The organism is Gordonia sp. YY1 (genome assembly GCF_009872315.1).
GTDB classification, from domain to species: Bacteria; Actinomycetota; Actinomycetes; order Mycobacteriales; family Mycobacteriaceae; genus Gordonia; species Gordonia amicalis.
In genome coordinates, this window is sequence record NZ_WXYI01000008.1 from 1 (window position 1) to 57,029 (window position 57,029).

Consider the following 57,029-nt stretch of genomic DNA (forward strand, 5'->3'; position numbering starts at 1 on the left):
GACCTACGCAACGCCTCCGACGCCGAAGCCACCCTCGCCTCGATAATGCTCGCCGCCGCATACCCGCGCGCCTGAGATGGCATCGGTATGACGTTGTGCCCGGAATCCGGGCACAACGTCATACCGGTCTGAAGCAGAAAGCCCGATGCTCGCGAAGGGCGGCGCGACGAGCAGGCCTCGCACCAAAGCCGAGGACGCCGGACCACATACGACCTCGTCCCGGGTCAGCCGACGGGCGGCGCCTCGGCCGGCGGGACGCCCACAGCCGGCACACCCTCCACCGGCGCAGGCGGGTACACCAGGTCGTTGACGCGGTAGACGACGGCCTCGCCCTGCCGGAACACCTCGGTCAGACCGGGGGCCCCGTTCTCGCGCAGTTCCAGGAACGGGTCGCCCTGGTGGCCGTTCTCGGGATCGGGCCGGCCGCGCTGGAACTCCCAGTAGCTCGTCGGGGAGTCGATCACGTAGTGCACGTTCATGTCCCGGACGATCTGGTCGATCGCGGGGTCGGCGCCGATCTTCGCGACACCCCAGAAGACGTCGCGCTGCCGATCGGAGAACTCGTTGGCGCGGTAGAACGGGAACATCGGGGTGACGCCGGTGACCGGGTACATCCAACCGGTGCCCTGGTCGAGGTTGTTGAGGACGAGCACGTCCTGGGCGTCGGGTTGCGAGGCGAGCCATGCGTAGGCGGCGAGGTCGTCAGGGCCGATGTACTTGCCGCCCCGTTCCTTCGACGCGATCTGCGCGTTCGGCGAGTAGCGGACCACCGCGGCGCCGGCGATCAGGGCCAGCAACACCACGTACGTGGTCGCGACCACCCAACCGGCGCGGTTCGTGCCCGTGGTGGAGGTCTCGTCCGACGGCCCGAACCGCCGCCCGATGACGCCGATGAGGGCGACCACGGACACGCCGATCGCGACACCTGCGGCCGCCGCCGAGAAGATGGCGACCACGAAGGTGAGTCGGTGCGGCGAGTTGTAGAAGTAGCCCCCGATGGCGCCGAGCGGGTAGGACAGCGGGCCGAGTGACACCACCGAGTTCGCCGTCACGAGCGCGAAGACCAGCCACGCCGCGAGTCCGGCCCAGCACCGCAACCAGGCCAGGACCCCGAGGCCGAGGACGGTCACGATGATCAGCGGCCAGACCGGGAAGTGATCGAGATTCAGCGGGATCGTGCCGTTGAACGCACCCTGCGCCAGGCCGTCGAGTATTCCGATCCCTTCTTCACGGAAGTCGAAGAACGGGAGTTCGTTGGTGTCCGCGACGCGGATCGTGCCGAGGACCACCGGGAAGATCAGGATCAGCGTGAGGACGGCCGTGACCGCGAGGGTCGCGAGATCACCCACACGGCTCACCGCCGGTCGCCAGAGGCCCTCACACAGCCACCACAGTCCCACGATGACACCGACGAGGATCAGACCGGAGGGATGCGTGGCCGTCACACCGGCCACCGCCAGGGCGGCCGGTAGCACACGAGACCGGTCGCGGACCACGCTGAGAACCAGTACCGCCGCGACCGGAGCAAGACTCACGCCAACCGCATTCGGCACCGACGTCAGCTGCACTTCGACGTACGGCAGTGACGGGAACAGCGCGGCGACGGCGGCGGCGGTACCCGCGATGAGAGCGGAGGTGTCGACGTCGTAGCGGTGTCGGGCGAACCAGTAGGCCAGTGACGCCACACCCAGCGGCACCGTGACCGCCAGTACCGCAGGCGAATACGTGTTGTACAACTCGACCGGATTCGCGCCGGTCAACGGGAACAGCAAGGCGCCCAGGGCATGCCACGTGTTCGGGTAATAGTTGAACCCGTGGGTGTCGTAGTTCATCAGCTCGCCCATGCGCAGGGCCGAACCGATCCCGGTCTCGTGGATCCACCGCAGAGAACTGGCGTGCCACAACGAGTCCCACACCTGCGAGATGTTGTCGAGTCCCGCGAACGCGGTCTTGGCCACCGGCCGGATGCAGGTGATCGCGATGATGAGTCCGCCGAGACCGAGACCGGCGACCACGCGCAGCATCGCGGTACGCCCGACTCCTGGTTCGCTCGTATCCGCAGGCACCGGCACAAACCGTCGTGCGACGCCGGTGCGCAGCAGGCGGGAATACGCCCACGCCACCGCGAGAGCGAGAACCAGCCCCACGAGCGCCGAGATCGGGTTCCACACGAAGCCGACCGCGGAGTACAGCACGGTGAGGATCGAGACCAGCGCGAACGTGATGGCCGGTCCCGCCGCGAGCGCCACCGGCCACGACAGGTTCATCCGGCGTCCTACGAATGCACCAGGCAGGATCAGCACGAGCGCGGACACGATCACGACCCACGCAGCCAGCACCATCACCCCGCGCCTTTCCACACTCGCCTGTCACCCCGCGGTTGAGACCCGTTTCCACTCCCTGCCGGGCCCCGACCAAACACTCAGCAGGGTACCCGGCGCCGTATCAGTGCGACTGTCCGGTGACGACGCTCTCGTCGGGCATCGGTTGCCCGTCGGACACCGGGAGGACCTCCGGGCGATGCTTCGAGTGCCCGGACGCCGCGACGGCGAGGCAGACCAGGGCTGCGACCGCACCGAACACGAACATCTCCGTGTAGGTGATCGACGTCCAGGTCCCGGTGATCCAGGCCAGGACCGCGGGGACGGCGAAGCCGAGGTAGGTCACGCTGTAGAACACCGCGGTCAGACCGGCGAGGTCGTCCGGACCGGCGATGCGCTGCACCTCGAGCAGGCCGGCGATCAGGGCCATCCCGTAGCCGCAGCCGAGCAGGGTTGCGGCGACCAGTGACAGCCACACGGTCAGCACGTGTGCCGCCACGGCGGCGACGAGCATGCCCGCGACGAGGGTCGTGAGCGCGACGACCACGCCGCGCGAACTGCCCGGCACATCGATGCGCCGACCCACCGACTGGATGCCGAACCCGGCGCCGAGTCCGAGGACGCAGCACAGGGCGGCGAAGGCGATCGGCGCCCCGGAGGTCCGTGCCGACATGAGCGCCGGGATGATCGCGTACGCCGTCGCGGCGGCACCGAAGACCCACGGCGCGACCGGCAGGACCACGAACATGAACCGTCGGTGACCGGCGGCCGGGATACGCAGGTCGTCGCGCAGGCGGCCGGGCGACAGGCTGGGGAAACGCGTCTCGGGGACGACAGTCAGAAGAGCTCCCGCGCACACCGCGACGGCGATGTTCACCAGGTACGGCAGCACGTGCGGCCACGGGCCCCACTGGGCGAGCACGCCGGCGACACCCGCGCCGATTCCGAAGCCGGCGGTCAGGCTCATCGCCGCACGTCCGGCGCCGATCCCGGCTCGCGCACCGTCGCGGTCGGACAGTTCCTTGATCCAGCTGCCGCCGACCGCCATCGACAGACCGAGCGCGACGCCGCTGCAGATGCGTCCCACGGTCAGCAACTCCACCGACTGCGACCCCGCGGCCAGCAACACCGAGCCCAGCGCCGCGAACACCGGCGCCGGCAGCATCAGGGGACGACGTCCGAACCGATCCGACAGCGGTCCGCCGATCAGCAGTGCGGGGACGATGCCGAAGACATATGCGAACAGCAGGGCGTCGACGACGACCGGCGAAAGACCGCTGATCTGGCGGTACATGACGAGCAGCGGGGTGAACTCGTTACCGCCCCACGCGGTCGCGAAGACGGCCAGCGAGACCGCGGGCCATCCGAAGCGGCGGCGGTTGTCGGTCATGCGGGTTCTCCCGGGAGGTCATGGACACCGGCGAGGTGCCCCGCCAAGAGGTGTTCGAAACGGTCGGCGTCGGCGGACTCGATGGCGCCGAGGAGGCCGAGGTGGTCGGTGATGATGCGGGCGGCCACCCCGGCGTCGCGGTGCACCGAGGCGATCGTCATGCGGCGATGCCGCTCGCCCAGCGTCGTGTAGAAGTCGGCGAGGAGCGGGTTGTCGCCGGCAGCGGCGATCAGCTGGTGGAACTCGGCGTCGAGCCGCGAGAACTCGGCGACGTCGGTCGTGTCGGCTCGCCGGTGCGCCTCGAGGTTGGCTCGCAGTCGCGCGGCCAGCTCGGCCGCGGCGGCGGGCCGGGAGGTGACCGCGCGGACCGCGTGACCTTCGAGGAGACGTCGGGCGTCGACGACGTCGCGCTTCTCGCGGTCTCCGATCGGTACCACGAGCGCTCCTCGCTTCGGGTAGAGCCGCATCCACCCCTCGGTCTCGAGCCGCAGGAATGCCTCACGCACGGGAGTGCGGCTCACGGAGCACCTCGAAGCGATCTCACCCTCGCTGATCAGCTCACCGCCAGCGATCTCGTTTGTGAGAATTTGCTCTTTGACCTCGGCATATACCCGCTCAGCAGCGGATTCCGCGGAGGCATGCGACATAGACACAAGTTGTACCTTACCAATGCCTGATGGCGCCGTCACCAGGGCAGACCCGACTTCCATGACGGTCCTCATCGGTGAGACACTTGATGCGGCCGTAACGAGCGTCACCCTCGCTCACGAGCCCTGATCGCGTCCGCTGAGCCACCCGCTCGCGTCGATGCGGATCTCGACAGCTCGCGGGCAACGTGGCCGGCGAGACGATGCAACCCGCGTTTCGCGGCATTCAGGAGGACCCGACCGTGACGAGCACGGAGGAGACACGTATGGGGGACACACGTATGGGCGACACCCCGATCACCGAACCGGCCATTGCCGATCTGCCGATCACCGATGACGAGATCTTCTTGGCGCACGCCGGCGGCAAGCTGTCCGTCGAGTTGCGCTCGCCGATCGACACTCAGCGCGACCTGTCGATCGCCTACACCCCGGGCGTCGCCCAGGTGTCACGCGCGATCGACACCGACGCCACCCTGGTGAACAAGTACACCTGGACCGACCGTCTGGTGGCCGTGGTGAGCGACGGATCGGCTGTGCTCGGTCTCGGTGACATCGGCCCGCGTGCGTCGCTGCCGGTCATGGAGGGCAAGTCCGCACTGTTCCGTAGCTTCGCCGGGCTGAACTCGATCCCGATCGTCCTCGACACCAAGGATCCCGACGAGATCGTCGAGACCCTGATCCGTCTGCGTCCGAGCTTCGGCGCGGTCAACCTCGAGGACATCTCGGCGCCACGCTGCTTCGAGATCGAGCGCCGCGTGATCGAGGCCCTCGACTGCCCGGTCATGCACGACGACCAGCACGGCACCGCCATCGTCGTACTCGCCGCCCTGAAGGGCGCGACGACGCACCTCGGCCGCGACATCACCAGCCTGCGCGTGGTGATCTCCGGCGCCGGCGCCGCGGGCGTCGCATGTGCCAACATCCTCCTGGCCGTGGGCGTCTCGGACGTCATCGTGCTCGACTCGAAGGGCATCGTCTCGGAGGGACGCGACGGCCTGAACGAGTCGAAGGCCGATCTGGCGAGCCGCACCAACCCGCGTGGTCTGACCGGCGGCGCCGTGGAGGCCCTCGAGGGCGCGGACGTCTTCATCGGCGTCTCGGCCGGCCTCATCCCCGAGGAGATCATCGCGTCGATGAACGACGACGCGATCGTGTTCGCACTGTCGAACCCCGATCCCGAGATCCACCCCGAGGCCGCCGCCAAGTACGCGGCCGTCGTCGCGACCGGACGCAGTGACTTCCCGAATCAGATCAACAACGTGCTCGCCTTCCCGGGCGTCTTCAAGGGCGCACTCGACGCCGGCGCCCGCCGGATCAGTGAGGGCATGAAGATCGCTGCGGCAGAAGCGATCTTCTCGGTCGCCGCCGAAGACCTGCGCGCCGATCGCATCGTGCCCAGCCCGCTCGACGACCGGGTCGCACCGGCGGTCGCGGCCGCGGTCGCCAAGGCCGCGCAGGACGAGGGTCTCTGCTCCTGATCGAAGGTTGCGCCTGGCGCCGCTCACCGCGGCGCCAGGCCGCTACCAGCCCATCAGTCCCGCAGATTCTTCCGCGATGGCGGGCCCCAGCGTCATCCCCCGCCCGCCGGGGCCGGTGACGGCCCAGACTCCGTCGGCGATCGACTCCCGGCACACGATGCGGTCGGGTTCGGTGCACTGGCTGTAGACACCGGCCCAGCGTCGTTGAATTTGCGGTAGGGCCCTGCCCAGCAGGCCCTCCGTCACCGCCACCAGATGCGCGTAGGGGTCCTCGTCGATGTCGAACGCGAACGGCTCCTCGTACTCATGGGTGTCCCCGATGGTCAGCCCGCCGTGGAGCCGCTGAACACACAGCAACTGCATGCCCTGCTCGGCTGCGATCGGTCGTTGCGGCTCGGTTCGCCGCAGTTCGTCCAGCGCCGTCCCGGCGAACCCCGGATAGTAACGCAGACTGTCGCCGTCGGCGATGGAGGTCGTCAGCCGCTGCCCGAGCGGGGACGTCTGCATCATCTGCAGCCGCACCCGGCGGATCGGGAGTTCGCCGAACACCTCGTGCAGAAGACCGCGGTGATTTGCCCCGGGGCACAACAGGACACAGTCACCGCCGTGAACCGTGCCGGCGTCGTCACGCACAGAGGTCCCGTAGATGTCGCGAGCCTCCACACCCGGCACGAATGTATACCGCCCCGAACGCGCGAGATGCGCTCGGAGAGCCGGCATCGCCTGTCGTGACTCGACCGCGGCATCGCTCGTACAGTGCAGTCCGGCAAGGTATTCGCCTTGAAGGGCGGGATTGACCTCGGCGACCTGGGCTCTCGTGAGGAGGTGGAAGCCGCGGCGGTCCGCATCCTCGCGGGCGACGACCTCCTCTGCGACTGCCACTTCGGCAGCGTTGCGCAGCAATGTGATCGACCCATTGGCGCGAAATCCGACAGCCGGAACCAGTGCCCCGATCTCCTCCCAGAGCACGCGCGACCGCAGCGTGTCTCCAGTTCGGGCGCCGACCGGCCCGACACCCACACCAGACCGAAGTTGCGGACCGTCGCGCCCCGCGCCTCCAGCTCACGGTCGAGGTGAACGACGTCGTGACCTCGTTCGACGGCCATCCAGGCGTGCGCGGTTCCGGTGATTCCGGCTCCGACGATGATCACGCGCATCGATTCAGATCCTCTCGTTTCCCATCGGTTTCGGGGTCTACGGCGCGACGGCGACGCGTAGCTTGCGGCCGGGGGCCGACCGCACCGCGGTCTCGATCTGTTCGAGTGGTAGCGGATCGGTCACCAGTTCCGACCAAGGATGACGGTCCACCGTGCGGCCGAGAAAGGCGACAGCCTCCCGCAGATGGCGTGGCTCATAGTTGTGGATGCCGGTGATCGTCCACCAGCGTCGGACGATCTGCTCCGGATCGACTTCCAGCAACGGCCCCGGGGCGACGGACCCGGCGAGAACAAGCGCCCCGGAGATCGCCAGCCGCGGAAGGCTTTCCCGGATGAACGACGCGGCACCGGTGAAATCGAGTACTGCATCGACCATCTCGCCGTCGTCGAGCAGAGCTCCGAAGCTGACCGCTTGTCCGAGTCGGACCCGGTCGGGGTCGACGATCATCGCGTGGGCCCCGCGGTCGGTGCACACCGCCGCGGCGGTCGTACCCAGCATGCCGGCACCCCCGATCAACACCCTGCGGCCCGACATGTCGCCGGCGCGCTCGACCGCGGCCATGACCGTGGCCGTCGCACAGGCGGCCGGAGCGGCCACCGCGTCGCCGAGATGCTCCGGAACCCTGACCACCGCGGTACCCGAAGGCAGCACGATGTGTGTGGCATAGCCTCCCGACAACGTCCAGTCACTGTCGAAGGACTCGTGACCGACTTTCCGTACTCGCCGGCACTTGGCGGTGATCCCGCGCCCGCAGCGGTCGCATTCACCGCACGCGACCGTGACCGACCACACGACCCGGTCGCCCACCCGCGCGGGTGCGCCCGCGCCGACTGCGACGACCTCGCCGACCGCTTCGTGCCCGAGGACCGACGGGCACGGCGACTGTCTACGCCCACTGACGGTGTGCAGATCACTGCCGCAGACCGTCGCCAGTCGGATTCTGACGACGATCTCTCCTCGCCCCGGTGCGGGCAGCGGCATCTCGACGATGTCGATCCGATCGCCCCGCCACACGGCCGCACGGGTCAGACCTGTTTCGAACGTATCCATCCCGGCAACCTTTCGATGGCGAACACAATGACGAAGATGACGATCACGATCGCCCAGACGACCTCGAGACCGAGCGTGCGGATCGACTCGGACAGCAGGAGACCGATACCGCCGGCACCGACGACGCCGAGGACCGTGGACGTGCGGATGTCGACGTCGAGGAGCCGGCGAATCATCATGGGGTGACGCGATTCTGGGGAAGGGAGTGCTCAGGAGTCGGGGATCAGCGCGGGGAGGTCTGCGACCGAGGCGAGCACGGCGTCGGCACCGGCCGCACGGAGGGTGGCCTCGTCGTGTGCGCCCGTGAGGACCCCGACCGAAAGGCCGACGCGCGCACGACGGGCGGTCTCGATATCACTGGAGGTGTCGCCGACGACGATCACGTTGGCCAGGTCGTCGACCTGTGCGGTCAGGGCCGCGGCGAGTACGAGATCCGGGTATGGCCGGCCGCGCAGGCCCGCGGTAGGTGCCAGGACGTGGTCCACGGCCTCGGTCCATCCCAGAGTTCTGAGGATTCGCTGTTGCGTCGCGGGACTGAACCCGGTGGTGAAGGCGGTCGCGATGCCCCGAGCGCGAAGACCGGCGAGTACTTCGGAAGCCCCCGCCACGGGTTCGACTCCGCGGGTGATCAGTTCTCCGTAGGCGCGTTCGAACTCTTCGTTGGCGGTTTCGGCTGCACCCTCGGCGCCGAAGAGGGCACGAAAGACCGCGATCTTCGATTGCCCCATGGTGTCGAGCACGTACTTGCGGGCGCGTTCACGTGTCTCTCCCGCCTCGGGGACGCCGACCGCGGTGGCGGCTGCCTCGAAGGCCTGGGTGACGAGACCGTCGTCGACGACGGTGGTACCGGCCATGTCGAAGACGACCAGCTGAACGGGACCGGTGATGTACTGGGGGACAGTCGAGTCGATGACCTCCGAGTTCGGTATGCGGATGCTGCCTGAAGTCTGCATGCGCACAACTCTCACCTTTGGTATAGCCCAATTCGGGTGGTTCCTCCGAACTCCAGATGAACACTCGGCTTCCATTTGGTCTAGACCAAGTCTTGATCTTCGGCAGCATGGATCTGTTCGAGCGGCCGCGTGTTCTGAAGCACCAGGTGGTTCGATCACGGCTCGAAGGACTGCTGGAAGATCTCGTCGAGGGCGATCCGTTCCCTGCGGAACGTGAACTCGCCGAAGCATTCTCGGTGTCCCGCGAGACCATTCGTCAAGCACTCCGAGAACTCTTGCTCGACGGCAGGATCATCACCACCGCCGGCGTGCGGATAGGACTCGACACGACCCGTCTACCGGCCCACCGGTATCCCGATCTCGAGCCGAACTTCGAGGTGTCGTCATCTCTGTACGCCGAATTTGCGAGACGCGGAATCAATTTCGGCAGAACGGAGGACACGATGGAGACCACTCTTCCCGACGCGCGCGAAGCGGCATTGCTACACGTCGATGCGCGTACGCCGATGTTCGTGCTCAAGCGCCAGTCGTACGACGACAGGGCGTTCCCATCGAATTCCGCCGCTCACTCTATCGAGGCGACCGGATGGCGTTCACCCAGACGATGTACCCCGACTGACCGTCAGTCGGTCCGTTCCTGCCAGGTACACAGGCAGATCTCGTTGCCTTCGGTGTCGGCGAGAACCCACCACGCGGGCGCGTACTCATCGGTCAGTAGCTGGCCACCCGCGGTGATCGCTGCCTGCAGGCGTTCGTGTACCTCGTCGTGGGGCACCCACAGATCGAAGTGCACCCGGTTGCGTTCCGGTCGTGGGGAATCCATCTGCTGGAACCAGACGGCAGGCAGACGTCCGGCAGGATCGATCAGATCGACGGACTCGTCACCCACCGCGTCGGAATAGCCGAGCACCGCCCTCCAGAACGGTCGGATGGCCTCGATGTCCTGCGCGTCGATCCCCACGTCGAACTGGCCGGCGGGCTCGGGGAACGTCTCGAGGCCCATCTCGATCGCGATGCCCGCGATGCGGTTCGCCAGTGCGACGTCGGCCTCGGTCAGCTGGTGGGCACTGTGCGTTGTGAGAACGAGATGCACTGAGCCGTAGCGCAGATCGATGTCGGGGTGGTGGTTCGCCGCCTCGGCCGCGTCGACGATCTTGGTGATGAACTCGAGACCTCGCACCATCGAACCGGTGCGATAGGCCGCCTGGAGCTTGTACCCGATCACCCGCCAGGGATCGGGTACGGCTTCGGTTGCCTGGGCACGGGACAGCGGACTGCGTGTTGAGCCGGTCATACTCCCCCATGCTGCCTGCTGGACCGCGGATGCGAAAGGGGTGCTGACACAGAGTGCGGGCTCAGTGCCGGATTCCGGCACTCAGCCCGCACTGTGGAAACGTTGTCAGCGCTGGTTCGACGTCGCTGCGGCCAGTTTCGCGATCGCCTCGGCCGTCGCAGGCAGAAACCCGCGTCGAGCGTCCTGGTCCAGTGCGGTCCCGGCGCCGATGACCGGGTCGTAGTCGAGGCCGATCACCGTGCCGACCGCCCCGGAGACGACCCCGACCAGCATGTCCGCGAGGCCTTTCTGCTGTGGCACCGGAAGCTGGGACCCGATCACGACGACGGTGCGCTCGAGCACCCCCGCGCGGTCCCATTCGGTGAAGATGACCCGTGCCCGGTTGAGCAGGTCGGGTCGTGGGCTGATCACGAGCACCGGCGTGAGGTTCGGGAGGTCGTCTTCGGCGAGTTCGGGCAGCAGCGTGAGCGGGTGCGCCCCGGCGTCGACGACCGGCACCGCGCCCTGCCGCCATACCTCCACCACAGCGTCGGTGACTGCCGCCTCCTCGGGAGGCAGCCAGAGACCAGTGCCCGACGCGGTGCGCAGCAGCTCTTCGTTGCCAGTTCCGCGGAGTCGGAGCTCGATGTCGCAGTCGTTGCCGGACGCGTCGACCCACCACGACAGCAGGCCGAGGGTCGACGCGGCGCGATGTTCGGCGAGGAGGGCCGACACGACAGACGTGCCGACCCCGCCCGCGGTTCCACAAACGACGACGGCCCGCTCATCCCAAGATTGCGGGTCGCCGTCGCGCGGCTGTATCAGGCCAGTCATCGTCGATCAGGGTACGGAGTTCGCGGCTGGTTGCCGTGGTCAAGCGAGTTCATGCAGGCTCGTCATCTGACACACGAGTACTTCTACGGGACAAGCATGTGGAAACCCACGAGACCACCTGTGGGTGTCCTGACCGGATTGTTCACCGCGTACGTCGTGATACCGATGGTCGCCGGACCCGATCCGGTCGGGACATCCCATTCTGTCTTCTCACCGGGACGGGGACCGAACGTTGCTGGCACCCATTTGTGCAGTGCATAGCCCCGAAGACTGGTGTAAGTCGTCTGGAATAGTACTCGGCACTTTGGATTTCGTTTCCAGCTGGCGCCGTCACCACCGAATCCGAGTGACCGTGCAGTCACACGAACCACGCCGCGCTTGTTCTGTGGAGTGTGAATCGCGAGGTTGACAGTGCCACGGCACAGGGAATGGTCTCCCATTGTCGCGAGATTATGGCCGTAGAGCGCGATGTTCGGGATGGGCGCAGCGGCCGCACCACCCGCCCCTATGCCGGTGGACACGATCACGCTAACTCCAGCAATCAATCCGATGAACAGTCTTCTCATCTCAATCCTCCACTTGTCCGTCGCATGCTCTTCTCTCCGGCGCGACCCATCCGCGGGGTGAACTCGATCGTGTGCTGAACACTTGCATGTGTTCGACGGACTGGGTGTGGGGCTGTCGCTCTAGCGCTCGTCATAGGACTATTCATTCTCCGTCGGCCAGAGGACTTCACTGCCGGGGATGGCGTTCTTCAAGCCGTCCGATTGCGCCCTGGTCCAGTCCCGGACGGACTTCTCTGCGCCCTCGCCAAAGACCGAATAGGGCGACCTGGCCTGCGCAGCAGACCATTTCACCGCCGATGCCCCAACCTTGAGATTCACATCCCCGCGGCTGTTGACGACATAGTCAACAGCCGGAAGGCCAGAGCGACGCGCTTCGGCCGGCGAGAGGTGAAACTCAAACTGATTCTCTTCTTTTACCTCAGGCGCCGCATGCCGAGGGCGGTTCTGCCTCCACGGCTCATCCGGGTTGGCACCCGGATCACCAGCCCCGAGGGAGTAAGCGAGGAGACCACCAGCGGTGCCACCGATCGCGAAGCCGAGCGCTGCACCGGCTGCGCCAGCCCCGATCCCGCCAACTGCAGCACCGATTCCAGCGCCGACAGGCACATCAAAGAAAGCCGTTGCACCAGCGGTAGTGATCCAGCTGACTCCCAGACCAGCGATCGCACCGACCCCAGCCCCACCAACAGCACCAACCACCGCCGACGGAATACCCAGCGCGACAGCACCTGCCGTACCGCCGGCCATGACACCGATGATCGTCGCAGCTGCCCGACGACTCGCCTCGTCCTCCGGCACACCCACCGAGATCAAACCCTGAGCAATCTTCGCCTCGCCATACGCCGACCACGCATTGATCGAGTTCACATCCTTGTCCGACAGACCCTCAGGAATATCGGTCACGAAGTTGCCCGCACGAATCTTGTCCGGCGGCGGCGCAATCGGACGCACCGGCGGAGCAACCTGCGGCACAACAGGATTGGTGATCACCGGCGAATACGGCCGCTCATAACTCCACGAACTCGCATCGTCGTACGAACGATACGGAGCCTCCACCGGCGGACCCGGAACCGAACCCGGACCCGGCACCACCACAGGCTGCACCACCGTGTCACCCGGAGCCGGAGCACCCGGCGCAACATCAGACGGACTCGTACCACCCTGACCCGGCACCGAATCCGACGGATCGGTACCACCCTGCTCCGGAACAGCAAACGCCGCACCCGCACCAGCCGTGATCGACACCGCCACAACAGCAGACGTCACCGACAGAACCGGACCACTCGGCCTCCGACGCCTACGATGCCGACCACGACTCTGAGACATCTCGGTACAACCTTTCTGCGCGACTCCCGATGACGCTGCGCGTGAACTCATTCGACGGACCTGATGGACTGGATGAACGTCTTGCCGCCCGTCGTCGACGTGCGGATGACCTGGCGATAGGTGATGGGCGCCGCGTCGGGCTGCAACTCGGTGAGCACGACGGAGTACTCACCGGGAGCCCGTTCGGTGATCTTCAGACAGTGCCGCGTGCCGATCGGGCGTTGATCGATGTACTGCTGCATGACGTACTCGGAGGCGACGGCACCCGGGGCGGCAACCGCGCGTGCGGCTTTCGCCGAGCGCAGTACGTAGTAGGCGTGGTTGAACGCGCGGATCGCGCCCGGACCGGACTCCTGGTCGCCCTTCTCGTCGTCGTTCGACACCGTCGTCCCCGACCCGACGGGACGCTGCGCACACGCCGGGTTGCGGGCGACCGCCGACGTCGTCGGCCCCTCGGTCGGCGAGGCGGATTCGGAGGTTTCCACAGCCACAGCGGAGCGCCCGGAGTCGGCACCAGTCATCGAGATTGCGACAACGCCTGTGGTCAGAATCACAAGAACTGCAGCTGCCGCACCCGCGATCCGCGGTCCCGAACCCAGTAATCGGCGCCACCCGGGAGCGATGCCGGACACGGCCTTTCGCTTCGCGCGGACCGATCTCTCGGCCTCGGCGAGGAAGGAGTCGAGATCGGAAGAGGGCTTCTCGGGAACCGCGGCCACGGGGGTTTCACCCCTCGTCACCGATCGCCCGACAGAAGTGGCCGGAGCGCCGAGCACCGCCACGGCCGTGCCGCCGGCATCGCTCTGAACTGCGTCGACGGATCGGAATCGAGCCAGGTGAGCGGCCAGATCGACCGCCGGCGTGGCACCGGAGGACGGCCAGGCGGCAACGTCGGGGAACCACAAAGACTGCGGACGCTGCAGCACCATGAGACCCCCTCCCCCCGGCTGGTGATCGTCGTTGTCAGTTGTGCACGCGACGACACGACACCAAAGGAAGATCCCCCCGTGGCGCCGGCACTGCCGTCGCTGATCTCGGGTCACCCTACAACAGCTCTCAGCAACATCTCAGGTGTCATCCACAGGCACGACAGGCACTCATCCCGACTCTCAGCGCGACCCCAACGCGCTCGCTACGGTCGGAGGCGTGCTTCTCACAGCTGCAGTGGCGCGCGGGGTCGCCGACGGTTCCGTCGACCTCGCCTTCCGTCGCTGGGGGCGTCCCCGCATCCGTCCCGGATCGAGCTTCATCGCCCTGACACACGTCATCGAGGTGACGTCCCTCGAGCGAGTCGATCCCGCGCAGCTCAGCACGGAGGACGCCCGCCGGGCAGGCTACGAGGACGCCGATGCGATACGGGCGACGCTGTGCGTCAACACCGATAATCCGACCTACCGGATCGGACTGCGTTGCATCGGGGAGGATCCCCGGATCGCACTGCGCGCCGACGACGATCTCTCCGACGACGCTGTCGCGGAGATCCGTTCGCGGCTCGATCGAATGGACACTCGCTCCGAACACGGACCCTGGACACGGGACACCCTCGCGATCATCGCCCGCCGGCCCGGCGTCGTGTCCACCGAACTCGCGGTCGAACTCGGCAGGGACCGAGCGGGTTTCAAGAACGACGTCACCAAGCTGAAGAAACTCGGGCTGACCGAGAGCCTCGAGGTGGGCTACGAACTGTCCCCGCGCGGCGTCGAATTCCTCCGTCGCGATGTCACCTAGCCGACGGTCGAACAGGGCGCGGGGTCATCGCGGGATCGGCATAATCAATCCATGTCCAGCGCACATCCGGCGCGCCACCTGCTGCGCGCCAAGGATCTCGCCGACGTCCGGTTCGCCGAACCGCTGACCGTCGACGACATGGCCGCCGCGGCAAAGCTGTCCCGCGCACACTTCTCGCGCGCGTTCACCGCCGCATTCGGCCAATCCCCGCATTCCTACCTGCAGACCCGGCGACTCGAGCGGGCCGCAGCGATGTTGCGGTCGACGGATCGCACAGTGGCCGACATCTGCATGTCGGTGGGACTGTCGAGCGTCGGATCGTTCACCACGAGCTTCACGCGCGCATTCGGCAAGACGCCGACCGCGTACCGTGATTCGTTCCCACCCGCGGCCACCTATGCTCACGTACCCGCGTGTGTGTTGCGGGTCTACTCGCGGCCCGGACCGTCGAGTCGCGTCGAACGTCCGGAACCGTCCGCAGCGCCGGCCGAGCAGCTTCCGAAGACAGCACACGGGAAGAAGACCGCCGCACCCGCGCGGCCGTAACTTTGGTTCCACCACCGGGAGAACACGCCCGACCACGAACCAATTCGAAAGGTGCACACCATGATTCGTATCGCCAGCGCTCAGCTGTGGGTCCATGACCAGGACGAGGCCCTGGAATTCTGGACGACGAAGGTCGGGATGGAGGTCCGCTCGGACGTCTCGCTCCCGGAAATGGGCGGGTTCCGCTGGCTCACCGTCGGCCCGCCCGGACAGGACGACGTCTCCATCGTGCTGATGGACATCCCCGGTCCGCCTGCCTTCGAGGCCGAGATTTCCGGTGAGATCCACAGCCTGATGTCCAAGGGTTTCGCGGGGACCGTCTTCCTCACCACCGACGACTGCCGGGCCGATTACGAGGCATTGTCCGCCCGCGGCGTCGAATTCACCGAGAAGCCCGAAGAGCGGCCATACGGGATCGACGCGGGCTTCCGGGACCCGTCGGGCAACAGCATCCGCCTGACGCAGATGGCCGAAATTCTCGCGTAGGTCCGAGAGTGCCTGTCGCGCCGACGGTCGTGGGCGACAATGCTCCCATGAGCCGTCTCCGATCAGGCCTCGCCGCCGCCGCGACCGCGCTTGCCGCGGCCTGCGTGCTGCTCGTCCCGGGCGCCGCGCAGGCCGCGCCCTTCCCGGTCACCACGAATCCCGACGAGGCGATCGCCGCGCACTACCTGGGTCCGGCAACCGAGTCGCCGGCCGGCAGCAACCGGTTCGGCTGCCGGGATCGAGAAGGGCGCGACCCTATCGTCCTGCTGCATGCCACCGCGATGAACCAGAGCGCGAACTGGGCCTACCTCGCCCCGACCCTCGCCAACGCCGGGTATTGCGTCTTCAGCACGACCTACGGTCAGGCGTCGTGGAGTGGCACCACCGGCGGCCTCGGCAACAAGGAGCGATCCGCGCGTCAGGTCGCGCCGTTCATCGACAAGGTCCTCGCCGCCACCGGCGCCTCCAAGGTCGACCTCATCGGCCACAGCCAGGGCGGAGCGATCGCCCAGCTCGTGACCCAACTCCCCGGCCGCGCCGCGCAGGTGGACACCATCATCGCGCTGTCGGCATCACACCAGGGGTTCTCCCGCGTCGGCTCGATCACCGACCGACTCCCGGCGCGGGCGCCCGGCCAGAGCTACTGGGGCCCGCGGCACCCGTCGATCGACTACGTCAACTTCGCAACCAGGTACGACGAGATCTCGACGCCGTACCAGGTCACGCTGATGACACCTGGTCCGAACGTCGTCAACATCTTGGTCCAGGACGTGTGCCCGGCGTCGAAGATCGGTCACGTCGGCATGGCCTACTCCCCGACCGTCGCCGCACTCGTCCGCAATGCGCTCGACCCCGACCACCGTGTGCCGGTGGTGTGCGGCTCCGACTACCCGTTCTGAGTCCCGACCCGCCACAGAATCTCCAGGTCAACGCCCGTTCGTCAGCTGTAACTGGCGCTTCTTCGCGCAGGTGCCGATTCTGCGCGGCGACGCGCGGGGCAGCACAGCTGGGCCGGTTTTTGTTGCGGGCGATCGACTCGCTAGACTCGTCTGCGCTGCCTCGCGTAGCACGCCGCCCTAGCTCAGTCGGTAGAGCAATTCACTCGTAATGAATAGGTCAGGGGTTCGATTCCCCTGGGCGGCTCCACCAGGATCGTACGATTCGACCCTCGTACGACGCTTCCCCGCATCGACGGATTCACTCCCTCACGCCACTACCGAAGGCACACCCGAAGCCTCTTCCGCCCTTCAAGTGAATCTTCCGCCCGCTAAACCCTTAGCGATGCAAAGATAATTCGGTGCCAGGTATGCCCCGTTAATCCGTTCGGATGACAGACTCCGAGCCCACTGCTCCTTACACTCCATGCGACTGTAGGAGGTCAATTGGGGGCACGTCGCGGACGAAAGCACCGGTCTCAACCGGCGCGGACTGCCATAACACCTCGTAAACCGTCGCGAGCGACAGCCACCTCGCTGACGATCAGCGCATTGTCTCTCGCCACCGTCGTGCCGATCGCCGTCGCCTCGACGAACGTCACCGCCGTGGTCGAATCCCTCATCGACCGCGGCGTCGTCCGCGAAGCCACCCAACACGACAACACGAGCGACATCTTCGCCGACCTGCCCGACGACACCATCATGGTCGTCACACCCGGGACCGACGACACCATGCTGATGCCGCGCAATCTCCCGTACGCCGGCAACCGCCAGGCCCTCATCGTCAACTACACCGAGTCCTTCGGACCCGTCATCGCCGGCCGCTCGAACACCATCGCTCCGTTCTCGCCCGGCTACGACGAGTCCAAAGAGCATGCGATGAACCAGAACCTGGCCGTGATGGCCGCGTTCGCCGAGATGGGCGAGGACCGCCCGTTCGTCGTCTACACCGGCTATTCGCAGGGCGCCGACGTACTCGGCGATGCCGCCGAGAACCCACGGGCCTACGACGACGACTTCTTCGTCCCGGGCAAGGACATGGTCGTCCTGGTCTCCGACCCGCGGAGCCCCTGGGGCATCAAGGCCTGGCTCGACGCCATGCCGTGGCTCAAGCCGATCGTCGAGGCGGCCGGGATCGAGGCGAACGGCGCACGCGACCCGGAGGCCACCGGCAAGGTCGAGGTCGTGTCGGTGATCATCGTCGGCGACCCGGTCAGCAACTTCCAGTGGGTGTCGTACCGGCCCGTCGCGTCGCTCATCGTCAATGCGGCCGGCTTCCTCACCATCCACTCGGGCACCGGACCGCACACGTACGGCGACGTCGAACGACTGGGTGACCCGAAGGAGTACAAGAGCGGCAACACGACATACCTGGTCTACGACGCCGCGCATCCCCTGGCGCTGTTGGTGGCTGCCGTCCACGACCGGCTCGGGATCACCTACGACAAGGACGACCTCGCTCGTTGGGACGAACTCGCCGAGGCCTACTACCCGACCCAGGCACCGAACCCCGACACCGCAGCGGTGCCGGTGACAGCAGTGGATTCGGTCAAGCAGGACCGACCGGGCGATGGTTACACCGTCACCGTTCCGTCCGAGGTGGCGACGGGCGCGGAGAAGCCGGGTGACCCGCCGAGATCCGGCGGGTTCGTGCCGGGGGGGATCGTTCCGCCGGCCGAGGACGTCCCCACCGACGATCGGACGCCCGCAGATGGCCGCGGCGAGGGCGAGCCCGGCAGCGGAGATGCCGACGACCGCCCCGGCGGCACCGAAGCGCCTGACTCTGAGGATTCGGGTTCGGGCTCGGGTTCGGAGAAACCGGACTCCGGAGACAGCGGAGCCGGGGACTCCGGTTCACCGACCGGCGGTGACGACTCATCGGACGCCGGGACGGACCGGGAGAAGTCGGACTCCGCCGAAACAAGCTCGGCCGGTGGGGATTCGACGGGCCGCGAGGCCGCCTGATCCCCAACCGGCCAGTGGATCAGCTCGACCCGAACAGATTTCCCAGGCTTCCGTTGCCCGAGTCGCCACCACCGGTGTCACCACCACCAGTGCCGCCACCACCCGGGTTATCGGGAGCCTTACCGGTTCCGGTCACCTTGTAGACCTGCACGAAGGCAGGAGCAGCGCCGCCGAAGCCTCTCCGCTCCCGGTGAATGCCACCGCGGCTCCAGCCGCCACTCCGATTCCGGCCAGCGCCATCCGCGAAAACCGCATCTGTTCCCTTTCGGACACGTGATTCATTGCCCTACAACACGTGTCGTAGGCACACCCCGACAAGATCGACAACGTCGGGGAATTGAGTGTCTGATTTCGTGCGGGCACAGCAATGCACCCAGAGCAGCGATGTGACATTGACGCCGGGGGTCAAGAGGTCTCGGCCCGCCGATCCCCCACCGTCCGAGGAACTATCCGAGGAGTCCGCCGAACAGACCTGCGAGGCTGCCGTTGCCCGAATCGTCAGGCGAGTCAGGAGACTTGCCGGTTCCGGTCACGGTGTAGACCTGCGCGAGGCCGTTGATCGTCAACCCGAGGATCGGATCGGGGGTCGTGCACTCCTGGTAGATCGCATACGACGTGTCGGTCCGACCCGAGGCCCACTGTCCGGTCGACGAGCCGTCCTCGGCGATGCTCTTGCCGTTCCACACGACCTTGAGCGCACCTTCGGCTGCATCCTCACGAGCGCTGTCGAGCAGCCCGGACTCGATGCCGGTGGCGATGATCGCGTTGACGGCGGTGGCGCGCATCTTGAGTTCGGTCTCGTCGCTCGCCTTGTGGACGGACAGCCAGCACGTCGCCGTCTTCGACGTCTTGTTGGTCACCTTCACGGCCACCGTGCCATTACTGAGGGATTGTGTGTGAGGGTACGACGACGACAGAAGCAGCGCTGCCGATGCCTCTCCCGATCCGGAGAACCCCATCGCAGCCGCAGCCGCCACCCCGATTCCTACTGTCGCCACCTTCGTGAATCGCATCCACATACCCTTCCCAGCCCCTGATCCGTTGCGCGTCAACATGTGCCGAAGGCACTCTCCAACGGGTTGATTACTCGGGAACATTAGCAGACCGAATTAGAGATTCGGCGGGATACCGTTTCAACAATCACCGATCATGGCCCAAATTCGTTCCGGATAGATCAATCGACCAGAATGCCTCAACAATTGGTTCAAATGACCCACTAATTGCTTGGCGGACCATTCCTCCGAACAAGTGACAACTTATTCGAGAGCCTGATCGATCAGGATTTCGGCGGCACTCCGCGCGTCGTCGGCAGCCTGTGCGGTGCCGGCGATCGCGGCGGTCGTCTGGGCCCCCTCCGCCAGGATCGACAGTTGCGCGGCAAGTCTCGGCGGCCCGTAGCCTTTCCGGCGCGTCGCGCACCTTGTCCATCCCGACCGCGTGCACCCCATGTGCACGGCACCGCGGACAACATCCTGCCGATCGACGCCACCGGCCGCCGCTTCCACGAAGCCGTGCCGGCGGCTGAGTACGTCGAGATCGAGGATGCTCCCCACGGACTGCTGTGGACGCACGCCGTCGAGGTCAACGAGGCCCTGCTGCGGTTCGTCCAGAAGTGAAGCCGGGCCCATGACGCACGACGGCCGCCGGGCGGGAGACCCCACCCGGCGGCCGGTGCGTCATGTCTACCTGCTCGGCTCGCCCTCGGCCTCGTCGGCGGCGGTGGGCTCGTCGGCGGCGGCTTCCACGTCCTTCTCATCCGCCAGCGGGTCGTACCCCGGAACCCCTTCGAGGACCGTCAGTTCCTGGTCGATGGCGGCCGAGACGGCTTTGGCCTCTTCCTTGATCTTGCGGATGAAGTCGGACATCGCCTGCTCCCTTGCTCATCGACTGCACGGCCCGCGACCGTCCACCCATGATAGGGCCGGCCACTTCTTCAGAACGGGGTTCTCCTCATCGATCTCCTTGATGGGTCACCACGCTGCTGGTCACGTACGGCATCGCCGAGACGAGCAGACAAGACATCGAGGTGGCGCTCGCCGAACCGCGTCAGGCGTCAACCCTGCGTTTGAGCGCCAACCCGATCCTGGCGACCATGTCGTCGACCGCGAACTTGGGCTTCACGTTCATGTCCAGCGCCTCCCGGCAGTCGAGAACGGCCTCGACGCACGACAGCAACTGCTCGGGCCGGGCATAGCCGGCCAGGGGTATCGAGATGTCGTCGGACTTGTCGGGGTGCATCGCGGTCACCTTTGCCCAGACCCCGACGACGAGCGCGTCACGAAACAGCGCGGCGAGGTCGACGAGGGCACGGTCGAGGACATCGCGTCCGACGCGCGTGGCCCGCGACTTCTGACGCTTCTCCAGTTCCTTCAGCGCGCCGGCGCTGCCGCGGGGCATCCGGGCGGTTCCCTTGCCGGTTCCGCCGGCGCCGAGCGCAGTCTTCATCTGCTCGGTCTCGGCCCCGTCGAGTTCGGCACTGATCGCCTTGGCAGCGGCCTCCGCCGACCGCACCAACTCCTCTGCCGCGGCGTAGGCGGTGGAATCCCGGGACGCCGCCCGTGCCAGCGCCAGCGCCTTCTCGCGCTGGGAACGAGCGTCGGGGTCGGTGGCGAGGCGTCGGGCGCGACCGATGTGACCGCCGCAGACCGACGCCGCCCAGTGGGCCTGCTCCGGGTCGAGTCCGTCGCGTTCGACGAGGACGCGTTCGATGTCGGCGGTCGTCGGCGTCACCAGCGCGACATGCCGGCATCGCGACCGCAGGGTCACCGAGATGTCCTCGGGGTCCACCGACGGCGCACACAACAGGAACACCGTGCGCGGTGGCGGCTCCTCGACGACCTTCAGGAGCGCATTCGCTGCCTGCTCGGTGAGACGGTCGGCGTCCTCGACGATGACGATCTGCCAGCGACCGGTTCCGGGGCGTCGTGCGGCGGCCTGCACGATGTCGCGCATCGCGCCGACCGCGAGACTCAGGCCTTCGGGCACGACGTGTCGGACGTCGGCGTGGGTCTTGGCCATGACCGTCACGCAGGCGCGGCATTCGCCGCAGCCGACGTTCGCGGAGTCGGGGGTCTGGCACTGCAGTGCGGCCGCGAAACAGGTCGCGGCCACCGAACGGCCGCTCCCCGGCGGTCCGGTGAAGAGCCAGGAATGCGTCATCGACGCGCGTGACCATCCCGCATCGACACCCGGGATCTCGTCGTCGGGGAGGAACAGACCTTCGGTGCTGCCCGCGTCGAGCCCCTGTGCGAGGACCCGCGCGGCCCGGGCGGCGGCACGTAGATCGGCCGCGATCGCCTCTTGGCCGGTCAGCCGATCAAAGACATTGGTCACAACGACACCCTAAACCGCAGTTCGGACACGCCAACGGGGCGGAACCGTGTTTAACGATTGCAAGCAGCCAGCTACCGTAGTCTCCGTGGTGGAACAGCGGTCGCGATGGTCCAAGGTCCTGCACCTTGGCCGATGGCTGGTTCATACGCCGTGGCCGATTCTCGCGCTCGACATGCTCCGTGCCAACCTCGTCGGCGCGCTGTTCACCTTCGCATTCCTCCGCTTCGGGATGCCACTCCAGGACTCGATCAGTCTCGACGAGATCACCGCGCTGAATCAGGCGATCTTCGCGGGCTACCTGTTGATCGCGATGGTCATCGGAGGTTACGCGAGTATCCAGCTGTCGCTGCCGGTCCTCGTGTGGCATCGCAGACGCACGCGACTCGACAACGAGGCCGCCCGACGCCGCGCTCTCGCCCTGCCCACCCTGCTGACGGTCGTCAACGCCGCGCTGTGGGTCGTGGGTGGCACGCTGTTCACCCTGGTCAATCTGACGGTGTCGTCCAAGAACGCCTTCATCGTCGCGATCGCGAGCGCCATCGGTGCCATGGTCACGTGCGCGCTGAGCTACATGCAGGCCGAAAAGGTGCTGCGGCCGATCACCGTCGCGGCGATGGCCAACAACCCCGACCACGCGATCGCGCCGAGCGTGACCACCCGGATCACGGCGTTCTGGGTGATCAGCGTGGTGGCGCCGATGGTCGTGATCATCGGGATGATCGTGCTGCACCGCCTCGGGATCATCGAAGCCGACTCCACCGGGCTGGAACGTCCGATCCTGTGGATGGCGGTGTCGGCGCTCGCGTTCAGCGTCATCGCGATCGTGCGAGTGGTCGCCGCGATCAACGACCCGATCAAACAGCTGCGTCGGGCGCAGTCGAAGGTCAGCGACGGCGACCTGAACGTCGCGGTGAAGATCTACGACGGCAGCGACCTCGGTCTACTGCAGGCAGGCTTCAACGACATGGTCGCCGACCTGCGCGAACGCCAGGAACTACGCAACCTGTTCGGCCGCTACGTCGGCGAGGACGTCGCACGACGCGCCATCGAGACCGGCACCGAACTCGGCGGCGAGGAACGCTACGTCGGCGTCCTGTTCGTCGACATCGTCGGCTCGACGCGCCTGGCCGTGAACCGTCCGCCGCGCGAGATCGTCGAACTGCTCAACGAGTTCTTCCGAGTGGTCGTCGCTGTCGTCGGACGTCACGGCGGCTTCGTCAACAAGTTCCAGGGTGATGCGGCCCTCGCCATCTTCGGCGCTCCGCTCGACCTCGACGACTTCGCCGGGCGCGCATTGGCCTCCGCACGTGAGTTGCGCGCCGAGCTCTACGAGACCCTCGGCGACACCGACATCGGAATCGGCGTCTCCGCGGGTAAAGCGATTGCCGGTCACATCGGCGCCGAACAGCGCCTCGAATACACCGTCATCGGCGACCCGGTGAACGAGGCCGCCCGGCTGACCGAACTCGCCAAAGACGAACCGACCCGCGTCCTCGGTTCGGCCCGCGCGGTGTTCCTCGCCTCGCACGAGGAAGCCGAACACTGGGAGATCGGTGAGGGCGTCGAGCTGCGCGGACGAGGGATCGAGACCCTCCTCGCACGACCACACATGGCGCCCTACCGCAGGGACTGACCTCGACACCGTCCTCGGGTAGCCCGCCCCGCGCTCCCTGAGACGCCTCGGAGCTTACGGAGGGATGTCACAAGGGGGCCGGCTTCAGTCCTCCGACGGCTCGGCTTTCTTGGCAGCGGTCTTCTTGGCTGTCGTCTTCTTCGCGGCAGCCTTCTTCGCGGTGGTCTTCTTGGCGGTGGTCTTCTTGGCGGCTGTCTTCTTCGCAGCCTTCTTGGCCGGTGCCTTCTTGGCAGCCTTCTTCGCCGCCTTCTTGGCCGGGCCACGGGCACGCCGATCGGCGAGGAGCTCCATCGCACGTTCAGGCGTGATCGAGTCGACCTCGTCGCCCTTGCGCAGGCTGGCGTTGGTCTCGCCGTCGGTCACGTACGGGCCGAAGCGACCGTCCTTGATGACCATCGGCTTGCCGCTGACCTCGTCGTCCTTGCCCAGCTCGCGCAGCGGCGGCGCGGCGGCCTGCCGTCCACGACGCTTGGGCTCGGAGTAGATTTTGAGCGCCTCGTCGAGGGTGATCTCGAAGAGTTGTTCCTCGCTTCCGAGAGACCGCGAATCGGACCCCTTCTTGAGGTACGGCCCATAGCGACCGTTCTGTGCGGTGATCTCGTCACCGGACTCCGGGTCGACGCCGACGACCCGCGGCAGCGACAACAGCTTCAGCGCCTCGTCGAGGGTGACCGTCGAGATGTCCATCGACTTGAACAGCGAACCGGTGCGCGGCTTGGGACCGGCCTTCTTCGCCGCCTTCTTGGCGACCTTCTTCGCTGCCGGTTTGGTCTTCGTGGTGGTGCCGCCGCCCGGGGAGTCCAGCGGGACGACATCGGCGTCGCCGGCATCGCTGCCGCCTGCTCCGGGGGACCCGCCGTCGCGCGGTGTCGGGCCCGCGGGGATGGTGATCGGGGCCTCGCCGTCGTCGTCATCCTCGTCGGACGGCAGGATCTCGGTCACGTAGGGGCCGAAGCGCCCCTCCTTGGCGACGATCTCGTGGCCGGTCACCGGGTCGACGCCCAGTGTGCGACCCTCCTGGGGCGTCGCGAACAGCTTCTCCGCGACGGCCAGGGTCAGCTCGTCGGGGGTGATGTCGGCGGGCAGGTTGGCGCGCTGCAGATCGGGTTCCGCGTCGGCGTCGGTCTTCTTGTTCGCGTTGACGTCGCGCTCGAGATACGGACCGAAGCGGCCGACGCGCACGTAGATCGGACGGCCCTCCTCGTCGTCGAAGAGCCGGATCGAGTTGACCTGTCGTGCGTCGATCTCCTCGAGATTGACGCCGACGAGCTTCTTGAGTCCGCCGTACTGGGCGATGGCCGAGTGCGCGGAGCGTGCTTCGGCGTCACCGGACCGCTCGTCTCCGAAGTAGAACTCCGACAGCCATTTCGTGCGGTTCTCGTTGCCGGTGGCGATCTGGTCGAGGTCGTCCTCGAGGGTCGCGGTGAAGTCGTAGTCGACGAGGCTCTCGAAGTACGCCTCGAGCAACCCGACCACCGCGAAGGCGATCCACGACGGGACGAGGGCGTTGCCCTTCTTCACGACGTAGCCGCGGTCCTGGATGGTGCCGATGATCGAGGCATAGGTCGACGGACGGCCGATGCCCAGCTCTTCGAGCACCTTGACCAGCGACGCCTCGGTGAACCGGGCGGGCGGGTTGGTCGAGTGGCCGTCGGCGGTGAGCTCGATCGCGGTGAGCGACTGTCCCTCGGTCAGCTGCGGCAGCCGGTTCTCGGCGTCGTCGGCCTGGCCGCCGGTCTGCTCGTCGACGGTCTCGACGTAGGCCGACAGGAAGCCGGGGAACGTGATGGTGCGGCCCGACGCGGCGAAGGTCGCACGCTCTCCGGAGGACGCCGTACCCGCGATCCGCAGGCTCAGCGTGGTGCCCTTGGCGTCGGCCATCTGCGAGGCGACGGTGCGCTGCCAGATGAGCTCGTAGAGACGGAACTCGTCGGCCTCGAGCTGTCCGGCGACCTGTCCGGGGGTACGGAAGGTCTCGCCCGCGGGACGGATCGCCTCGTGGGCCTCCTGCGCGTTCTTGACCTTGCGGGTGTACTGACGCGGCGTCGGGTGGACGAAATTGTCGCCGTACAGCTCACGGGCCTGGGCACGGGCGGCGTTGATCGCCGACTCGCTCAGGCTCGTCGAGTCGGTACGCATGTAGGTGATGAAGCCGTTCTCGTACAGTCGCTGCGCGATGCGCATGGTGCGGTCGGAGGTGAACCGCAGCTTGCGGCCGGCCTCCTGCTGCAGCGTCGACGTCATGAACGGCGCATACGGACGACGCGTGTAGGGCTTCTCCTCGACCGACGTCACCGTCATGGCGGCGCCGCGCAGGCCTGCCGCCAGGCTCTCGGCGCGGTCGGCGTCGAGGACGACGACGCCGTCGGACTTCCTCAGCTCACCGGTCGCCTCGAAGTCACGGCCGGTGGCGACGCGCGCCGCGTCGACGTTGACCAGTCGCGCCTTGAACGTCGAAGGGCTGGCATCGGCGCCCGCGTCCATCGTCGCGGAGATGTCCCAGTACTCGGCGGACACGAACGCCATGCGCTCACGTTCACGTTCGACGATGATGCGCGTCGCGACGGACTGCACGCGGCCGGCCGACAGCTTCGGCATGACCTTCTTCCACAGGACCGGCGACACCTCGTAGCCGTAGAGGCGGTCGAGGATGCGGCGGGTCTCCTGGGCGTCGACCAGGTCGATGTCGAGGTCACGGGGATTCTCGGCGGCCGCCCGGATGGCGGGCTCGGTGATCTCGTGGAACACCATCCGCTTGACCGGGATCTTCGGCTTGAGCGTCTCGAGGAGGTGCCAGGCAATGGCCTCCCCCTCACGGTCACCGTCCGTGGCGAGGTAGAGCTCGTCGACGTCCTTCATCAGCGACTTCAGCTCGCTGACGGTGGTCTTCTTGTCCGGCGAGACGACGTACAGCGGTTCGAAGTTGTCGTCGACGTTCACTCCGAGGCGCGCCCAGGGCTGTCCCTTGTACTTGGCGGGCACGTCGGCGGCGCCGCGCGGCAGGTCGCGGATGTGGCCGCGGGACGACTCCACGACGTAGTTGGAGCCGAGGTAACCGGCGATCTTGCGCGCCTTGGTAGGGGACTCGACGATCACGAGTCGTCGGATTCCCCCACTGGAGCGGGATGCAGTGCTGGTCTCGGCCACCGGGGCGTCCTTCGGTTGACTGGGTGGAGAACTTCCTGTGTGTCGATACAGGTGTGTTCGATGGGTTTGTACCTTATGTATAGCGCCGTTTGCACATCTGAATTCCGTGTCGCGTCGTCAGATGTGACCCATACCGCGTTTCCAGCCAGCGTTTTCCCAGTTCAGGGAATTGTCGACGAGATCGCTAATGTATGTCCGCAGGTGGCCAATCCGGCACGGCGGCGGCATTGGGCGGCGGACCCACGTACTCGTGCAGACGGACGAGACGACGGTGCCCGGCGATGCGAAGTGCAGGTGAATGGCCACGGGTACCGACCAGAGTGGGTGCGATTCCGACCCTCATCAGAGCCGTCGCGAGGGCCGCGTGGGTGTCAGGAGCATGCGGGTCCAGGCCGAGCTGGTAGCGACCGGCATCGGAGTGTCCGGAGGCGATCACCCACAATCGCAACGCCCGGTACGACGGGATCCAGCCGGCGGGCATCGCCTTGACCGCCCCGGCCGACCATGCCTCGTGGAGCGCGTCGAGCTCATGACACGACGCGGTGCGAGCCAGCGGAGTGCCCTCGTCCGACGCGGTGACCTCGGCCTCGAGACCGGAGGCCCGCATCTCTTCGACGATCTGCTCCGCGCGCCAGCGATCGCGGACGACGATCGAGACCCGCGTACCGGAATCCGAACGGACGGCCTGACCGTGCGCCGCGAGCAGACCCGCGAGATCGGAGTACGCGGGCTCCTCGGTCTCCGCGGAGAAAAACGACAACTGGCCCACAGATCGAGATTAGGTGGTCGGGGTCTCGGAAACCGGCCTTTCCGGCGGCGGTTCGCGTCAGCGCCCTACCCGGCCCCAGACAACAAACCGCTCCCGCCTCGACTGATCGAGACGGGAGCGGTTGTCGGCAATCTGCGTGTGCAGTTGCGCAGGTGGTCTCAGACCGCGCGAACGCCGGTGGCCTGGGGGCCCTTGGTGCCCTGGCCGACCTCGAACTCCACCCGCTGGTTCTCCTCGAGGGTGCGGAAACCGGATCCCTGGATCTCGGAGTAGTGGACGAACACGTCGTCGGAGCCCTCGTCAGGCGCGATGAAGCCGAAGCCCTTTTCCGCGTTGAACCACTTCACAGTTCCCTGTGCCATGTCTTGCAATCCTTTACATATCAACTGTCGCGACGCGATGGGTCATCACGTCGTGGCCGGTTGACCGCCATACCTCAAAGAGCCCCGCGAAGATCTGCTTCGATCCGCCAAACTAACCTCAGTACCACGGCTGCAACACGCTTGTCGCCCGCCTCGACGGGTTGCGAAAGCTGCGGCCGCACCCAGTCAATCATGTCCGGCCCAGTTGCGATAGTCGCATCAACCAAGATGAGCAAAAACCTCGCCAAACTTCAGCACTACGACATCCGTCGGTAACATCCCGACCTCCCCAGACCTCCCGCGGCGACACCAATTCGAAGAGTTTCCTCCATAAAATGCAGTACTCCACATTCGGGACAGACCTCCTCGCGAGGTCCCTCGCGGGCGCCGACCCCGACCATTCCCCACTCACCCATCTGTCGGTAATCCCGTCGCGCCCTGCGGCTTTCGCCGACTGGCCGGAGTGGGTACCGAAAGCTCTGCTCGACGCCTACACGGAGAACGGCATCGAACGTGTCTGGACTCATCAGGCCCGAGCCGCCGACGAAGCATTTCGTGGAAATCACGTTGCCATTTGCACCGGCACCGCATCGGGTAAATCGCTGTCTTACCAAATGCCGATTCTTTCGACTCTGCTGAATGACAGGAATTCGACAGCGCTATATCTGGCTCCGACGAAAGCACTGGGCGCGGACCAGATCCGGGCGGTGTCGTCGGTCATCGCCGGACGGCCCGAGTTCGGGCACCTGCAGCCCTGCGCCTACGACGGGGACACCGACCCCGAGATCCGGCAGTGGGCGCGCGTGCACTCACGCTGGATCTTCACCAACCCCGACATGCTGCACATCGGCATCCTCTCCCATCACGCCCGGTGGCGTCAGTTCTTCCGGAATCTCCGTTTCATCGTCGTCGACGAATGCCATCACTACCGTGGCGTCTTCGGCTCGCACACCGCGCTCGTGATGCGACGGCTCCTCCGGATCGCCCGCGCGGCCGGCGCCGATCCGACGGTGATCGGCGCCAGCGCGACGGTCGCACAACCCGCGGAGGCGTTGGGCCGCTTGATCGGTGAGCCCGCTGTCGCCGTGACCGAGGACAGTTCGCCCCGCGGTGAGCGCACCGTCGCATTGTGGGAACCCGACTTCCTGCCGGTGGTCACCGGCGAGAACGGTGCACCGGTTCGACGCTCCGCGGGTGCCGAATCTGCCCGCCTGCTGGCCGATTTCGTCATCGAGGGAGCGCGGACACTGTGTTTCGCACGCAGCCGGCGCGGCGTCGAACTCACCGCGCTGTCGGCGCGGAACCTGTTGTCGCAGAGTGCACCCGAACTCGAATCGAGGGTCGGGGCCTACCGGGCAGGCTATCTCGCCGACGACCGGCGCAAGCTCGAGAAGGCGATCTCCGACGGTGACCTCCTCGGTGTCGCGACCACCAACGCACTCGAATTGGGTGTCGACATCAGCGGATTGGACGCGGTGATCGTCAGCGGCTACCCGGGCACGGTCGCGTCGTTCTGGCAACAGGCGGGTCGTGCCGGGCGGCAACGCGAGTCCGGGGATTCGCTGGTGGTGCTGGTCGCCCGCGACGATCCACTCGACACCTACCTCGTGCACCATCCCGACTCACTTCTCGGCAAGCCGGTCGAGGCCACCGTCACCGATCCGGCCAACCCGTACATCCTCGGGCCGCACCTGCTATGTGCCGCCGCGGAGAAGCCATTGTCGGAGACCGAGATCGACGCGTGGGACGCTCGGCCGGTGGCCGAGGAGCTGGCGGCCGAAGGACTGCTGCGCAAACGCAAGTCGGGCTGGTACGTCGCCGCCGGCGTCGAACCGCACGCCGAGATCGACATCCGGGGCGGCATCGGCGGGCAGGTCCTGATCGTCGACACCACGACCTCGCAGGTCCTGGGCACCGTCGACACCGGACGAGCGATGTCGACGGTGCATCCCGGGGCGGTGCACATCCATCAGGGCGAGACATACCTCGTCGACGAACTCGACCTCGACGACGGTCTGGCCCTGGCCCATCCGGAGGACCCCGACTGGACCACGTCGGCGCGCGAGACCACCGACATCTCGATCACCTCGACCCTGGAGAGCCGACGGTTCGGTCCGTTGACCGTTGCCTTCGTGGAGGTCGACGTCACGCATCAGGTGGTCGGGTACCTCCGTACGCTGCGGACCGGTGAGGTGCTCGACGCCGTCGAGCTCGACATGCCCGAGCAGACCCTGCACACCCGGGCGGTCATGTACACACTCACGCCGGAGGTGCTGGCCGAGGCCGGGATCGACGAGACACGACTCCCCGGCTCGCTGCATGCGGCCGAGCACGCCGCCATCGGCCTGCTCCCACTCGTGGCGACATGCGACCGCTGGGACATCGGCGGCGTGTCCACCGACCTCCATCCCGACACCGGATTGCCGACCGTCTTCGTCTACGACGGGTACATGGGTGGGGCGGGCTTTGCCGAGCGGGGGCACTCCGCCTTCCTCACCTGGATCAACGCCACCCGGGACGCGGTCGCGAGCTGCGGATGCGAGAGCGGATGCCCGTCGTGTGTGCAGAGCCCCAAGTGTGGCAATGGTAATGATCCGCTGGACAAAGATGGCGCAGTAGCCGTCCTCGACCTGTTGTCTCGGCAATACTTGGCTCATGCATGACGAGGCATCCGACCGGGGGATCGGAATGAGGCGGCTGGTTACCCGGCCGTCGCGCGCCTTCTTCCTGCTGGCGCGTCCAATCCAGAACACCGACAACCTGCCGTCCTCGATCGGTGAAAGCGATGTGTTCTTCTCCGAGGAGGCGGCACTCGACGCCCTCGACCTTCACTACGGGTGGTGCGCGGCCCGCTCCGGTGGCTTCACCCCTGTGGTGACCACCGCCCAGTGGTATCTGCAGACCGCGATGATCGGCCCGCGGATCACGCCCTCACTCGGCGAGGTGTATCTCGCCTCCTCCGACGCCCAGTCAGGTGAAACCTGGGCGTCCGCAGGCGGGTTCCTGACCGAGGGTGAACTGATCCACTGGTCGTCATTCGTCCGGGCAGTGCGGCCGTGGATCCCCGTGAACACCGGGACCGATGCCTTCGAGCTCGCCTACCGCGGCGACACCGATGTGCACTTCCACCAATTATGGTTCGCCCCCATGCAATCGGTGCGGGTCTATCCGAAGCGGATTGTCGTAGACGAGGACAGTCGGAGCTAGCCCCAGGCTGCTAGCCGACCGGTCCGGCCCGCGCGGAAGCACCGGCCGATCGCATCCCGAACCTGCCCAGATCGACCGGGACACGGACCGACACCAGTACGTCCTCGCCGTCGATGCGGCACGAGACCACCTCGGCTGGCGGACGTTGCGTTGCAGCCAGTGTGCGGGCAGCGGCGCACGGGTCGGACTCCCCCGCGACGTGATCAGCAGCAGCCGCCAGAGCGGACAGGTCAGCGGCCGCCTGGGCGCGGTGACGGGCGAGCACGGCGGCACCGACGTAGATCACCATGATCAGAACCGCTGCTAGAGCGGCGATCGCGAACGCGCCCAGCACCGTCGCATTGCCCTGGTCGTCGGACGCCACCCCGCCGACGGCTCTCATGGTTCGACGCCCGGTGCGAAGACCACCTGATCCTCCCCCCGCGGTTCCTTCGCGGCGACGGCCTGCGCCGACACCACCAGCCCGGGCAGCAACGCCACGGAGGTGCGCACCCGAGCGACGACCCGCTCACCCTGGACCGAAACTGCCACCACCGCTCCCTCCCCCGCCATGCGCTTCGCGACCTGACCCGCCGAATCGTCGCCTGCCGCAGTCAACCGTGCTGCCTCGCGCGCGGCGTCGGTGCACCGGATCTGAGCCGTCACGCCACCGATCGCACCGACGGCCAGCAGCACCGCGACCACGAGCGCGGCGATCGCGTACGCCGCCTCGACGGTCGCCATCCCGGACTCGTCCCGACCGATTCGAACCAGACGAATCCTCGACTCACGCAGGCGCATCAGCCCACCGAGGTGTTGAGCGCCTTCCCGATGATGCCGGTCAACGCACTGACGATGTTGTCGCCGGTGATCACCGTGTAAAGGATCGCTCCGAACGCCGCTGCAGCGATCGTTCCGATGGCGTATTCCGCCGTGGACATGCCGTCCTCGTCGGTGATGAGGCGCGTGGCGTGCGCACCGGCACGGTCGAAGATCCGAGAAAGATTGTGGTTCATGAGTTCTCCTGTCGAGTCGGGCGGCCATCCGGCCCTGCACCTACTTGGACGCATCAGACGTCCAATCGGATCCACCGATTTCCGACTCCCGCAAACCCACCACGAATGGAGCGACTCACGACCCCTGGGGGGTGGTGGATCTGCCGGAGAATGGTGGGTTTGCTCGACGGCGGAACGCATCTCGCCCGAACGGACGATCAGGCCGACGACCAGACACCCAGCTCGTTGCCGCTCGGGTCGGTGAAGTGGAAACGGCGGCCGCCCGGAAAGTCGTACGGACCGTTGACGATTTCGCCACCCGCCGCACGCACCTTCTCCAACGTGGCGTCGAGGTCCTCGGAATACAGAAGAACCAGCGGGCCGCCTCGGGCGGGCGCCGAATCGCCGAGCGCGAGACCACCTACCTCAGGCGAACCGGCCCCGCCCGGTCCGACGATTCCCGCGTAACCGGGGCCGTAATCGTTGAAGTCCCAGCCGAATGCATCGCCGTAGAACCTGCGCGCCGCCGTCATGTCGGTGACCGTCAGCTCGACGTAGTCGATCGCGTGATGTCGATGTCCGTTGTCCGCCATGACCCCAGTGTGCTCGCGGGCACCGACAGATGTGAGCGCTCTTCAGCAAACCCACCACAGATGGAGATATCCACCCCCGTCGGAGGTAGAGGATCTGCCGAAAAATGGTGGGTTTGCTCGACGACGTCAGAGCGCGCCCAGCACCGTCGACGCCAGACCCACCACCACCGGCACGATCCCGAGACAGATGAACGCCGGCAGGAAGCACAATCCGAGCGGGCCGCTGATCGCGACGCCCGCTCGTTCCGCCGCGGCCAGAGCATCGTCGTGCGCGCGGCGTCGAACGTCGTCGGCCAGTTCCGCGAGTCCGCCCGCCAGCGACGAACCGGCTCGAGCCGATCGCCTGGCCAGGGCGGCGAGGGCTTCGAGATGGTCGTCACCCGAGGCCTTCGCGGCGGGATCGGCGTCGAGCAACGCCGACCATGCCGCGTCCGGATCGGCGCCGAGCTGGAGGAGGTCGGCGACGCGCGTGAGCGGCCGGGCGAGCGACGGCGGGGCACGACCGGCGACGACGGCGGCCGCGACTCCCACCGGCAGACCGGCGCGCAGGCATACGGCGAAGAGGTCGAGGGCGGACGCCACGGCGAAGGGGTCCTCGCGCGGCGGACCGGCACCCAGCCATCGTGGGGAGCGGTCGGGGCCCGGCGGTGGGTCGATGACGCGGTACAGCCTCCAGCGTGGTCCGGGCCAGATCATCAGCCCTGCAGCCAGCGACGCCACTGCTACTGCCACTGCGGTCACCGAGCCAGCACCTTTCCGGTGATCCGTTCGGACCAGGCGACCCCGGCCGCGGCCAAGACCGTCCCGACCACCAGCAGGATGCCGCCGAGACCACCGCCGAGGAGCACCTGGATCGGACCCGCGCCGGTCGCCTGACCCAATGCGATCCCGAGCAGGGGCAGCCCGGCCAGCACCATGGCGGTCGCGCGGGGTCCCGACAAACCCGCACGTGTGCGGTCGGCGAATCCCCGGCGTGACCGCAGGTCGGATCGCAACGCGGCCAGCATGTCGACCATCGGCAGGCCGTACTGTTCCGCGGTCTGCCAGGCGACTCCGATCCGACGCCACGACGCAGCCCCCGAACCGACCGCCGAACCCGGCGTCGTTTCCGGCCCCGGCTCCCCTCCCTCGATCGCCGACCCGCCGAGCGACGCGCGAGACGCCATCGCCTCGAGCCCGTCGGCGATCTCCGAACAGCCACGAGGGTCGCCGACCGTGCGGCGGCGCAGTTCGGCGACGGCGACCTCGCAGGCGTGGACCGGGGGTGCTCCGACGGAGAGCTCCGAGATCATCAGAGACAGCGCCAGCAGCAGATCGTCGAGTTGACGATCGAACTTCTTCTCCGCCAGCCGGCGTCGTCGAATCCACACCACGACGGCCACCACGATCGCAGCCGCGACCGCGGCCGGTAACCCACCGACCACCAGGACCGCGGCCGGTGCACCCACGGTGAGCAGCACCGCCGGGTTCGACGACCGGGCGCCGCGGGATCGCCCGACGACCACCCGCAGGCGCCGACCAGCGGGCGGTGGTGACCACAGCAGGACACCGAACCCGAGGGCGGCCAGCAGCGGGGTCAGCGGTGGAATCGACGACATCATGCCGACAGCCGCCGCGGCGCGGACTCGTCCCCGAGCTCGTGGTTGTTGTCGTCGTCGAGTCGGCGATGACTCGCGAGCATCGCGTCGAAGAGGTACCGATGATCGGTGAAACCGCTGTCGCGCAACCAGATCGGAACAATGTCGATCCGTCCGTCAGGGGCTCGCTGTACGATGCCGATCTCGACCAGCCCGCGCGACCCGTCGGACCTGCGCGAGACGCCGAGCACCATCTGCAGGGCTGCCCCCAACTGGCTGTGCAGCGCGTCCCGGCCCATCCCACCCAGTGCGGCAAGCGCTTCCATCCGCGCGGGTACCTCGGAGGTCGAGTTCGCGTGCACCGTACCGGCGCTGCCGTCGTGTCCGGTGTTGAGTGCGGTGAGCAGGTCGATGACCTCGCCGCCGCGCACCTCCCCCACGACGATCCGGTCGGGCCGCATCCGGAGCGCCTGCCGGACGAGTGCCCGCACCGGAACCTCACCCACCCCCTCGACATTCGCCGCGCGCGCCACCAGCCGCACCACTTGAGGGTGCCGAGGCGCGAGTTCGAGGGCGTCCTCGACACACACGACGCGCTCGCGGGGATCCATCGCGCCGATCAAGGCGTTGAGCAGCGTCGTCTTACCGGATCCGGTACCGCCGATGACCAGAAACGAGAAGCGGTGACGCAAGATCTCCCCGATCATCCCGACCACCTCCGCCGGGATCGTGCCGCTGTCGATCAGACTCGGCAGGTCCTTCGATGCCGACCGCAACACCCTCAGCGAGATACATGTCCCGTCGGCGGCGAGCGGCGGGATGATCGCGTGTAGACGGACCGTGTATCCGCGGCGGCCGACATTCGACAACTGCCCGTCGACCCACGGTTGGGCGTCGTCGAGGCGACGGCCGGCGCTCAACGCGAGACGCCCCGCCAGACGGCGGACCGATGCCTCGTCGGGAAAACGGATCGTCGTCGTCTCGAGTCCGCGTCCACGGTCGACCCACACGTCGTCGGGTCCGGCGACGAGGATGTCCGCGATGTCGGGTTCAGCGAGGAGGGCCTCGAGTTTGCCTGCGCCGGTGAGTTCGGTCTGGAGGAAGCGGAGTGCCGCGAGCAGGTCGGTGTCGCCGAGTACGCCGCCGGCCTCCGCGCGTATCGCCTCGGCGATGACCGCGGGACTCGGGTCGGCGGCGTCTGCGGCCAGGCGAGACCGGACGCGTTCGAGCAGGTCGTCGTCGGTGCGTTCCGGTGTCACGCCGCCCTCCCCTGCCCGGCGACCCTCAGGTGGACGGCACGGGCGGCACGACCGAGTGGGCTGCGGGGTCGAACGCGCAGCGGTCCGCCCTCGAGTCGGACCGGAAGACGCGGGTCCGGCCGGAATGCAGCGATCAGCGGCACACCGATCGCGTCGGCGACCTGGGCGGGGCGTAACCCGCCCAGCGACGGACCTCGGATCACCAGTTCGACGGAGACCTCGTCACCGATGAGACGGCCGACGACACGCCGCGCCGCGGCGCAACCACCGACCGAGGGCGCCGAGACCAGCACGACGAGATCCGCCGACGCGATCGCCGTGCGGACGACGGGGGTATCGGCGCGAGGAAGATCGAGCACTACCAGATCTCCATGGGTCTGACCTGCGTCGATGACCGCGGCAACCGCGTCCGCTCCCGGTCCGTGGGTCGGGAGACGCTCGGAGGTCAACACCGCGAGACCGCTCTCCGCACGTGGGAGGGCGTGGTGCAATGCCGTTCCACCGACGACCCCGCCGTCTAGGGTGAGGTCCTGCCAGCGCAGTCCCGGACGCTGCTCGATCCCGAGCAGGAGGTCCGCGCCCGGCGCGACCTCGTCGAGATCGAGCAGCAGGGTGGGGGCTCCCCGCCCGACGCTGGTGAGAGCCACCGCGGCGGCCAGCGTCGACGCACCTGCACCGCCGTGCGCGCCGATGACCGCCACGACACCGGCAGGCCGGCGTCGTGGCACGCGCACTTCCGTCAACGCCCTGACCAGGCGACTCTCGTCGGACGGCAACGCGGCCGCGTCAGAGGCGCCGAGGTCCATCGCCAGCCGCCAGGTGTCAGTGTGCGGCTCGTCGGCGCTCACCAGGATCAGTCCGTCGCGACGCGGCGGATGAATGAGGGAGAGGACCGCGATCGCGGCCGGATCGGCAACCACCGCCCGGGTGGTGAGCCACTCCCGGCGACAGTCGTCGGCCCGACCGAACACTGTTCGGTAACCGGCGGCCGCCGCGCAGCGCGCGACGTCGTCGTGCAGGTCCGGGTCGACGAGAACGAGCAGGTCATCGGGCATGCGTCGATGATGACGCGGAGAAGGCACCGTCAGCCGGCGTCGGCTGCACCTGTGGAGATACCGAGCATGCTGTGGATCGAATCCACAGCGTCACAGACGGGCGGGGTACAACTGATCTCGGGCTGCCGACCCCAAGATAGAAGACAACCCCGGCCAGGGGGGGAGGAGGCCGGGGTTGTCGCGTTTCAGCCCCGGGGGGTCGGGCTGAAAGGCGCCGGTATCAGAACCGGGTACCGACGACTATACACACGGATTCGGATTCTTTGCAAGTACAACAATCCCATTTCGCAAATGTCCGTTCTGCTCGGTCGGGCCCCGCGATGGCAATACAGGCCACGGCTACGATCGCATTTCCCCAAGGAAGATTGCAGTCGGTGAATTGCGGACGCACCACGACGCCGACTGGCGTCGCGAGCGGCCTCCGCAGCCCTGATGGTCATGACGAACCAGCCCCCCGCCGGCAGGTCGAGGACTCCCGCACGACGCGCTGCCCGAACACGCACAGAGCGTCGAGTGCGGCCATCGGAGCTCCGAATGCGCTGCCCCGCAGCGCTTCCTGCCGATCCGGAGAGGTCGATCAACATTTGGACACCGATCACTTGATGTGACCGCGATCACGGTGTACAACAGTGGTACGGAAGTTCGGAAGGCCAAGCCCGATCCGGAAGAGAAGGACCGAGCCCCCACGCCGAGCACTTCCCAGCACGGGCGGCAAGTACCCACGCGGAGCACGCCGCATAGAGGCAAAAGCGTTGTGCGCCTGCGAAATCGCGACCAGGAGAAACGATCGCCACACTTGATGCGCCACAGCTTTCCCCCGACGGTAGACAGCCCGGGGAGAACGGCCCTGAGATGGCAGCACGTGGACGGTTCGGGCGGCCTGACTCGCGTTCCCTCGCCGAGGCGGTGACCACAACCCACCAAGCACGCTTGGTAACTTGAGTCCGTGCTACGCGGGCGGCAACCTCGTCGGTAACGACAGGGAGGCCGCCCGCAGTGCTGTCCGGGATCGGAACGGATTACCCCGCCCGGGCCGCATCTGCAATCGACTTCGCCTCCGCCGCACCGGCTTCGAGCGCCTCGCAGCAGAACACGAGCCAGTCCCGCAGTCCGTCCGGACTGCCTGAGGCGAACGCCGCGGACAGCGACCGATACTCCGCCACCCGCTTGAACCAGGTGACCTCCGGGACGCCCAGACAGTGGGGGTCGAGTCCGGTCGCCGCACCGACCAGCCTCGACGCGGCACGTGCGACCACGCCGTTGGCCGTGGGGAACGGCTCGAGCCCGAGAAGCTCGCCGTGCACCACCGCGGTGAGCACCGGCGCCGGCACAGATGTCGCACCGGTTATCAACTGCCCCAACAGGTCGAGACGTTCTGCAACATCCGTCTCAGCGCGCGGTCGGCCGAGCTGATCGGGATCCTCGACCAGGTCAGCCGCCGCCAGAGTGTGTAGCCGCGCAAGCGCCTGAGCAGGGGCGCGTCGGACCACGCCGGTCAGGATCTCGAGGGATTCCCCGTCGAGCGCCTGGGACACACGCATCGCGCCGGCGAGAATCGGATCGTCGAAGTCCCCGTCGCGTCGGAGTTCGACACTTCCCCCGTCGATCGCGGCCGACGAACGACCGGCGCGCCACGACGCCTCGGTGGCCGTCTTGTCCCATCCACGCAGGTTGGCGGGGTGCCGGTGGACCGCGGACAACGCGTCACGCGCCCGGTCGGCCGCATCGGCCACACCAGGAAGGTCCAGTAGCGGAGCCAGAGGATCGTTGGTCACGCCCCGACGATAGTTGCGCGAACACATCGCCTGTTCCCGGGACCCGGTTCCGGAGTCCCGAGGCCATGACGCTCGGCCCGCGACGGAAGTGGTTCAACCGACCGACAAAACCGAAACCACATCGAGTGGCCGCGCCGAACCATCAGCGCGCCTATTGTTAGTGACGGTTTCGGACAATTGTCCTAACCCATTCCCGTGGGCGGTCCTCACGGGCCACACCGACGCTTCTGCACAATCACGGCGACCGCTCATCGCGGCGGAGCCGCCGCTCATCGCGAATCGATCACGCTCGGCGGAGCACCGGTACCCGGTTGCAACGTGACGTGACTACGCTCACACCAGCGATCCGTCATCCCGCCGGGTCACCTTTTACTGTGGGTTGACCCGCCGTCGAGAAGCGAAAGGCTCATTTCACCGATGTCTTCCACCACCGTCCAGGCGTACCCGCCGTCCGAGGAGTTCGCCGCGCAGGCCAATGCCTCCGCCGAGATCTACGCCCGTGCAGACGCCGACCGACTCGAGTTCTGGGCGGAACAGGCACGCCGTCTCGATTGGGCCACCGACTTCACCGACACCCTCGACTGGTCGAACGCCCCGTTCGCCAAGTGGTTCGTCGGCGGCAAGCTCAACGTCTCGGTCAACTGCGTTGACCGGCACGTCGCCGCAGGCAAGGGCGATCGTGTCGCCATCCACTGGGTCGGCGAACCCGGCGACACCCGCGACCTCACCTACAGCCAGCTGCTGGCCGAGGTCAGCAAGGCCGCGAACTACTTCGCCTCGATCGGCCTGGAGGCCGGCGACCGCGTCGCCATCTACATGCCGATGGTCCCCGAGGCCCTGGTCTCGATGCTCGCGTGCGCGCGTCTCGGACTCACCCACTCGGTGGTGTTCGCCGGCTTCTCGTCGGGCGCGTTGCGCTCCCGCGTCGACGACGCCGAAGCCAAGCTCGTCATCACCACCGACGGCCAGTACCGCCGCGGCGAGCCCGCTCCCCTCAAGACCCATGTCGACGAGGCGCTGGGCACCGGCGTCGACGCCGCGAAGTCGGTCGAGAAGGTCCTCGTCGTCCGTCGCACGGACCACGACCCCGACCTGAACTGGGTCGAGGGCCGCGACGTGTGGTGGGAGGACACCGTCGAGCAGCAGTCCGACGTCCACGAGCCGGAGGCGTTCGACTCCGAGCATCCGCTGTTCCTGCTCTACACCTCGGGCACCACCGGCAAGCCCAAGGGCATCGTCCACTCCTCCGGCGGCTACCTGACCCAGGTCAGCTACACCTTCCACTACGTCTTCGACCACAAGGAAAGCCGGGACGTCTTCTGGTGTGGCGCCGACATCGGCTGGGTGACCGGCCACTCGTACCTCGTCTACGGCCCGCTCTCCAACGGCGCCACCGAGGTCGTCTACGAGGGCACCCCCAACTCCCCCAACGAGCACCGCCACTTCGAGATCATCGAGAAGTACGGCGTCACCATCTACTACATCGCCCCGACCCTGATCCGCACGTTCATGAAGTGGGGCCAGCAGATCCCCGAAGCCCACGATCTGTCGTCGATCCGCCTCCTCGGTAGCGTCGGCGAGCCGATCAATCCCGAGGCGTGGAAGTGGTTCCGCGAGGTCATCGGGGGCGGCAAGGCACCGATCGTCGACACCTGGTGGCAGACCGAGACCGGCGCGATCATGATCTCGCCGCTGCCCGGTGTGACCGAGACCAAGCCCGGCTCGGCGATGAAACCGCTGCCCGGCATCAGCGCGAACATCGTCGACGACGCGGGCAAGCCCGTCAGTGCAGGCGAACAGGGTTACCTCGTCCTCGATCAGCCGTGGCCGTCGATGCTGCGCGGCATCTGGGGCGACGAGGAGCGTTTCCGCGAGACCTACTGGTCCCGATTCGCCGAGCAGGGCTGGTACTTCGCCGGTGACGGTGCCCGCTACGACGAGGACCACGCCCTCTGGGTCCTCGGCCGCGTGGACGACGTGATGAACGTGTCCGGCCACCGCATCTCGACCGCAGAGGTCGAGTCGGCCCTCGTCGGCCACTCCGGCGTGGCGGAGGCCGCGGTCATCGGCGCCGCCGACGAGACCACCGGTCAGGGCATCGTCGCCTTCGTCATCCTCCGGGAGGGCGTCGAGAACACCGGCGACGAGCTGATCGCCGAACTGCGCCAGCAGGTGTCGGTGGAGATCTCCCCGATCGCCAAGCCGCGCGAGATCAACGTCGTGCCGGAGCTGCCCAAGACGCGGTCGGGCAAGATCATGCGGCGCCTGCTCAAGGACGTCGCCGAGGGCCGCGAGCTCGGCGACACCTCGACGCTCGTCGATCCTGCGGTCTTCGAGGCGATCCGGGCGAAGAGGGCCTGATCCTTCGAGACGCTCGCTCCCGGAGGGAACGGACAGCGTCGATGCGCCACCGGTGAACGCCTCACCGGTGGCGCATCGCGCGTTCCGGGCCACTTCATCGACGCCTCGCCGGGTGGGCCGCCACCTCGTGAGCCCACGCATGGCAACATATGGCATCAGCCGAACAACGGAGGATTCTGTGAGCCCCAACGAGCACGGCCTGCCCGAAGCGGGCCGGGACTCCGTCCCGTCGATCCCCCGGGACTCCGTCCCCTCGATCCCACTGTCCGATGCGAACGCCGGCCCGAACGGTGAGCCGAGTATCGGGAGCCTGGTCAAGGACGCCACCGCGAGTGTCTCGACGCTGTTCCGGTCCGAAGTCGCCCTGGCCAAGGCGGAACTCGTCGGTGAGGCCAAGAAGGCGGGCGCGGGAACGGGTCTGCTGATCGTCGCCGGCGTGATGGCGCTGTACTCCAGCTTCTTCTTCTTTTTCTTCCTGGCCGAACTGCTCGACGAGTTCGTGTGGCGCTGGCTGGCGTTCCTCATCGTCTTCCTGATCCTGGTCGTGGTCACCTGCGTCGCAACCCTCGTCGGGTACATCTTCTTCAAGAAGGTCCGTGGCCCGAAGAAGACGATGGAGTCCGTCAACGAGCTTTCCTCCGTGCTGCCCAACCGCGGCTCCGACCATTCGCAGGCCCCGGCGCATCCGAGGATTCCTCCCGCCCGCGAGGGCTGAGCATTGAGCGAGGCACCTGACCCCTCGAGCGTTCGTCTGCCCGGCGACTGGGAGCACCTCGACGTCCGCGCCAACGGTGTCCGGTTCCACGCAGTCGAACCGGCTGGGCTCCCCACCGGCGACCGGCCGCTCATACTGCTGCTGCACGGCTTCGGCGAGTTCTGGTGGAGCTGGCGACATCAGCTGAGAGCACTCGGCGCGGCCGGCTTCCGGGCCGTCGCAGTCGACCTGCGCGGCTATGGCGACACCGACAAGCCACCGCGCGGCTACGACGGCTGGACCCTGGCCGGCGACACCAACGGTCTCGTCCGAGCTCTCGGACACACCAGTGCGACCCTTATCGGGCACTCCGACGGCGGCCTGGTCTGCTGGGCGACAGCGACCCTGCATCCCCGCGTCGTCGACCGGATCGTCGTCCTCGCCTCGCCTCACCCGCGGGCACTGCGCCGGCGCGCGCTACGTGACCGGGCACAGCGATCACAATTCCTGAAGCCCTTCCTGCGCAACCAGATCCCGCGCCTCGGTGAGCGGCAGGTCACGCGGGACGACGCGGCGTTCATCGCCGACTACTTCGCAAAGCGGTCGTCGCCGGCCTGGCGCGCCGAACCCGACTACGCGCAGACGGTCGAACTGAACCGGTCGGCGATGCTGATCCCGTATGTCGCGCATTGCAGTCTGGAGTACCGGCGCTGGGCGTTCCGCTCCCAGTTCCGGCCCGACGGAATGCGTTTCATGGAGCTCATGGACCAGCGGCTGCATCTGCCGGTACTCGCGCTACGCGGCCGCGACGACCCGTACATACTGAACGACGCCATGGCCGACGGCCATCGGTGGGCGGCGCACCAGACCTACCGGCAGCTCGAGGGCAGCGGACACTTCGTGCACCAGGAACAGCCCGCGGCGGTGACCGAGGCGATCCTCGACTTCCTCCGTACGAAACCGGAAGCGACCAACGACGTCGCCGCGAAGAAAGCCCGGCGGATCAGGCCAGCACGCACCTCTTGGTACTCACCCGATCGCTTCGCCGCTCGGATTCGTCGAAGTCGGCACGCACCTGACGGGCGGTGAGCACGAAGCCGGTCTCGTCGGCCGCGTTCTCCGCCGCACCGAACACGACGCCGAGCACCTCACCGTCTGAGTTCAGCAACGGCCCACCGGAATTGCCCTGCCGGATCGAACCGCGGACCGCATAGACCTCACGCGTGACCTGGCCGGTCCGGTAGATGTCGTCACCGGTGTGCATGAACGCCGACCGCACCCGCAGCGGACTGATGTAGAACGGGCCGGCCTCCGGGAAGCCGAGCGCGATGGCGTCGTCGCCGGTCGATGCGGGCCGTGAGGCGAACTTCAGGGCGGGGGCCCGCAGGCCCGGGACATCGAGGACGGCGATGTCGTTGTCGCTGTCGAAGAGGACGGCCTTCGCGGGCAACCGGGCCCCGGTCGAGGTCTCCACCTCCAGACGCTCGGTCCCGGCCACGACGTGGGCATTGGTCATCACACGCTCGGGTGAGACGACGAAGCCGCTGCCCTCGAGGGCCTGACGGCAACTGGGTGCGACACCTTCGATCTTGACGACGCTCGGCCTTGCCTGGCGGACCACAGGTAGGCCGGCCAGTGCCGGGTCAGGAGGGTCGACGTTGGTCGACGGCGAGCTCACGAACGGGAACTTGGGCAGCCCCGAACTGTCGAGGAGGGCCTTGAAATCGCCGGGCAGATCGTTGACCCACTGCGGCGACAGCACCTCGACGCCGGTCAGGATCTTGGAGTCGCGCACCGCGCCGGCGATCGCCGGGTCGGCGGAACCGCGCAAGGGGATCGCGAGCAATCCCGCCGCGAGGAGAACGGCCACCACCTGGAGTATCGAACCGACGCCGCTGTCGATGGCCCGCAGCCCAGGCGACCGGATGCCGCCACGTGCGGCGCGACCCAGCACCGTGCCGGCCACCTCACCGATGACCACCAGCACGACGAGGACGAGGATCCCGACGAGTACACGAACCTGCAGGTCGTCGAACCGCTCGATCAGATGTGGGGCCAGCAACAACCCGGCCACCGCACCCAGCGCAACGCCGATGAACGCCAGCGCTGAGGCGACGGCACCGGATCGGTAACCGCTGATCGCCGCGAGGAGCGCGATGACGATGACGATGACATCGACCCAGGTGGAGCCCGTCATCAGCCCGCACCCGGTTCGCCATGGGTGTCCGGGTCGACCATCCCGCGCGGATGGACGGCGCTGAATCCCGATTCCTGACGGTTGCCGGCGCGTTCGATCATCTCGTCGAGCGGCCGGATGTCGTTCTTGTCCCAGGGCCTGTCCCACCCGGATGCCTCGCTGATGGCCGCGATGAGTCCGCCGGTGAAACCCCAGACCAGCAGACCGTCGACGAAGAAGGCCGGCCCCTGATAGAGGCGACCACCCATCACCGAGCGACGCACCTGGAAGCGGTTCTCGGGTGCGAGGAGCTCACGCAGGTTGATGCGGTCGACGCGGGCGGTCTCGCCCGGGTCGACGACGCGGACCTCACTCGGCTCGTGCCACCAGCCGATGACCGGCACCACGTCGAAGCCCGACGGTGGAACCGGAAAGGTCGGCAGGCTGGCCAGGATGTGCACGCCCGATGCATCGAGTCCCGTCTCCTCGCGGGCCTCGCGCAGTGCGGTGCCGACCGGGAAGTCGTCACCCGGATCGGCGGCACCACCGGGGAACGCGACCTGCCCGCTGTGCTGACGAAGCGTCGACGCGCGTTCGGTCAGCAGCACCTCGGCGTCGGCCGGAACGCCGCCGGGATGGTCGTCGGCGGCCTCCCAGGAACCGGAGAACAGCACGAGGACCGCAGCCGCGCGACGATCACGGATGAACAACTGGGCCCATCGCGTGCGGTCCCCACCACGATTGTTGACGCTCTCGGAGACGGCGGCGACGTCGCTGGTCAGCGGATGCAACCACGGCGGGATCTCGTCGTGATGGACGAGCGGGCCGACGTGCGGGTGATCGTTCATACCGTCACGTCCAGGTACTCCTCGACCGCGTCGGCGATCTCCTGCGGACTGTCGAACACCCCGGGATACACCTTGGCGATCGAGCCGTCGGGACGCAGGAAGACGGTCGACGGGAAGACTCGCGGCGCGGTGATGGCGGCGGCCACCCGGCCGTCGGGATCGAGCACGGACGGCAAGCGAACTCCGATCTCGGTGAGCAGTGTCAGCGGGAAGAACGGGTTGGTCCCGCCCTCCTTGGCATGGAGTGCCAGCACCGTGACGCGGTCGCCGGCGCGGGCCGCGAATTCCTCGAAGTAGGGCAACTCGGTCTTGCAGGGTCCGCACCATTGCGCCCACACGTTGATGACGAGGGGCTTGCCCGCGGTGGCTGCGCCGATGTCGTACGGCGCGCCGGTCCCCAGACACGGTTCGACGATCCCGGCCAGGACCGAACCCGGGCTCTCCGGCAGTCCGGTGACCGGGCAGTCGGCGAGCGCCGCGTCGGTGCGTGCCTTCGCCACGCGCGCCTCGTCGACCGGCGCGTCCAAGGGCCGGACACCGCTGACCGACGGCGGTGCGCCGGTGGTCGGCGACGGGGCCTCACCGCGGGGCCAGATCGCGACGATGAGCGCGACCATCACGATGACGAAGACGAGGGTCCAGCGCGCTGCGGCCGGGAAGCGGGAGGCCGGTGGCATGAGGCTCGGAGAGGAATCGGCGGGCTGAGGAGTCGCCGGTGCGGGGGTGTTGTCGTTCACGGCGCGGCGAGTCCCGCCAGTCGGAGCAGGTGGTCGGTCTCCGGACCCTTGACCAGCGCGGCGGCCTCGGCCTTGTCCATCGGACCCGTGCCCACCGCGGGGCAGTCCTTGGCGAGGATGCACACGCCACAGGCCGGTTTGCGGGCATGGCACACACGACGGCCGTGGAAGATCACGCGGTGTGACAGGTCGGTCCACTCCCTGCGCTCGATCAGCTCGCCGACGGCGTGCTCGACCTTCACCGGGTCCTCTTCCTCGGTCCACTGCCAGCGCCGGACGAGTCGACCGAAGTGCGTGTCGACGGTGATGCCGGGGATCCCGAACGCATTGCCCAGGACGACGTTGGCCGTCTTGCGGCCGAAGCCGGGTAGCGACACCAGGTCCTTCAGGTTGTTGGGGACCTCGCCGTCGTAGCGCTCGACGAGGGCCTGGCCGAGTCCGATGATCGCATTCGCCTTGTTCCGGTAGAAGCCGGTGGAGCGGATCATCTCCTCGAGTTCGGTGCGGTCGGCCTCGGCGTAGTCGCGGGCGGTGCGGTACTTCGCGAACAGCGCCGGGGTGGTCTGGTTGACCCGCACGTCGGTGCACTGCGCCGACAGGATCGTGGCCACCGACAGCTCGAGTGGGTTGGTGAAGTCGAGTTCGCAGTAGACGTGCGGAAACGCGATCTTGAGGGTGCGGTTCATCCGTCGCGCGCGTCGGACCAACCCGAGGGGGGTCTCCTGCTTGCGTGCCGGGGCCTGACCCACCGACGCAGCCTTCCGTGCGCTCACGTGATTCAGGTTAGCGATGTGCTGGGCGAACTCCGCTCATCACGGCCCACGACGGTCGCGCCGAACCGTGGGTCCGGCAGCATCACCCCAGGTCAGGGACCTCATCACGGCGCCGGTGTGAGCTACGTGGCTCGACGGGCCGGGATGAGGGACACAACCTACGGTCAGGTAACAAGTCAGTGACGTCGTCCCATCCGATGAGGATTCTGCGCGGCCGATTGTGTTTACTTGTCCCCATGCATGGTCTCGCAGCACTGCTGTTCCCGGCGGTACTCATGCTCTTCGCCATGGGCATGGACAAGGTGCAGGCCCGGATCGACCGCGTGTCCGTCTCCAACGACGACGTCGACGAATTCATCGACCGCACGGGGTCCCAGAACGCCGGTAAGCCGCCTCGCGATCCCGCACCCGCCGCACTCCACGAACTTCGGCCCCACCGCTTCCCCGGCCACGAACCGGCGACCGCCGATCACGCCGCCTCGCCAAAGCGAGCCAGCTGATCCACCGCCCCCCACTCGCCGTCCGGTCCGCCCGGACGCGTCCTTTGCGGTGTTCTCCGGCCGATCGCGGCCGCTGATCGCCGAACCCGGGCATCTCGTCGGTCAGACACACACTCATTGCACCGTCAGTGACCCATTCAACACATATGCTCGTGCGCGGGGTAGCGTATCCAAGGGCGCGATCTCACAACGTGGCTGTAGCAAAGATTTCGAGAAAGGTTCCCTAGGTGGAAGAAGTACTGGCGCGGGCAGGCATATTTCAGGGCGTCGAGCCCTCTGCCGTCGCGGCGCTGACCAAGCAGCTTCAGCCCGTGGATTTCCCTCGTGGACACGTGATCTTCCATGAAGGCGAGCCCGGTGACCGGCTCTACATCATCATGTCCGGCAAGGTGAAGGTCGGCCGACGTTCACCCGACGGCCGAGAGAACCTGCTGACGATCATGGGACCGTCGGACATGTTCGGTGAGCTCTCCATCTTCGACCCGGGCCCCCGTACCTCGTCGGCGACGACGGTGACCGAGGTCCGCGCGGTGTCGATGGACCGTGACGCCCTGCGCGCGTGGATCAAGGATCGTCCCGAGATCGCCGAGCAGCTGCTCCGCGTGCTGGCCCGTCGTCTGCGCCGCACCAACAACAACCTCGCCGACCTGATCTTCACCGACGTGCCCGGTCGCGTCGCGAAGCAGCTCCTGCAGCTCGCGCAGCGTTTCGGCACCCAGGAGGGCGGCGCCCTGCGCGTCACCCATGACCTGACCCAGGAAGAGATCGCCCAGCTGGTCGGCGCCTCGCGCGAGACCGTGAACAAGGCACTCGCCGACTTCGCCCAGCGCGGCTGGCTGCGCCTCGAGGGCAAGAGCGTCCTGATCGCCGACTCCGAGCGCCTGGCGCGTCGCGCACGCTGACGAACCACAAGAGCCGCTCGTTCCTTCGGGAGCGAGCGGCTCTTGCTTTCGGCCTCAGGCCTCGCGCAGGTACTCCAGCTGCGCCTTCACCGACATCCGCGCCGCCGGCCACAGCTTCTTGTCGACGTCGGAGTAGACGCGGCGCACGACCTTCATCGGCTTGGCCTCGTGCGGAGAGACGCCCATGGCGTCGAGGGCGGCGACGATCTGATCGATCCGCTCCTCGCGATGAGTCTTGTAGAACCGGGCGACCGGCACGAGATCCGGATGGTCGGGGCCATGTGCCGGAAGCAGCGCCGCGCCTTCACCTTCGACGATGAGCCGGTTCAGCGAGTTGAGATAGTCCCGCAGCCCGCCGTCGCTTGGGTCGAGCACGGTCGTGCCGCTGCCCAGGATGGTGTCGCCGGTGAGCACCGCACGCCGGTCCTCGTGCTCGACGAGGAAACTCACCGAGTCCCCGGTGTGTCCGGGCGTGTGCAGCACCGTGATCCGCAGGCCGGCGACCTCGATGACCTCGCGGTCGCGCAGGGGATCGGCATTCCGGCAGAACTTCTCCAGACGGGCGCGCACGGGTGCACCCGTCCGCTTGTGCAGACGGGCCACACCGCCGGTGTGGTCGAAGTGCCGGTGCGTGATCAGGGTGAGCGCGACGGGGAGCTCCGCAAGACGTCGGGCATGGTGCTTGTACTTCGGTGGACCGGGATCGACGACGACGCACTCGTCACTGCCCGGTGCGCGCAACACGTAGGTGTTGGTCCCGTCGAGCTCCATCATCCCGGAGTTGTCGCACAGCAGGACCGACGCGAAGGGGGTTACCTCTCGGAGCACCCCGTAGGCGGGGTGGACGGCGGCGTCATCGTTCGGGGTGCTCATGGTGTCCGAGCCTATCGACTGACGACGGCCCCGGTCACCCGGCTCGGCCATCCGGCCACCGTGAGCCGATCCCGACTCAGCCCTTGCTGCGAGTCGTGCCCTCGAAGATGTTCCACGAACGGTTGTCATTCCGGACATGCAGGTACCACGCGTAGTTCGCGGTCGTCGCGTACAGCGCACCGACACCACACGCGATGGCCATGTCGAAGCTGCTCGGGACGTTCAGGGCCAGGAGCAGCGCATTGAAGACCAGCGTCAGCCCGAACAGCATCAGGCCTTTGCGCCACATGCCCTTAACCGCGAAGTAGATCGGCCCGAAGAAGAACGCCAGTGGATTGAAGGTGATGCGCACCCGTTGCCCGAAGGGCAAGTGTTTCATCGCCTCTCGGGACGGCGGATCCGCCGGCGGGCCGTAGGCGTCGAAGAAGGCGAATCGGCTGTGCCAGCTCGGCGGTACGGCGTGGTCACGGAGGGGCTGTTCGGAGAAGGTCATCTGTTCCTCAGACCCCACTGACCGGGGTGCCGTTCACGGACTGGTCCGACGCCTCGTCGAGCACGGTCGGCGCGACCTGATCCTGCAGACTGCGCAGGAGCGCGGCGCCCTGGGTGATGACGCCGGTCATGATCTCGTTGACGCCCTCGGCGCCGTTGTACACCGTGAGGTTGGCGGTGCTGAGCCCCTTGGCGACTTCACCCACGAGGGTCGGCAGCGCCTCGATGAGCTGCTGGTCGAGCGCGATCCGGTTGTGCTGCGCGGCGGCGGCCGACTGGATCTCCACGGCCTTCGCCTCGGCCTCGGCCTCGGCGATGATCGCGCGGCGACGCGCCTCGGCCTCGGCCGGCTTCACGACCTCCGAGATCAGTTCCTGCTCACGCAGTTCGGCCTGCGCCTGCGCCAGCACCGACTGCTCGCGGATGACTTCCTGGTTGACCCTCGCCTGGGCGAGCGGGCCGGCCTGGGCGGCCTCGGCGTTGGCCTTGTCGGTCTCGGCCTTGATGGCCGCGCGCTTGATCGCGGTCTCCCGCTCGTAGTCGGCCTGGTTGCGCAGGGACTCCTGCTGCGCCTTCGCCGATTCCTGGTCGGCCCGAGCACGTTCCACAGCGGCCTCGCGCTGCACCTTCGCGATGTTCGGTGCGGCAAGCGCGTTGATGTAGCCGGAGTCCATGTCGTCGATCGACTGGATCTGGAACGAGTCGACCACCAGGCCGATCGATCCCATCTCCCTCTTCGAGGCCTCGAGCACCTGCCGGGCGAGGGTGTCGCGTTCGCGGATGATCTGCTCCACCGTCATGGAACCGACGATCGATCGGAGATGGCCGGAGAAGATCTGTCCGGTCAGCTGATTCATCTCGTTCTCCTGCTCGGAGATGAATCGCTGGCCGGCGTTGACGATCGACACGACGTCGTTGCCGACCTTGTGCGCGATCACTGCGCGGACGTTGAGCTGGATGCCCTGCGTGGTCACGCAGACCTCACGGATCGAGGCCTCGTGCAATGCCATCGACAGGAACCGGACCTTGCGGAAGAAGGGCATCACCCATTTGCCGTGGCCGACGATCACGACGAACGGTGCGTCGCCCTCATGGGCCTTCGCACCCGAGATGAGCATCGCCTCGTCGGGTTCCGGGACGTAGTAACCGAGCATGCTCTTCTCCTCGCGTCAGGTGCGTCTTGCATTGTTTCGTGTCGTCACATCAAGGTTGCCGATCGCAAATCATCGCATCGTTGCAGCACATACTGCCTCATCTCGCTGCCGGCGCCGATCATCCATTCACATGCACCGGCGATGCAGGTCAGAGCCCGGGGAGCGTTGTCCAGCGTTCGACGTCGACGACCCGGCCGGGCAGTTCGGCGATCACCAGCACCGGGGTGTCTCGTGAGCGGTTCCGTGGCGCGCGCCAGGAACCGCTCTGTCCCTCCGCCGAAAGGCAGTTCGATCTCGCCGAGAGTCTCTCCCCCGGGGATCGCCAGTGTCACGACACCCGTTCGTCCGACGAGTTGCTGTGACACGCTGATCCCTCCCCTGCAAGGCCGATGATCGGACTGTAGGCCATCGCGGCCTGCCGGCGCCCGCGCGCACCGTCGACCACCACGTACACGGCGGTGACCACCGCGATCGTCCCGGCACCGAGTACGAGGGTGGCGTATCCGAACGCACCCACCACGACCCCGGCCAGCGCACCCGCCCCGGCTCCGGCGAGACTCATCGAGGTGTCCGAGACACCCTGTGCCGCAGCATGTCTGATGACCTCTACGGCGTCGGTCAGCAGGGTCGACGCCGCGACCGTGGACGCCGACCACCCGATGCCGAGTAGGACCAGTGCGGCGACGAGTCCGGCCTGGGAGTCGACGAACACGAACCCGACGATGCAACTGACGACGAGAACGGCCTGACCGGTGAGGATGACCGGCACTCTTCCAGCGCGGTCGGCGAGGATGCCCATCAGCGGTGAGAGCGCGAACATCCCGGCGATGTGGGCGCTGATCGAGAGTCCGACAAGCGTCACCGACACGCCGCCGTGGTGCAGGTGAACGGGCGTCAGCACCATGACCCCGACCATCACTGCATGCACCGAGACGACCGCCGCCAACGCCGCTCGGGCGGCGGGTGATTGCATGATCGCCGAAAGCCCCTCCGCCAGAGATGGTCTCGATGTCGATTCGGAAACTCCACGATTCGCTTCCACGAGCGGGTCGGGCCGCAGACCGACGAGGAGCACGGCTGCCGCACACAGGCACCCGACGGCGCCCAACAGGAACGGCCCCGCCATGTCCGCCATCCCGACCCAACCCGCGACCGGCGCCCCGAGCGGAACCAGCGCGGGACCGACGACGGCGCCGACCATCGTCATCCAGACCACGAGCGACAGGTCGCGACCCCGTGTCTCCGGCGCGGCCAGGTCCGTCGCCGCGAACCGGGCCTGAAGGCTGACTTCCGTCCCCGATCCGAGCGCGATCATCCCCGCGAGCATCAGCAGGAACCAGCCGCGGTCCCCAGCGAAGGCCACGATCAGCGCGCCGGTGGCAGCGACTATCAGCCCGGTGGCGAGCGCGGGTCGCCGACCGCGCGCCGACGCCAGCGCCGCGAGCGGTAGCCCGGCTGCTGCCGCGCCGAGTGTCAACACCGTGGCCGGCAACCCGGCCAGCGATTCGGTCCCGGACAGCTCCTCACCGAGAATCGCGCCCAGCGCCAGGGCACCGCCCATCGAGACGCCGCCCAGCACCTGAACCAGGCACAGCAGGACGACGGTGCGACGCTGGATCGCGACGCGCGTCGAGTCGGCGGCGGATTCGGTGGGGGCGTTCACCCCCACCGCATCTCCCGTTCCGGCCCGGCACCGCCACGCCTTTTCGCCTGCGCACGTGGATCAGTCGGTGATCAGGTCGTACCCCAGCTTCCCCACCATCACCACGACGACGGCCAGGAGCACCCACCGCACGAACGAACTACCGCGCCCGATGGCCATGTGCGAGCCGATCTGGGCGCCGACGATATTGGCGACTGCGAGTCCGAGACCCAAGAGCCACAGCACATTTCCCTGGAGCCCGAACACGGTCAGCGCCCCGAGGTTGGTACCGGTGTTGATGACCTTTGCCATCGCCGAACTCTCCAAGAACGTCGTCCCGACGAGAGCGGTGAGGCTGATGATGAGGAAGGCCCCGGTTCCGGGACCCATCACCCCGTCGTAGAACGCGACGACGACACCGGCGATCACCAGGCCGGCGATCGTCGACAGGCGAGACCGCGGGCCCGACGACGTGTCGCCGCCGAACCCGGGATTCAGCGCGACGAAGAGTCCCACGCCGACGAGCATCACCAGCACGATCGGCGTGAAGATCTCCGTCGGCAACGAGATCGCCACCAGCGCACCGAGAGCCGAGAACACGAGCGCGGCGAGGAACACCGGGACGAGCCGTCGTAGATCGACGCGCACGTGCCGCACATAGCGCCAGGCTGCCGATGCGGTGCCGAAGACCGCGGCGAGTTTGTTGGTGCCGAGTGCCGTCGCCGTCGGCAGGCCGGGCTGCGCGATCAGCATCGCGGGGATCAACACCAATCCACCGCCGCCGACCACGGCGTCGACCCATCCGGCGGCTGCGGCCGCGACGACCAGCAGCGCGACGTCCAAAGAGACGTCAGGCCACTTCGACGATCAGCTCCACCTCGACGGGTGCACCGAGCGGCAGTTCGGCGACACCGACGGCCGAACGAGCGTGAACTCCCGCGTCGCCGAAGATCTCGCCCAGCAGATCCGACGCACCGTTGATGACCTTCGGCTGACCGGTGAAGCCAGGGGCCGACGCGACGAAACCGACCACCTTGACAATGCGCACCACCGAGTCGATACCGACCAGTGCGTGCACCGCGGCGAGCGCGTTCAGCGCGCAGGCGCGCGCCGCATCGGTGGCCTCATCCGGACGCACGACGCCCTCGGCACCGTCGTGCACCTTGCCGTGCACCGAGAGTTCGCCGTTGACGATCGGGAGCTGTCCCGAGGTGTAGACGAGGTTGCCGGTCCGCACGGCCGGGGTGTAGCTGGCCACCGGAGGCACCACGTCGGGTAGCGCGATGCCGAGCTCGGCGAGTCGATCTGTCCAGGTTGCAGCCATGCTCAGCCCTTCGGTCGCTTCATGTAGGCCACGTGCTGCTCACCGGTCGGGCCGGGCAGCACCGACACCAGTTCCCAGCCGTCGGCGCCCCACTGATCGAGGATTTGTTTGGTTGCGTGCGTCAGCAGCGGCACCGTCACGTACTCCCACGCGGTCACTTCAGTCATGGACTCACCCTATCTGCCGACGATCAATGGATAAGGTGTTGCGGTGGCCAATGAACAGGGCTCACGTTCCGGGGCGGGGGAAGGTCTCGATTCCGGCGTGACAGACAACTCTTCCGTTGCGGACGCGAACGAGTGGCCGGACGCGGCATCGCGCGCCCGGTTGCACTTCGTCTCGGGTAAGGGCGGGACCGGTAAGACGACCATCGCGGCGGCGCTCGCGCTCGCACTCGCCGCCGACGGCAAGAAGGTTCTCCTGGTGGAGACCGAGGGCCGGCAGGGCATTGCGCAGCTCTTCGACATACCGCCGCTGCCGCCGACCGACACCAGGATCGCGACTGCCGAAGGCGGGGGCGAGGTGTCGGCGCTCGCCGTCGACATCGAGCACGCACTGCTCGAATACCTCGACATGTTCTACAACCTCGGCTTCGCCGGCCGGGCGATGAAGCGCATCGGCGCCATCGACTTCGTGACCACGGTGGCACCGGGTCTGCGCGACGTGCTGCTCACCGGCAAGATCAAAGAGCGCATCATCCACACCGACAAGCAGGGCGAGCGCGTCTACGACGCGGTGGTCGTCGACGCACCGCCGACCGGCCGGATCGGCAATTTCCTTGACGTCACCCAGGCGATGGCCGACCTCGCCAAGACCGGTCCGATCCGTAACCAGAGCGAGGGTGTCGTCCGCCTGCTGCATTCCGAGGAGACCGTCGTCCACCTGGTGACGTTGCTGGAGGCGATGCCGATCCAGGAGACCATCGAGGCGATCGAGGAGCTGCGCGGCAAGAACCTCAACCTCGGCAGCCTGATCATCAACCGGGTCAGTGCACCGCACCTGCCCGCCGACACGATCGACGAGATCGCCGAGGGACAGATCGATGCCTCGCGCATCGAGGAGAACCTGAGCGCCGCCGGCGTGAAGCTCGCCGACGGTGATCTGTCCGGGCTGCTCACCGAGACCATCGAACATGCGACCCGCCTGCAGGCACAGCAGATCGCGAAGGCCCAGCTCGACGAGGTCGAACTGCCGACCCTCGAACTGCCGTCCCTCGGCGACGGCATCGACCTCGGTTCCATCTACGAGCTGGCCAACCTTCTCCAGAAAGCGGGTGCGTGATGCCACTCGACCTCAAGATGGGGGCGGTGCTGACCGACCCCGCGACCCGCGTCGTCATCTGTTGTGGTGCCGGCGGCGTCGGCAAGACCACCACCGCGGCCGCCATGGCGATGTACGCAGCCGAGCAGGGCCGCACCGTCGCGGTCCTCACCATCGACCCGGCCAAGCGGCTCGCACAGTCACTCGGGATGTCGCAGCTCACCAACGAGCCGCAGCCGGTTCCGATCGATGGCAAGGGCACGCTCGACGCGATGATGCTCGACATGCGGCGCACCTTCGACGAGATGGTGCTCGAGTACTCCAGTCCCGAACGCGCCGAGGCGATCATGGAGAACGCCTTCTATCAGACGGTCGCGTCGTCGTTCTCCGGCACGCAGGAGTACATGGCGATGGAGAAGCTCGGCAAGCTGCTCGAGCAGGAGCACTGGGACCTCATCGTCGTGGACACGCCACCGTCCCGGAACGCCCTCGACTTCCTCGACGCGCCGCAGCGTCTCGGCTCGTTCCTGTCGGGTCGGCTGATGAAGGTGCTGGTCGGCGGCGGACGCGGTGTCGGCCGAATGGTGACCGGGGCGATGAGCCTGGCGATGCGGGGCGTCTCCACCATCATCGGCGGCGACATGCTGCGCGACGTCGCGACGTTCGTGCAGTCCCTGGACTCGATGTTCGGCGGTTTCCAGGACCGCGCGCTGAAGACCTATGAACTGCTGAAGCAGCCGGGCACCCAGTTCGCGGTGGTCGCCGCGGCCGAGGCCGACGCGCTGCGTGAGGCCGCATTCTTCGTCGACCGGCTGTCGGAGGAGACGATGCCGCTCGCGGGTCTGATCCTCAACCGGACCCACCCGAACCTGACCTCGATCCACGAGGAGGCGGCGCTGGTGGCACTCGAGTCGGTCACCGACGACCTGACTCGCGGGGTGCTACAGATCCACGCCGACCGGGCCGCCACCGCGAAGCGCGAACTCCATCTGCTGCAGAGATTCACGGCGGCCCATCCGCGGGTCCCGATCGTCGGGGTCCCGGCGTTGCCGTTCGAGGTCGCGGACGTGACCGCACTGCGCGCAGTCGCGGAGCAGATCACCGGACGGGGCTGAGCGCTTTCACCACCGACTGATGACAATCGGCTCGGCCGGCTTCCGTCGGTCGAGCCGAATTGCGTTTGCTGATGTGTCTTGGTGGGTCAGACCGCGTCGGCGCGCTGACGCCGGCGCTGGGCTTCGAAGAACGCCGACCACGAGGTGACCTCGGGATGCTGGCGCAGGAGTGCGCGACGCTGACGCTCGGTCAGGCCACCCCACACACCGAACTCGACGCGATTGTCGAGGGCATCGGCACCGCATTCGAGCTGTACCGGGCAGTGCCGGCAGATCGTGGCGGCCTTGCGCTGGGCTGCTCCTCTCACGAACAGATCGTCCGGGTCTCCGCCTCGGCATCGTGCTCTGGCCACCCAGGCCAAGCGATCTTCTCCGGTAGAAACTGCCGCTGTCGCCATCCGCCACCCCTACTCATCGTGTTCCGCATGTCCCCGAAGCCGGGGCTCAACTCGCTGCTCAGACCACATTTACAGCAAACTGTTAAGTGAGTCACATTCTGCACTCAATCTAGGGATCTGTGCATGGGTGCGCAACCCCTGGAGCGCAACAAAGTGGGACCACCGTGCAAACTCATCCGATCGGACGGTTGCACTGACGCGCGGTCGGGCCGTTCTTCGAGCACGCCGGGATCGTGTCCAGGCACAACGGTCCCGTCGGATCTCGGGGGCGAGGCTGGGCGATGTTCGGACCGATCGCACGTATCCTGTCGGGGTGATGTCGAAGAAACTGTGGTCACTGGCCTGGGCGAGCCTGCTGGCCGGGGTTCTCGTCGCGGGCCTGATGTATCCGGTGGCCAGTGGGGTCGGAGTCGTCTCCAACCGGGCGGCCGCGGCAGTCGAGAACGTCTCCTCCGAACTCCTGAACGGCACCTTGCCGGAGGTCACCACGATGACCGACGCCAACGGAAAGCCGATCGCGGTGCTGTTCGACCAGTACCGCTACCAGGTCGGATACAACGACATCTCGCCCGACATGATCCGCGCGATCATCTCCGTCGAGGACCGGCGCTTCCTCGAGCACGACGGCGTCGACTGGAAGGGCACCATCCGCGCCGCGCTGAAGAACTCGTCGTCGGGCGAGGTCCAGCAGGGTGCGTCGACGCTCGATCAGCAGTACATCAAGAACTATCAACTGCTCGTGCTCGCCCGCACCGAGGCCGACCGCCAGGCCGCGGTCGAGACGACCCCGGCGCGCAAGCTGCGCGAGGTGCGCATGGCCCTCACGCTCGAACAGACCCTCATCGACGAGGCCAAGCGCGACAAGGGTCTCGACGACGCCGCCGCCAAGCAGGAGGCGAAGAAGCAGATCGTCACCCGCTATCTGAACGTCGTCCCGTTCGGCAACAACGCCTACGGCATCGAGGCGGCCGCGCAGACCTACTTCGGGATCCCGGCGAAGGACCTGCAGGTAGAGCAGGCGGCCATGCTCGCGGGCATGGTGCAGTCGAGTTCGGCGCTCAACCCCTACAGCAACGCCGAGGACACGCTGACGCGCCGGAACCTCGTACTCGACACGATGATCGACAACTTCCCCGAACGACGCGCCGAGCTGATGGCGGCCAAGGAGAAGCCGCTGGGCGTGCTCCCGCGTCCGCGGACGCCCACTCAGGGCTGCATCGCCGCCGACGACAAGGGCTTCTTCTGCGACTACGCGTTGCAGTTCCTCGCCGAGAACGGGATGTCGCGCAACTCCGTGCTGCGAGGCGGGTACATCATCCAGACCACCCTCGACCCCGACGTGCAGCGCTCAACGGACCGTGCGGCAAAGACCCAGGCGAGTCCCACCGCCGACGGTGTCGCGGATGTCATCAGCACCATCCGTCCCGGGGACAAGTCCCA

General features: G+C 67.3%; 53 protein-coding genes, 1 tRNA gene and 6 pseudogenes (1 of these 60 running past the window's edge). 20 read left to right on the forward strand and 40 right to left on the reverse strand.

Annotation, left to right across the window (positions count from 1 at the left end):
* Nucleotides 1-224: 224 nt before the first annotated feature.
* The 3 genes from BPODLACK_RS12240 to BPODLACK_RS12250 form a co-directional block, all read right to left on the reverse strand.
* Entirely contained in the window at nt 225-2,342 is a 2,118-nt protein-coding gene (locus BPODLACK_RS12240; protein WP_159405408.1) for a DUF6541 family protein, read from the reverse strand.
* Between the two features lie 103 nt (nt 2,343-2,445).
* Nucleotides 2,446-3,711, reverse strand: coding sequence for an MFS transporter (locus tag BPODLACK_RS12245; RefSeq protein ID WP_024499515.1), 1,266 nt, complete (start codon nt 3,709-3,711; stop codon nt 2,446-2,448).
* Nucleotides 3,708-4,358: a GntR family transcriptional regulator gene (locus BPODLACK_RS12250; protein ID WP_024499516.1), complete on the reverse strand. Its 651-nt coding sequence runs from the start codon at nt 4,356-4,358 to the stop codon at nt 3,708-3,710. The genes BPODLACK_RS12245 and BPODLACK_RS12250 overlap by 4 nt, the downstream gene beginning before the upstream one ends.
* A 281-nt stretch (nt 4,359-4,639) precedes the next feature.
* Between BPODLACK_RS12250 and BPODLACK_RS12255 the strand changes: the two genes are divergently transcribed.
* Nucleotides 4,640-5,836 carry an NAD(P)-dependent malic enzyme gene (locus BPODLACK_RS12255; RefSeq protein ID WP_051349647.1) on the forward strand — a complete coding sequence of 399 codons (1,197 nt, stop codon included), beginning with the start codon at nt 4,640-4,642 and terminating at the stop codon, nt 5,834-5,836.
* A gap of 42 nt (nt 5,837-5,878) precedes the next feature.
* On the opposite strand, the pseudogene BPODLACK_RS12260 reads toward BPODLACK_RS12255, so the two are convergent.
* The 4 genes and pseudogenes from BPODLACK_RS12260 to BPODLACK_RS12275 form a co-directional block, all read right to left on the reverse strand.
* Nucleotides 5,879-6,993 (reverse strand): annotated as a pseudogene (locus tag BPODLACK_RS12260) (TIGR03364 family FAD-dependent oxidoreductase).
* A 37-nt stretch (nt 6,994-7,030) separates the two neighbouring features.
* Nucleotides 7,031-8,044, reverse strand: coding sequence for a zinc-binding dehydrogenase (locus BPODLACK_RS12265; protein WP_024499518.1), 1,014 nt, complete (start codon nt 8,042-8,044; stop codon nt 7,031-7,033).
* Nucleotides 8,020-8,208 (reverse strand): annotated as a pseudogene (locus tag BPODLACK_RS12270) (phosphonate ABC transporter, permease protein PhnE); the annotation flags it as partial. The pseudogene BPODLACK_RS12270 and the gene BPODLACK_RS12265, both read right to left, overlap by 25 nt.
* A 45-nt stretch (nt 8,209-8,253) precedes the next feature.
* Nucleotides 8,254-9,003, reverse strand: coding sequence for a phosphonatase-like hydrolase (locus tag BPODLACK_RS12275; protein WP_024499520.1), 750 nt, complete (start codon nt 9,001-9,003; stop codon nt 8,254-8,256).
* A 101-nt stretch (nt 9,004-9,104) separates the two neighbouring features.
* Between BPODLACK_RS12275 and BPODLACK_RS12280 the strand changes: the two are divergent.
* A pseudogene (locus BPODLACK_RS12280) lies at nt 9,105-9,616 on the forward strand (GntR family transcriptional regulator).
* 3 nt (nt 9,617-9,619) lie between these two features.
* Here the strand turns inward: BPODLACK_RS12280 and BPODLACK_RS12285 are convergent.
* The 4 genes from BPODLACK_RS12285 to BPODLACK_RS23570 all read right to left on the reverse strand — a co-directional run bounded on the left by BPODLACK_RS12285 (nt 9,620) and on the right by BPODLACK_RS23570 (nt 13,481).
* On the reverse strand, nt 9,620-10,291 hold the full coding sequence (locus BPODLACK_RS12285; RefSeq protein WP_024499521.1) for a VOC family protein: 672 nt from the start codon (nt 10,289-10,291) through the stop codon (nt 9,620-9,622).
* 105 nt (nt 10,292-10,396) lie between these two features.
* Nucleotides 10,397-11,104 carry a hypothetical protein gene (locus BPODLACK_RS12290; protein ID WP_024499522.1) on the reverse strand — a complete coding sequence of 236 codons (708 nt, stop codon included), beginning with the start codon at nt 11,102-11,104 and terminating at the stop codon, nt 10,397-10,399.
* A gap of 704 nt (nt 11,105-11,808) precedes the next feature.
* Entirely contained in the window at nt 11,809-12,996 is a 1,188-nt protein-coding gene (locus BPODLACK_RS12295) for a hypothetical protein (RefSeq protein WP_394854767.1), read from the reverse strand.
* A 47-nt stretch (nt 12,997-13,043) separates the two neighbouring features.
* Nucleotides 13,044-13,481, reverse strand: a complete 438-nt coding sequence (locus tag BPODLACK_RS23570; protein ID WP_232513054.1) for a hypothetical protein — start codon at nt 13,479-13,481, stop codon at nt 13,044-13,046.
* Between the two features lie 661 nt (nt 13,482-14,142).
* Between BPODLACK_RS23570 and BPODLACK_RS12305 the strand changes: the two genes are divergently transcribed.
* The 6 genes from BPODLACK_RS12305 to BPODLACK_RS12330 all read left to right on the forward strand — a co-directional run bounded on the left by BPODLACK_RS12305 (nt 14,143) and on the right by BPODLACK_RS12330 (nt 18,656).
* Nucleotides 14,143-14,724: a hypothetical protein gene (locus tag BPODLACK_RS12305; RefSeq protein ID WP_024499525.1), complete on the forward strand. Its 582-nt coding sequence runs from the start codon at nt 14,143-14,145 to the stop codon at nt 14,722-14,724.
* A 51-nt stretch (nt 14,725-14,775) separates the two neighbouring features.
* Complete coding sequence (locus BPODLACK_RS12310) at nt 14,776-15,270, forward strand: helix-turn-helix domain-containing protein (protein ID WP_024499526.1); 495 nt, start codon at nt 14,776-14,778, stop codon at nt 15,268-15,270.
* Between the two features lie 60 nt (nt 15,271-15,330).
* Nucleotides 15,331-15,756: a VOC family protein gene (locus BPODLACK_RS12315; RefSeq protein WP_006435059.1), complete on the forward strand. Its 426-nt coding sequence runs from the start codon at nt 15,331-15,333 to the stop codon at nt 15,754-15,756.
* Between the two features lie 47 nt (nt 15,757-15,803).
* Complete coding sequence (locus tag BPODLACK_RS12320) at nt 15,804-16,655, forward strand: esterase/lipase family protein (RefSeq protein WP_024499527.1); 852 nt, start codon at nt 15,804-15,806, stop codon at nt 16,653-16,655.
* Nucleotides 16,656-16,826: 171 nt separating this feature from the next.
* Nucleotides 16,827-16,902: transfer RNA gene (locus BPODLACK_RS12325), tRNA-Thr, on the forward strand.
* A gap of 341 nt (nt 16,903-17,243) precedes the next feature.
* Entirely contained in the window at nt 17,244-18,656 is a 1,413-nt protein-coding gene (locus BPODLACK_RS12330) for a PE-PPE domain-containing protein (protein WP_024499528.1), read from the forward strand.
* A 446-nt stretch (nt 18,657-19,102) separates the two neighbouring features.
* On the opposite strand, the gene BPODLACK_RS12335 is transcribed toward BPODLACK_RS12330, so the two are convergent.
* Nucleotides 19,103-19,669, reverse strand: a complete 567-nt coding sequence (locus BPODLACK_RS12335; RefSeq protein ID WP_024499529.1) for a hypothetical protein — start codon at nt 19,667-19,669, stop codon at nt 19,103-19,105.
* A gap of 243 nt (nt 19,670-19,912) precedes the next feature.
* Nucleotides 19,913-20,050: pseudogene (locus tag BPODLACK_RS12340) on the reverse strand (TetR/AcrR family transcriptional regulator); the annotation flags it as partial.
* A 54-nt stretch (nt 20,051-20,104) separates the two neighbouring features.
* Between BPODLACK_RS12340 and BPODLACK_RS12345 the strand changes: the two are divergent.
* Nucleotides 20,105-20,272 (forward strand): annotated as a pseudogene (locus tag BPODLACK_RS12345) (alpha/beta fold hydrolase); the annotation flags it as partial.
* 66 nt (nt 20,273-20,338) lie between these two features.
* Here BPODLACK_RS12345 and BPODLACK_RS12350 read toward each other — a convergent pair.
* Nucleotides 20,339-20,521: a hypothetical protein gene (locus tag BPODLACK_RS12350; protein ID WP_024499531.1), complete on the reverse strand. Its 183-nt coding sequence runs from the start codon at nt 20,519-20,521 to the stop codon at nt 20,339-20,341.
* A 181-nt stretch (nt 20,522-20,702) separates the two neighbouring features.
* A complete protein-coding gene (locus BPODLACK_RS12355; RefSeq protein ID WP_159405409.1) occupies nt 20,703-21,989 on the reverse strand; it encodes a DNA polymerase III subunit delta' in 1,287 nt (428 codons plus the stop codon).
* 172 nt (nt 21,990-22,161) lie between these two features.
* Between BPODLACK_RS12355 and BPODLACK_RS12360 the strand changes: the two genes are divergently transcribed.
* A complete protein-coding gene (locus tag BPODLACK_RS12360; protein WP_081712464.1) occupies nt 22,162-23,622 on the forward strand; it encodes an adenylate/guanylate cyclase domain-containing protein in 1,461 nt (486 codons plus the stop codon).
* An 84-nt stretch (nt 23,623-23,706) separates the two neighbouring features.
* Here the strand turns inward: BPODLACK_RS12360 and topA are convergent, their stop codons facing one another.
* The 3 genes from topA to BPODLACK_RS12375 all read right to left on the reverse strand — a co-directional run bounded on the left by topA (nt 23,707) and on the right by BPODLACK_RS12375 (nt 27,900).
* Nucleotides 23,707-26,769: a type I DNA topoisomerase gene (gene topA, locus BPODLACK_RS12365; protein WP_159405410.1), complete on the reverse strand. Its 3,063-nt coding sequence runs from the start codon at nt 26,767-26,769 to the stop codon at nt 23,707-23,709.
* A 184-nt stretch (nt 26,770-26,953) separates the two neighbouring features.
* Nucleotides 26,954-27,538, reverse strand: a complete 585-nt coding sequence (locus BPODLACK_RS12370; protein ID WP_006435074.1) for a hypothetical protein — start codon at nt 27,536-27,538, stop codon at nt 26,954-26,956.
* A gap of 158 nt (nt 27,539-27,696) precedes the next feature.
* Entirely contained in the window at nt 27,697-27,900 is a 204-nt protein-coding gene (locus BPODLACK_RS12375; protein WP_004022110.1) for a cold-shock protein, read from the reverse strand.
* A 335-nt stretch (nt 27,901-28,235) separates the two neighbouring features.
* Between BPODLACK_RS12375 and BPODLACK_RS12380 the strand changes: the two genes are divergently transcribed.
* Nucleotides 28,236-30,563, forward strand: coding sequence for a DEAD/DEAH box helicase (locus tag BPODLACK_RS12380; protein WP_006435075.1), 2,328 nt, complete (start codon nt 28,236-28,238; stop codon nt 30,561-30,563).
* Complete coding sequence (locus BPODLACK_RS12385) at nt 30,556-31,107, forward strand: hypothetical protein (protein WP_006435076.1); 552 nt, start codon at nt 30,556-30,558, stop codon at nt 31,105-31,107. Before BPODLACK_RS12380 ends, BPODLACK_RS12385 begins: the two co-directional genes overlap by 8 nt.
* Before the next feature lie 10 nt (nt 31,108-31,117).
* Here the strand turns inward: BPODLACK_RS12385 and BPODLACK_RS12390 are convergent, their stop codons facing one another.
* The 9 genes from BPODLACK_RS12390 to BPODLACK_RS12430 form a co-directional block, all read right to left on the reverse strand.
* Entirely contained in the window at nt 31,118-31,489 is a 372-nt protein-coding gene (locus BPODLACK_RS12390; RefSeq protein ID WP_006435077.1) for an Rv3654c family TadE-like protein, read from the reverse strand.
* Nucleotides 31,486-31,887 carry a TadE family type IV pilus minor pilin gene (locus BPODLACK_RS12395; protein WP_006435078.1) on the reverse strand — a complete coding sequence of 134 codons (402 nt, stop codon included), beginning with the start codon at nt 31,885-31,887 and terminating at the stop codon, nt 31,486-31,488. The genes BPODLACK_RS12390 and BPODLACK_RS12395 overlap by 4 nt, the downstream gene beginning before the upstream one ends.
* Entirely contained in the window at nt 31,887-32,102 is a 216-nt protein-coding gene (locus tag BPODLACK_RS12400) for a DUF4244 domain-containing protein (protein ID WP_006435079.1), read from the reverse strand. The genes BPODLACK_RS12395 and BPODLACK_RS12400 overlap by 1 nt, the downstream gene beginning before the upstream one ends.
* 197 nt (nt 32,103-32,299) lie before the next feature.
* Nucleotides 32,300-32,674 carry a VOC family protein gene (locus BPODLACK_RS12405; RefSeq protein WP_006435080.1) on the reverse strand — a complete coding sequence of 125 codons (375 nt, stop codon included), beginning with the start codon at nt 32,672-32,674 and terminating at the stop codon, nt 32,300-32,302.
* Nucleotides 32,675-32,800: 126 nt separating this feature from the next.
* Nucleotides 32,801-33,415, reverse strand: a complete 615-nt coding sequence (locus tag BPODLACK_RS12410; protein WP_006435081.1) for a type II secretion system F family protein — start codon at nt 33,413-33,415, stop codon at nt 32,801-32,803.
* Nucleotides 33,412-34,275, reverse strand: coding sequence for a type II secretion system F family protein (locus BPODLACK_RS12415; RefSeq protein WP_159405411.1), 864 nt, complete (start codon nt 34,273-34,275; stop codon nt 33,412-33,414). Before BPODLACK_RS12415 ends, BPODLACK_RS12410 begins: the two co-directional genes overlap by 4 nt.
* Nucleotides 34,272-35,510, reverse strand: coding sequence for a TadA family conjugal transfer-associated ATPase (locus tag BPODLACK_RS12420; protein WP_159405412.1), 1,239 nt, complete (start codon nt 35,508-35,510; stop codon nt 34,272-34,274). Before BPODLACK_RS12420 ends, BPODLACK_RS12415 begins: the two co-directional genes overlap by 4 nt.
* The gene (gene ssd, locus BPODLACK_RS12425) at nt 35,507-36,565 is read right to left on the reverse strand and encodes a septum site-determining protein Ssd (protein ID WP_159405413.1); all 1,059 of its coding nucleotides are present in this window, start codon (nt 36,563-36,565) and stop codon (nt 35,507-35,509) included. The genes BPODLACK_RS12420 and ssd overlap by 4 nt, the downstream gene beginning before the upstream one ends.
* 1,019 nt (nt 36,566-37,584) lie before the next feature.
* Nucleotides 37,585-38,340, reverse strand: a complete 756-nt coding sequence (locus tag BPODLACK_RS12430; protein WP_006435085.1) for a hypothetical protein — start codon at nt 38,338-38,340, stop codon at nt 37,585-37,587.
* A 417-nt stretch (nt 38,341-38,757) separates the two neighbouring features.
* On the opposite strand from BPODLACK_RS12430, the gene acs reads away from it, so the two are divergent.
* The 3 genes from acs to BPODLACK_RS12445 all read left to right on the forward strand — a co-directional run bounded on the left by acs (nt 38,758) and on the right by BPODLACK_RS12445 (nt 42,484).
* A complete protein-coding gene (gene acs, locus BPODLACK_RS12435) occupies nt 38,758-40,701 on the forward strand; it encodes an acetate--CoA ligase (protein WP_006435086.1) in 1,944 nt (647 codons plus the stop codon).
* Nucleotides 40,702-40,879: 178 nt separating this feature from the next.
* Nucleotides 40,880-41,416, forward strand: coding sequence for a phage holin family protein (locus tag BPODLACK_RS12440; RefSeq protein WP_006435087.1), 537 nt, complete (start codon nt 40,880-40,882; stop codon nt 41,414-41,416).
* Nucleotides 41,417-41,419: 3 nt separating this feature from the next.
* Nucleotides 41,420-42,484 carry an alpha/beta fold hydrolase gene (locus BPODLACK_RS12445; RefSeq protein ID WP_159405414.1) on the forward strand — a complete coding sequence of 355 codons (1,065 nt, stop codon included), beginning with the start codon at nt 41,420-41,422 and terminating at the stop codon, nt 42,482-42,484.
* Here the strand turns inward: BPODLACK_RS12445 and BPODLACK_RS12450 are convergent.
* Genes BPODLACK_RS12450 through nth form a run of 4 tightly spaced genes read right to left on the reverse strand, consistent with a single transcriptional unit; the run spans nt 42,399 to nt 45,929 of the window.
* Nucleotides 42,399-43,592: a MarP family serine protease gene (locus BPODLACK_RS12450; protein ID WP_096272883.1), complete on the reverse strand. Its 1,194-nt coding sequence runs from the start codon at nt 43,590-43,592 to the stop codon at nt 42,399-42,401. The genes BPODLACK_RS12445 and BPODLACK_RS12450 overlap by 86 nt on opposite strands.
* Nucleotides 43,592-44,419, reverse strand: coding sequence for an NUDIX hydrolase (locus BPODLACK_RS12455; protein ID WP_096272882.1), 828 nt, complete (start codon nt 44,417-44,419; stop codon nt 43,592-43,594). Before BPODLACK_RS12455 ends, BPODLACK_RS12450 begins: the two co-directional genes overlap by 1 nt.
* Nucleotides 44,416-45,156, reverse strand: coding sequence for a TlpA family protein disulfide reductase (locus BPODLACK_RS12460; RefSeq protein WP_096272880.1), 741 nt, complete (start codon nt 45,154-45,156; stop codon nt 44,416-44,418). Before BPODLACK_RS12460 ends, BPODLACK_RS12455 begins: the two co-directional genes overlap by 4 nt.
* Nucleotides 45,153-45,929 carry an endonuclease III gene (gene nth / locus BPODLACK_RS12465; protein ID WP_191834673.1) on the reverse strand — a complete coding sequence of 259 codons (777 nt, stop codon included), beginning with the start codon at nt 45,927-45,929 and terminating at the stop codon, nt 45,153-45,155. The genes BPODLACK_RS12460 and nth overlap by 4 nt, the downstream gene beginning before the upstream one ends.
* Nucleotides 45,930-46,165: 236 nt before the next feature.
* Between nth and BPODLACK_RS12470 the strand changes: the two genes are divergently transcribed.
* Together BPODLACK_RS12470 and BPODLACK_RS12475 are read left to right on the forward strand one after the other, a co-directional pair.
* Nucleotides 46,166-46,429: a hypothetical protein gene (locus BPODLACK_RS12470; RefSeq protein ID WP_096272875.1), complete on the forward strand. Its 264-nt coding sequence runs from the start codon at nt 46,166-46,168 to the stop codon at nt 46,427-46,429.
* 227 nt (nt 46,430-46,656) lie between these two features.
* The gene (locus tag BPODLACK_RS12475; RefSeq protein WP_005194565.1) at nt 46,657-47,331 is read left to right on the forward strand and encodes a Crp/Fnr family transcriptional regulator; all 675 of its coding nucleotides are present in this window, start codon (nt 46,657-46,659) and stop codon (nt 47,329-47,331) included.
* A gap of 54 nt (nt 47,332-47,385) precedes the next feature.
* On the opposite strand, the gene BPODLACK_RS12480 is transcribed toward BPODLACK_RS12475, so the two are convergent.
* The 8 genes and pseudogenes from BPODLACK_RS12480 to BPODLACK_RS12510 form a co-directional block, all read right to left on the reverse strand.
* On the reverse strand, nt 47,386-48,204 hold the full coding sequence (locus BPODLACK_RS12480; protein WP_006435094.1) for an MBL fold metallo-hydrolase: 819 nt from the start codon (nt 48,202-48,204) through the stop codon (nt 47,386-47,388).
* Nucleotides 48,205-48,280: 76 nt separating this feature from the next.
* A complete protein-coding gene (locus BPODLACK_RS12485) occupies nt 48,281-48,697 on the reverse strand; it encodes a DUF2628 domain-containing protein (protein ID WP_006435095.1) in 417 nt (138 codons plus the stop codon).
* A gap of 7 nt (nt 48,698-48,704) precedes the next feature.
* Entirely contained in the window at nt 48,705-49,850 is a 1,146-nt protein-coding gene (locus BPODLACK_RS12490) for an SPFH domain-containing protein (RefSeq protein ID WP_159405415.1), read from the reverse strand.
* A gap of 148 nt (nt 49,851-49,998) precedes the next feature.
* Nucleotides 49,999-50,215, reverse strand: a pseudogene (locus tag BPODLACK_RS23575) (hypothetical protein).
* On the reverse strand, nt 50,179-51,519 hold the full coding sequence (locus BPODLACK_RS12495; RefSeq protein WP_096272871.1) for an MFS transporter: 1,341 nt from the start codon (nt 51,517-51,519) through the stop codon (nt 50,179-50,181). Before BPODLACK_RS12495 ends, BPODLACK_RS23575 begins: the two are co-directional and overlap by 37 nt.
* 54 nt (nt 51,520-51,573) lie before the next feature.
* On the reverse strand, nt 51,574-52,335 hold the full coding sequence (locus tag BPODLACK_RS12500) for a TSUP family transporter (RefSeq protein WP_096272869.1): 762 nt from the start codon (nt 52,333-52,335) through the stop codon (nt 51,574-51,576).
* A 7-nt stretch (nt 52,336-52,342) separates the two neighbouring features.
* Nucleotides 52,343-52,816, reverse strand: coding sequence for a RidA family protein (locus BPODLACK_RS12505; RefSeq protein WP_006435100.1), 474 nt, complete (start codon nt 52,814-52,816; stop codon nt 52,343-52,345).
* 2 nt (nt 52,817-52,818) lie between these two features.
* The gene (locus BPODLACK_RS12510) at nt 52,819-52,983 is read right to left on the reverse strand and encodes a DUF4177 domain-containing protein (protein WP_006435101.1); all 165 of its coding nucleotides are present in this window, start codon (nt 52,981-52,983) and stop codon (nt 52,819-52,821) included.
* A 43-nt stretch (nt 52,984-53,026) separates the two neighbouring features.
* On the opposite strand from BPODLACK_RS12510, the gene BPODLACK_RS12515 reads away from it, so the two are divergent.
* Nucleotides 53,027-54,097, forward strand: coding sequence for an ArsA family ATPase (locus tag BPODLACK_RS12515; protein WP_006435102.1), 1,071 nt, complete (start codon nt 53,027-53,029; stop codon nt 54,095-54,097).
* Complete coding sequence (locus BPODLACK_RS12520) at nt 54,097-55,191, forward strand: ArsA family ATPase (protein WP_024499564.1); 1,095 nt, start codon at nt 54,097-54,099, stop codon at nt 55,189-55,191. The genes BPODLACK_RS12515 and BPODLACK_RS12520 overlap by 1 nt, the downstream gene beginning before the upstream one ends.
* A gap of 86 nt (nt 55,192-55,277) precedes the next feature.
* Here BPODLACK_RS12520 and BPODLACK_RS12525 read toward each other — a convergent pair whose 3' ends face one another.
* Nucleotides 55,278-55,589, reverse strand: a complete 312-nt coding sequence (locus tag BPODLACK_RS12525) for a WhiB family transcriptional regulator (RefSeq protein ID WP_024499565.1) — start codon at nt 55,587-55,589, stop codon at nt 55,278-55,280.
* A 316-nt stretch (nt 55,590-55,905) separates the two neighbouring features.
* Between BPODLACK_RS12525 and BPODLACK_RS12530 the strand changes: the two genes are divergently transcribed.
* A protein-coding gene (locus BPODLACK_RS12530) for a penicillin-binding protein (RefSeq protein WP_096272867.1) crosses the window boundary here: on the forward strand, nt 55,906-57,029 show its 5' portion. 1,330 nt of this gene lie beyond the right edge of the window; only the first 1,124 of its 2,454 coding nucleotides appear in the window; its start codon is at nt 55,906-55,908; its stop codon lies off the right edge, out of view.

Bases quoted from the DNA above. Each gene is read 5' to 3' on its own strand.
- BPODLACK_RS12240 (WP_159405408.1), bottom strand. From the start codon at position 2,342: ATGGTGCTGGCTGCGTGGGTCGTGATCGTGTCCGCGCTCGTGCTGATC.
- BPODLACK_RS12245 (WP_024499515.1), bottom strand. From the start codon at position 3,711: ATGACCGACAACCGCCGCCGCTTCGGATGGCCCGCGGTCTCGCTGGCC.
- BPODLACK_RS12250 (WP_024499516.1), bottom strand. From the start codon at position 4,358: ATGTCGCATGCCTCCGCGGAATCCGCTGCTGAGCGGGTATATGCCGAG.
- BPODLACK_RS12255 (WP_051349647.1), top strand. From the start codon at position 4,640: ATGGGCGACACCCCGATCACCGAACCGGCCATTGCCGATCTGCCGATC.
- BPODLACK_RS12265 (WP_024499518.1), bottom strand. From the start codon at position 8,044: ATGGATACGTTCGAAACAGGTCTGACCCGTGCGGCCGTGTGGCGGGGC.
- BPODLACK_RS12285 (WP_024499521.1), bottom strand. From the start codon at position 10,291: ATGACCGGCTCAACACGCAGTCCGCTGTCCCGTGCCCAGGCAACCGAA.
- BPODLACK_RS12290 (WP_024499522.1), bottom strand. From the start codon at position 11,104: ATGACTGGCCTGATACAGCCGCGCGACGGCGACCCGCAATCTTGGGAT.
- BPODLACK_RS12295 (WP_394854767.1), bottom strand. From the start codon at position 12,996: ATGTCTCAGAGTCGTGGTCGGCATCGTAGGCGTCGGAGGCCGAGTGGT.
- BPODLACK_RS12310 (WP_024499526.1), top strand. From the start codon at position 14,776: ATGTCCAGCGCACATCCGGCGCGCCACCTGCTGCGCGCCAAGGATCTC.
- BPODLACK_RS12315 (WP_006435059.1), top strand. From the start codon at position 15,331: ATGATTCGTATCGCCAGCGCTCAGCTGTGGGTCCATGACCAGGACGAG.
- BPODLACK_RS12320 (WP_024499527.1), top strand. From the start codon at position 15,804: ATGAGCCGTCTCCGATCAGGCCTCGCCGCCGCCGCGACCGCGCTTGCC.
- BPODLACK_RS12335 (WP_024499529.1), bottom strand. From the start codon at position 19,669: ATGCGATTCACGAAGGTGGCGACAGTAGGAATCGGGGTGGCGGCTGCG.
- BPODLACK_RS12350 (WP_024499531.1), bottom strand. From the start codon at position 20,521: ATGTCCGACTTCATCCGCAAGATCAAGGAAGAGGCCAAAGCCGTCTCG.
- BPODLACK_RS12360 (WP_081712464.1), top strand. From the start codon at position 22,162: ATGCTCCGTGCCAACCTCGTCGGCGCGCTGTTCACCTTCGCATTCCTC.
- BPODLACK_RS12375 (WP_004022110.1), bottom strand. From the start codon at position 27,900: ATGGCACAGGGAACTGTGAAGTGGTTCAACGCGGAAAAGGGCTTCGGC.
- BPODLACK_RS12380 (WP_006435075.1), top strand. From the start codon at position 28,236: ATGCAGTACTCCACATTCGGGACAGACCTCCTCGCGAGGTCCCTCGCG.
- BPODLACK_RS12385 (WP_006435076.1), top strand. From the start codon at position 30,556: ATGCATGACGAGGCATCCGACCGGGGGATCGGAATGAGGCGGCTGGTT.
- BPODLACK_RS12390 (WP_006435077.1), bottom strand. From the start codon at position 31,489: ATGAGAGCCGTCGGCGGGGTGGCGTCCGACGACCAGGGCAATGCGACG.
- BPODLACK_RS12395 (WP_006435078.1), bottom strand. From the start codon at position 31,887: ATGCGCCTGCGTGAGTCGAGGATTCGTCTGGTTCGAATCGGTCGGGAC.
- BPODLACK_RS12400 (WP_006435079.1), bottom strand. From the start codon at position 32,102: ATGAACCACAATCTTTCTCGGATCTTCGACCGTGCCGGTGCGCACGCC.
- BPODLACK_RS12405 (WP_006435080.1), bottom strand. From the start codon at position 32,674: ATGGCGGACAACGGACATCGACATCACGCGATCGACTACGTCGAGCTG.
- BPODLACK_RS12415 (WP_159405411.1), bottom strand. From the start codon at position 34,275: ATGATGTCGTCGATTCCACCGCTGACCCCGCTGCTGGCCGCCCTCGGG.
- ssd (WP_159405413.1), bottom strand. From the start codon at position 36,565: ATGCCCGATGACCTGCTCGTTCTCGTCGACCCGGACCTGCACGACGAC.
- acs (WP_006435086.1), top strand. From the start codon at position 38,758: ATGTCTTCCACCACCGTCCAGGCGTACCCGCCGTCCGAGGAGTTCGCC.
- BPODLACK_RS12450 (WP_096272883.1), bottom strand. From the start codon at position 43,592: ATGACGGGCTCCACCTGGGTCGATGTCATCGTCATCGTCATCGCGCTC.
- BPODLACK_RS12455 (WP_096272882.1), bottom strand. From the start codon at position 44,419: ATGAACGATCACCCGCACGTCGGCCCGCTCGTCCATCACGACGAGATC.
- BPODLACK_RS12470 (WP_096272875.1), top strand. From the start codon at position 46,166: ATGCATGGTCTCGCAGCACTGCTGTTCCCGGCGGTACTCATGCTCTTC.
- BPODLACK_RS12480 (WP_006435094.1), bottom strand. From the start codon at position 48,204: ATGAGCACCCCGAACGATGACGCCGCCGTCCACCCCGCCTACGGGGTG.
- BPODLACK_RS12485 (WP_006435095.1), bottom strand. From the start codon at position 48,697: ATGACCTTCTCCGAACAGCCCCTCCGTGACCACGCCGTACCGCCGAGC.
- BPODLACK_RS12490 (WP_159405415.1), bottom strand. From the start codon at position 49,850: ATGCTCGGTTACTACGTCCCGGAACCCGACGAGGCGATGCTCATCTCG.
- BPODLACK_RS12505 (WP_006435100.1), bottom strand. From the start codon at position 52,816: ATGGCTGCAACCTGGACAGATCGACTCGCCGAGCTCGGCATCGCGCTA.
- BPODLACK_RS12510 (WP_006435101.1), bottom strand. From the start codon at position 52,983: ATGACTGAAGTGACCGCGTGGGAGTACGTGACGGTGCCGCTGCTGACG.
- BPODLACK_RS12520 (WP_024499564.1), top strand. From the start codon at position 54,097: ATGCCACTCGACCTCAAGATGGGGGCGGTGCTGACCGACCCCGCGACC.
- BPODLACK_RS12525 (WP_024499565.1), bottom strand. From the start codon at position 55,589: ATGGCGACAGCGGCAGTTTCTACCGGAGAAGATCGCTTGGCCTGGGTG.